The following is a 54,752-nucleotide window of genomic DNA, read 5'->3' on the forward strand; positions in this document are numbered from 1 at the left end:
TCTCCGGCCGCTGGTTCGACTTCGTCGGCTACGGGGTGGACGCGGAGACCGGCCTCGTCGACCACGACCAGGTGCGCACCCTGGCACGGGCACGCCGGCCCAAGGCGATCGTGTGCGGTTCGATCGCCTACCCCCGCCACCTCGACTACGCCTTCTTTCGCGAGGTCGCCGACGAGGTGGGCGCCTACCTCATCGCGGACGCCGCCCACCCGATGGGACTGGTCGCCGGGGGAGCGGCGCCCAGTCCGGTGCCGTACGCCGACATCGTGTGCGCCACCACACACAAGGTGCTGCGCGGGCCGCGCGGCGGCATGGTGCTGTGCGGGAGCGAGCTGGCGGAACGGGTGGACCGGGCCGTGTTCCCCTTCACACAGGGCGGGGCGCAGATGCACACCATCGCCGCCAAGGCGGTCGCCTTCGGGGAGGCGGCGACCCCGGCCTTCGCGGCGTACGCCCATCAGGTGGTCGCCAACGCCCGGGCCCTCGCCGCCCACCTGGCCGCCGAGGGCCTGGTCGTCACCACCGGCGGCACCGACACCCACCTGCTCACCGCCGACCCGGCCCCGCTCGGCGTCGACGGCCGGACCGCGCGGGGCCTGCTGGCGGCGGCCGGGATCGTCCTGGACTGCTGCGCGCTGCCGCACGCGGACCTCCGCGGACTGCGGCTGGGCACGGCGGCCGTCACCACACAGGGCATGGGGGAGCGGGAGATGCGGGCGGTCGCGACGCTGCTCGCGGGGGTGCTCCGCGGCGACACCGACCCGGCCGCCGCCCGGGACGACGTGCGCGCCCTGGTCACGGAATTCCCGCCCTGGCCGGACTGAGGTGGGGTGGACGTGCGCACGTGCACAGCCACTCGTGCAACCATCGTCGATACCCGGAAGTCCTCAACCGTATGCGTGCATCGCTAGGGTGTGGGGCTGAGGATGGCCAGCGAGACCTGTGGGGAAGCCCGTGCGTGAATACCTGCTGACGCTCTGCATCACGGCCGCGGTGACGTATCTGCTGACAGGGCCGGTACGGAAGTTCGCGATCGTGGCAGGGGCGATGCCGGAGATCCGGGCACGTGACGTGCACCGGGAACCCACTCCGCGGCTCGGCGGGATCGCCATGTTCTTCGGACTGTGCGCGGGCCTGCTGGTCGCCGACCACCTCACCAACCTCAGTGAGGTCTTCGAGAAGTCCAACGAGCCGCGCGCCCTGCTCTCCGGTGCCGCCCTGATCTGGCTGATCGGCGTCCTGGACGACAAGTTCGAGATCGACGCCCTGATCAAGCTGGGCGGGCAGATGATCGCCGCCGGCGTGATGGTGGTGCAGGGTCTGACCATCCTGTGGATCCCGCTGCCCGGCATCGGCACGGTGGCGCTCACCCAGTGGCAGGGCACCCTGCTGACGGTGGCGCTGGTGGTCATCACCATCAACGCGGTCAACTTCGTGGACGGCCTCGACGGCCTCGCGGCGGGCATGGTGTGCATCGCGGCGGCCGCGTTCTTCATGTACGCCTACCGGATCTGGTACTCGTACGGCATCGAGGCCGCGGCGCCCGCCTCGCTCTTCGCCGCCATCCTGATGGGCATGTGCCTGGGCTTCCTGCCGCACAACATGCATCCCGCCCGGATCTTCATGGGCGACTCCGGCTCGATGCTGATCGGGCTGGTGCTGGCGGCCGGCGCGATCTCCGTCACCGGTCAGGTCGACCCGGACGTGATGAAGCTGTTCTCCGGGTCCGAGCGCAACGCCGTGCACCAGATGGTGCCGGTCTACATCCCGCTGCTGATGCCGCTGACCATCATCGCGATCCCGGCCGCCGACCTGATCCTGGCGATCGTCCGGCGCACCTGGCGCGGCCAGTCGCCGTTCGCGGCGGACCGCGGGCACCTGCACCACCGGCTGCTGGAGATCGGCCACTCGCACAGCCGCGCGGTGCTGATCATGTACTTCTTCTCGGCGCTGATCGCCTTCGGGGCGCTCGCCTACTCCGTGAACGCCGCGTCCATGTGGATCGTGCTGGGTGTGGTCTTCCTCAGCGCCATCGGGCTGGTGCTGCTCCTGCTGCCGCGCTTCACGCCGCGAGCCCCGCGCTGGGCCGAGCGGTTCGTGCCGCCCCGCTACCGGCGCCGGAGGGGCGGAGGGGAGACGGAGGCCGCGGAGGCGGCGGTGGTCGCGGACGAGGCCGCCGAGGAGCTGGTGCCGGTCGCCGCGGGTGTCTCGGGCGTCAACGGGGCCACCGCCATCGGACCCCGTTCGCGCACAAGGTAAGAATCTGACTAGAGCATTGCCAAGTCGTGGTGGAGCGAATCGCCCCATTACCAGACAAGTGGGTGCAGTGATTGCACAGACGCGCACTGTCACTCTCATGTGTGACAGCGAGCACACCCACAGGTAAAGACCTCATCAAATAGTTTGTGATACGGTTCACGAGAACCCCCGGGTAGAGCCTAAGGACCGTGGTGCGACGGTCTCTTGGGCGTGAGGACTCAGTTCGGCCCGGGACTACGCTCGTCCATGACGACACCCTGCCCCCTGTGAAAAGCGGAGTTGCCGCCATGCCGTCCAATGACGTCCGGACCTTGCTTCAGGCTGCCGTGCCCACGGCTGCCGTCGGCGCAGTAGCCGCCGTCGTCAGCGCCGTGGCCGCCGGCGGCAAGGGCGCGGTCGGAGCCGTCGTCGCGACCTTGGTGGCGATGCTCTTCATGGGGATCGGTCTCTACGTCCTGCAGCGCACGGCGAAATCACTTCCGCACCTTTTCCAGGCGATGGGCCTGATGCTCTACGCGGCACAGATCCTGCTGCTGTTCGTCTTCCTCGCCGCGTTCAAGAACACCACGCTGTTCAACCCCCGGTCCTTCGCGATCACTCTGGTCGTGGTCACGCTCACGTGGATCGCCGCCCAGACGCGGGCCCACATGAAGGCCAAGATCCTCTACGTCGAGCCCGATTCCTCGAGCGACAAGCCCGAGAAGACGGGCCACTCGTCGTGAGGGGTAGGGCCGGGATAAAGAGGCATGTGAAGTCCTGCTATCGTCCGGTGCCAACTGCGGCATCGCGGGCGCGGGCATCCGAGCTGACGCCTGCTCAATCGCGAGGCGAGATGCCCCACAGCCGCCCCCACATCCGTAACACCAGTCCCGTGCCGAACTGCGGCCCCGCGCCGCGCCGACACAACGAGGTTGCCGTACCCATGCGCCACGATGAAGGAGCCCGCGGTGAGTGCTGACCCGACGCAGGTGCTCGCCTTCGAGACCGACTGCCACCTGTTCGACGGGTGTGGCTTCCCGGCTCCCGGCCTGCACTCGTTCCTCTTCGAGCCGCTCTGGGGCAACGCAGACGGCAACGGCATGTACTTCAACAAGCCGATGCTGCTGGCCCTGCTCGGCTCGATCATCATCGTGGGCTTCTTCTGGGCCGCCTTCAACAAGCCGAAGGTCGTCCCGGGCAAGCTCCAGATGGTCGCCGAGGCCGGCTACGACTTCATCCGCCGTGGTGTCGTCTACGAGACCATCGGCAAGAAGGAAGGCGAGAAGTACGTCCCGCTCGTCGTCTCGCTCTTCTTCTTCATCTGGATGATGAACCTCTGGTCGATCATCCCGGTCGCCCAGTTCCCGGTGACCTCGATCATCGCCTACCCCGCCGGTATGGCTTTGATCGTCTACATCCTGTGGGTCTCGCTCACCTTCAAGCGTCACGGCTTCGTCGGCTTCTTCAAGAACGTGACGGGCTACGACAAGTCGCTCGGCCCGGTGCTCCCGCTGGCCATGACGATCGAGTTCTTCTCGAACCTGATCGTCCGCCCGTTCACGCACGCCGTCCGGCTCTTCGCGAACATGTTCGCGGGTCACACGCTGCTCCTGCTGTTCACGATCGCCACCTGGTACATGCTCAACGGCATCGGTATCGCCTACGCCGGTGTCTCGTTCGTGATGGTCATCGTCATGACGGCCTTCGAACTCTTCATCCAGGCGGTTCAGGCCTACGTGTTCGTCCTGCTGACGTGCACCTTCATCCAGGGTGCGCTCGCCGAGCACCACTGAGCAGCCCCGCTCCTCGCAACCCCACTTGTCCGGTGGCCAACCCCCACCGGTCCGTAAAGAGAAGGAAGAACAAGCATGTCCAACCTTGCTGCTGTCACCGGTGACCTCGGTTCCGTCGGTTACGGTCTCGCGGCCATCGGCCCGGGCGTCGGCGTTGGCATCATCTTCGGTAACGGCACCCAGGCCCTCGCCCGCCAGCCCGAGGCGGCCGGTCTGATCCGCGCCAACCAGATCCTGGGCTTCGCGTTCTGTGAGGCGCTCGCCCTCATCGGTCTCGTCATGCCCTTCGTCTACTAAGACGAGCTGACGACCGACCCTTTCGACGAAAGGCACTGATGTGAACTCCGCCCTGGTACTTCTGGCGGCTGAGGGTGAGAAGGAGAACCCCCTCATCCCGCCGTGGCCGGAAGTCGTCATCGGCCTCATCGCATTCGTCATCGTCTTCGGCTTCCTCGCCAAGAAGCTGCTCCCGAACATCAACAAGGTTCTGGAAGAGCGTCGCGAGGCCATCGAGGGCGGTATCGAGAAGGCCGAGGCCGCGCAGACCGAGGCCCAGAGCGTCCTTGAGCAGTACAAGGCCCAGCTCGCCGAGGCCCGCCACGAGGCCGCGCGCCTGCGCCAGGAGGCGCAGGAGCAGGGCGCCACGCTCATCGCCGAGATGCGCGCGGAAGGCCAGCGGCAGCGTGAGGAGATCATCGCCGCCGGTCACGCCCAGATCCAGGCCGACCGCAAGGCCGCCGCGTCCGCGCTGCGCCAGGACGTCGGCAAGCTGGCCACCGACCTGGCCGGCAAGCTCGTAGGCGAGTCCCTCGAGGACCACGCCCGCCAGAGCCGCGTCATCGACCGCTTCCTGGACGAGCTGGACGACAAGGCGACGAAGGCAGAGGCAACCCGATGAACGGAGCGAGCCGCGAGGCCCTGGCTGCCGCACGCGAGCGTCTCGACGCGCTGACGGACTCCACGTCCGTGGACGCCGGCTCGCTCGCCGACGAGCTGGCCGCCGTCACCGCGCTGCTCCACCGCGAGGTGTCGCTGCGTCGGGTCCTGACCGACCCGGCGCAGGCCGGCGAGGCCAAGGCCGACCTTGCCCAGCGCCTCCTCGGCACCCAGGTCAGCGGCCCCGCCGTCGACCTGGTGGCCGGCATGGTGCGCTCCCGCTGGTCGCAGTCCCGCGACCTGGTGGACGCGCTGGAGGAACTGGCGAACACCGCCGACCTCACCGCGGCCCAGAAGGCGGGCCGGCTCGACAACGTCGAGGACGAGCTGTTCCGGTTCGGCCGGATCGTGTCCTCGAACACCGAGCTGCGCGCCGCACTGACCAACCGCTCCGCCTCCACCTCGGCCAAGAGCGAGCTGCTGCGCAGCCTGCTCGGCAGCCGTGCGGAAGCGAGCACCGGGCGTCTGGTCACGCGTCTTGTGACCGCGCCACGGGGACGTAGCCTGGAGACGGGACTCGAGTCCCTGTCCAAGCTCGCCGCCGACCGGCGGGACCGGATGGTCGCCGTGGTCACCTCCGCGGTGCCGCTGAGCGACACGCAGAAGCAGCGCCTCGGCGCCGCCCTCGCGAAGGTCTACGGCCGCCCGATGCACCTCAATCTCGACGTGGACCCCGAGGTCGTCGGAGGCATCCGGGTGCAGGTCGGTGACGAGGTCATCAACGGTTCCATCGCGGACCGTCTGGAGGAGGCCGGCCGCCGTATGGCGAGCTGACTCCCCGCGCGACAACAGCACAGCAAGCAGTACGTACTTACGACGGCCCTGGTTGGGCCGTGCAGAGGATTCACCTCTCATTGGGGGGAGTCCCCGACTCGTGGAATACCCCCCAAGTGAAACTTCGGGCCCAACAAGGAGAGCAGGGAACTCAGATGGCGGAGCTCACGATCCGGCCGGAGGAGATCCGGGACGCACTGGAGAACTTCGTCCAGTCGTACAAGCCGGACGCGGCCTCGCGCGAGGAGGTCGGTACGGTCACCCTTGCCGGCGACGGCATCGCGAAGGTCGAGGGCCTGCCCTCGGCCATGGCCAACGAACTGCTGAAGTTCGAGGACGGCACCCTCGGCCTCGCCCTCAACCTCGAGGAGCGCGAGATCGGTGTCGTCGCCCTCGGTGAGTTCAGCGGTATCGAGGAGGGCCAGCCGGTCACCCGCACCGGCGAGGTCCTGTCGGTCGCCGTGGGCGAGGGCTACCTCGGCCGTGTGGTCGACCCCCTCGGCGCCCCGATCGACGGCCTCGGCGAGATCGAGACCGAGGGCCGCCGCGCCCTCGAACTGCAGGCCCCCACGGTCATGCAGCGCAAGTCGGTGCACGAGCCGATGGAGACGGGCTACAAGGCCGTCGACGCCATGACCCCGATCGGCCGCGGTCAGCGCCAGCTGATCATCGGCGACCGCCAGACCGGCAAGACCGCCCTGGCCGTCGACACGATCATCAACCAGCGCGACAACTGGCGCACCGGCGACCCGAACAAGCAGGTCCGCTGCATCTACGTCGCCATCGGCCAGAAGGGCTCCACCATCGCGTCGGTCCGCCGCGCGCTGGAGGAGAACGGCGCGCTGGAGTACACGACCATCGTGGCCGCCCCGGCGTCCGACCCGGCCGGCTTCAAGTACCTGGCGCCGTACACCGGCTCGGCCATCGGCCAGCAGTGGATGTACGAGGGCAAGCACGTCCTGATCATCTTCGACGACCTGTCGAAGCAGGCCGACGCCTACCGCGCCGTGTCGCTGCTGCTGCGCCGCCCGCCGGGCCGCGAGGCCTACCCGGGTGACGTCTTCTACCTGCACTCCCGTCTGCTGGAGCGCTGCGCCAAGCTCTCCGACGACATGGGCGCCGGTTCGATGACCGGTCTGCCGATCGTCGAGACCAAGGCCAACGACGTGTCGGCGTTCATCCCGACCAACGTCATCTCCATCACCGACGGCCAGTGCTTCCTGGAGTCCGACCTGTTCAACGCCGGTCAGCGTCCGGCCCTGAACGTCGGTATCTCGGTCTCCCGCGTCGGTGGCTCCGCCCAGCACAAGGCCATGAAGCAGGTCTCCGGCCGGCTCCGCGTCGACCTGGCCCAGTTCCGCGAGCTGGAGGCGTTCGCCGCCTTCGGTTCCGACCTGGACGCCGCGTCGAAGTCCCAGCTGGAGCGCGGTCAGCGCATGGTCGAGCTGCTGAAGCAGGACCAGTACCAGCCGATGGCCACCGAGGACCAGGTCGTCTCCGTCTGGGCCGGCACCACCGGCAAGATGGACGAGGTGCCCGTCGCCGACATCAGCCGCTTCGAGAAGGAGCTGCTCGAGTACCTGCACCGCCAGGAGCAGGGCCTCATGACCTCCATCAAGGAGGGCGGCAAGATGTCCGACGACACCCTGCAGGCCGTCGCCGAGGCGATCGCGTCGTTCAAGAAGCAGTTCGAGACCTCGGACGGCAGGCTGCTCGGCGAGGACGCCCCGTCCGCCGCCAAGTGACGTAAGGAAGGGACCTGACTCATGGGAGCCCAGCTCCGGGTCTACAAGCGTCGCATCCGATCCGTCACCGCGACCAAGAAGATCACCAAGGCGATGGAGATGATCGCCGCCTCGCGCGTCGTCAAGGCGCAGCGCAAGGTGGCGTCCTCCACGCCGTACGCGCAGGAACTCACCCGCGCGGTCACGGCGGTCGGGACCGGGTCGAACACGAAGCACCCGCTCACCACGGAGGCGGAGAACCCGACCCGTGCCGCGGTCCTGCTCCTCACGAGCGACCGCGGTCTGGCCGGCGCCTTCAACTCCAACGCCATCAAGGCGGCGGAGCGGCTCACCGAGCGCCTCGAGCGCGAGGGCCGGGAGGTCGACACGTACATCGTCGGCCGCCGCGGTCTGGCCCACTACAACTTCCGCGAGCGCAAGGTCGCGGAGTCGTTCTCGGGCTTCACCGACCAGCCCTCGTACGCGGACGCCAAGAAGGTCGCGGCGCCGCTGATCGAGGCCATCGAGAAGGAGACGGCGGAGGGCGGCGTGGACGAGCTCCACATCGTCTACACCGAGTTCGTCTCGATGATGACGCAGACGGCGGTCGACCCCCGGCTGCTGCCGCTGAGCCTCGAAGAGGTCGCGCAGGAGTCGAAGGCGAAGGACGAGATCCTTCCGCTGTACGACTTCGAGCCGTCCGCGGAGGACGTCCTCGACGCCCTGCTGCCCCGCTACGTGGAGAGCCGCATCTACAACGCGCTGCTCCAGTCGGCCGCCTCCAAGCACGCCGCCACGCGGCGCGCGATGAAGTCGGCCACCGACAACGCGGGTGAGCTGATCAACACGCTCTCCCGTCTTGCCAACGCGGCCCGCCAGGCCGAAATCACCCAGGAAATCAGCGAGATCGTCGGTGGCGCCAGCGCCCTGGCCGACGCGACCGCGGGGAGTGACAACTAATGACCACCACTGTTGAGCCGACCGCTGCGTCGGGCGTGGCCTCCGGCCGCGTCGCGCGCGTCATCGGCCCGGTCGTCGACGTGGAGTTCCCCGTCGACGCGATGCCGGACATCTACAACGCGCTGCACGTCGAGGTCGCCGACCCGGCCCAGGAGGGTCAGCTCAAGACCCTGACCCTGGAAGTCGCCCAGCACCTGGGAGACGGCCTGGTCCGCACCATCTCGATGCAGCCCACCGACGGCCTGGTCCGCCAGGCCCCGGTGACCGACACGGGCTCGGCCATCTCCGTCCCCGTCGGCGACTTCACCAAGGGCAAGGTGTTCAACACCCTCGGTGAGGTGCTGAACGTCGACGAGCAGTACGACGGTGAGCGCTGGCCGATCCACCGCAAGGCGCCCAACTTCGACGAGCTCGAGTCGAAGACCGAGATGTTCGAGACCGGCGTCAAGGTCATCGACCTGCTGACCCCGTACGTCAAGGGCGGCAAGATCGGTCTGTTCGGCGGCGCCGGCGTCGGCAAGACGGTGCTCATCCAGGAGATGATCTACCGCGTTGCCAACAACCACGACGGTGTCTCCGTGTTCGCCGGTGTCGGTGAGCGCACCCGTGAGGGCAACGACCTCATCGACGAGATGAGCGAGTCCGGCGTCATCGACAAGACCGCGCTGGTCTTCGGTCAGATGGACGAGCCGCCGGGCACCCGTCTGCGCGTCGCGCTGGCCGGCCTGACCATGGCCGAGTACTTCCGTGACGTCCAGAAGCAGGACGTGCTGTTCTTCATCGACAACATCTTCCGCTTCACCCAGGCGGGCTCCGAGGTGTCGACCCTGCTCGGCCGCATGCCCTCCGCGGTGGGCTACCAGCCGAACCTGGCCGACGAGATGGGTCTCCTCCAGGAGCGCATCACCTCGACCCGTGGTCACTCGATCACCTCGATGCAGGCGATCTACGTCCCCGCGGACGACCTGACCGACCCGGCCCCGGCCACCACCTTCGCCCACCTCGACGCGACGACGGTGCTCTCCCGTCCGATCTCCGAGAAGGGCATCTACCCGGCCGTGGACCCGCTGGACTCGACGTCCCGCATCCTCGACCCGCGGTACATCGCGGCGGACCACTACCAGGCCGCGATGCGCGTGAAGAACATCCTGCAGAAGTACAAGGACCTGCAGGACATCATCGCGATCCTCGGTATCGACGAGCTCGGCGAGGAGGACAAGCTGGTCGTCCAGCGTGCCCGCCGCGTGGAGCGCTTCCTGTCCCAGAACACCCACGTCGCCAAGCAGTTCACCGGCGTGGACGGCTCCGACGTGCCGCTGGACGAGTCGATCACCGCGTTCAACGCGATCTGCGACGGCGAGTACGACCACTTCCCGGAGCAGGCGTTCTTCATGTGCGGTGGCATCGAGGACCTGAAGAAGAACGCCAAGGAGCTCGGCGTCTCCTGAGCCTCGCGCTCGTGGTGGGCCCCACGGCTCACACCGGAGGGGGCGGGCGCGTCCCGCCCCCTCCGTCACGCCCCTTAGACTTGTAACCAACACCCGGCTCTCCCGCCGGGTGGTGACCCGAGGAGCCACCTTGGCTGCTGATCTGCACGTCGCGCTGGTCGCGGCCGACCGAGAGGTCTGGTCCGGCGAGGCCACCCTGGTCGTCGCGCGCACCACGTCCGGCGACATCGGCGTCATGCCCGGTCACCAGCCGCTGCTCGGTGTGCTGGAGTCGGGCCCGGTGACCATTCGTACGAGTGACGGTGGGACGGTCGTCGCCGCGGTGCACGGCGGTTTCATCTCGTTCGCCGACAACAAGCTGTCCCTGCTGGCCGAGATCGCCGAGCTGTCGGACGAGATCGACGTCCAGCGTGCGGAGCGGGAGCTCGAGCGCGCGAAGGCGGAGGGCGACGCCCACGCCGAGCGCCGCGCGGACGTCCGACTGCGCGCGGCGGCGGGGCGCTGATCGACGGCGCTGTGCTATGACGTGACTCAGCCGCGGCTGGGACCGGAGCAATCCGGACCCGGCCGCGGCTGAGGCAGATCCGGGTGTTTTTTCCGTTCCGTTACCTAGGAGACGAGGAGGTCGGTGTCGATGGTCCTCGCTCTGACTGTGTGCGGAATCGCCGTCGCCCTGGTGGTGATCGGGCTCTTCGTCTTCGGTCTGCGCCGCCGGCTGATCCAGCGCTCGGGCGGCACCTTCGACTGCTCCCTGCGCTGGGACGCGCCCAAGGAGGGCGAGCCCGGCGGCAAGGGCTGGTCCTACGGCGTCGCCCGCTACAACGGCGACCGGGTCGAGTGGTACCGCGTCTTCTCGTACTCCCCGCGCCCCCGGCGCGTCCTGGAACGCTCCGCGATCGAGGTGGCCGGCCGCCGGGTGCCGGACGGGGAGGAGGAGCTGGCGTTGCTCTCCGACGCCGTGGTCCTGGCCTGTCTGCACCGGGGCACCCGGCTCGAACTGGCGATGAGCGAAGACGCGCTGACCGGATTCCTCGCGTGGCTGGAGGCAGCCCCGCCCGGACAGCGAGTGAATGTGGCGTAGCCACATTCACTCGCTGGTTGGGGGTCCCCCCGGACGGAGTCTGGGGGAGCGTCAACGTCGCTTAGAGCTTGACTCGTATTACTTCAGACCGCTGTTGATGGCGCTCACCAGCTCGCCGTTCGCGGTGTCACCGCTGAACTCCCAGAAGAAGGCACCGCCCAGGCCCTGGTTCTTGGCCCAGGTCATCTTGCCCGCGATGGTCGACGGGGTGTCGTACGACCACCACTGGTTGCCGCAGTGCGCGTACGCCGTGCCGGCGACCGTGCCGGTGACGGGGCAGGCGTTCTTCAGGACCTTGTAGTCCTCGATGCCGGCCTCGTAGGTGCCGGGTGCCGCGCCGGTCGCCGTGCCGCCGGGGGCGGACTGGGTGACGCCGGTCCAGCCGCGGCCGTAGAAGCCGATGCCGAGCAGGAGCTTGGCGGAGGGCACGCCCTTGGCCTTGAGCTTGGCGATCGCGTCCGCGGAGTTGAAGCCCGCGGTCGGGATGCCGGAGTACGAGGTCAGCGGGGAGTGCGGGGCGGTCGGGCCGGTGTTGGCCCAGGCGCCGAAGTAGTCGTACGTCATCACGTTGTACCAGTCGAGGTACTGGGCGGCGCCGCCGTAGTCGGCCGCGTCGATCTTGCCGCCGCTGGAGCCGTCCGCGGTGATGGCCGCGGTGACCAGGTAGTTGGAGCCGAACTCGTTGCGCAGCGCCTGGGAGAGGTTCTTGAAGGCCGCCGGACCGGAGGTGTCGCAGGTCAGGCCGCAGGCGTTCGGGTACTCCCAGTCGATGTCGATGCCGTCGAAGACGTCGGCCCAACGCGGGTCCTCCACCACGGCCTTGCAGGACTTGGCGAACGCCGCCGGGTTCTGCGCGGCCTGGCCGAAGCCGCCGGAGTAGGTCCAGCCGCCGAAGGAGTACAGCACCTTGATGTGCGGGTACTTGGCCTTCAGCTGGCGCAGCTGGTTGAAGTTGCCGCGCAGCGGCTGGTCCCAGGTGTCGGCGGTGCCGCTGACGGACTGGTCGGCGGTGTAGGCCTTCTCGTACGCGGCGAAGGTGTCGTCGACGGTGCACTGACCGTTCTTGACGTTGCCGAACGCGTAGTTGATGTGGGTGATCTTCGAGGCGGAGCCCGAGGTCACCAGGTTCTTGACGTGGTAGTTGCGGCCGTAGATGCCCCACTCGGTGAAGTAACCGAGGTTGACCTTGCCGCTCGGGCCGGGCTCGCCTCCGCCGCCGCCGGTGGTGCGGACCTGGACGGCGCCGCTGGCCGGGCCGGTCTGGTCGGCGGTGTCGCGGGCCTGGACGGTGTACGAGTAGTCGGTGCCCTTGGTCAGGCCGGTGTTGGTGTACGTGGTGCCGGTGACGGTGGCGACCTTCGTGCCGTCGCGCAGGACGTCGTAGTTCTTGATGCCCTTGTCGTCGGTCGCCGCCGACCAGGACAGCTTCACCGAGGTGTCGGTGACGTCCGAGGCGGTGGGGGTGCCGGGGGCGGAGGGGGCCGCGTCGCCGGGGGTGGACCCGCCGTCGCAGCTGCCGCCGTTGAGCTTGCAGTTGGAGGGGGAGCCGGGGCCGCTGCCGTTGAAGCCGAAGGAGACCGAGGCGCCGGGGGCGAGCGTCCCGTTCCAGCCGACGTTCTTGGCGGTCCAGTGGTTGCCGGAGTTGGTGACCGTGGCGTCCCAGGCGGAGGTGACCTTGGTGCCGGAGGGGAAGTCCCACTCGACGGTCCAGGAGCTGAGGGACGTGGTGCCGGTGTTCTTCACCGTCCAGTTGCCGCCGAAGCCCGTGCCCCAGTCCGAGGTCTTGCTGAACGTGGCCGTGGCACTCGTCGCGGCCTGGGCCGGACTCGCCAGGCCGACCAGTCCGGCCAGCGGGAGTGACAGACACGCGACGAGGGCCGCGACTCTGTGTCTGAAGCGCATGCTGCGCCTCCTTATGTGAGGTTGTGTTGTGGCCATGACTGAGCCTCATGTCCACAGTGCCGCGAGAATAGAAAGGTCTGGACCTTAGGTCAATAGGTCTGGACCAGTGGGGGACGCTTCCTCCTAGATCCCCAACTCCTGCGCGAGCACCGCGGCTTGTACGCGGCTGCGCAGTGACAGCTTCCCCAGCAGGCGGCTGACGTGCGTCTTCACCGTGGCCTCCGCCATGTCGAGACGCTCGGCGATCGCGGCGTTGGACAGGCCCTCGCCGAGGCAGGACAGCACCTCGCGCTCCCGCCGGGTCAGGTCCCGCAGCACCGCCGGATCGGCGGTCGGCTCCCGCACCGGCTTCGCGGCGAACTCCGTGATCAGGCGCCGGGTGACGGCCGGGGCGACGATGCCCTCGCCGGCCGCCACCGTGCGCACGGCCGTGAGCAGGTCCCGGGCCTCCGTGTTCTTCAGCAGGAACCCGGCGGCTCCCGCCCGCAGCGCCCCGAAGACGTACTCGTCCAGGTCGAAGGTGGTCAGCACCAGCACGTCGGCCAGACCCTCGCCGACCACGATCGCGGTCGCCGCCACACCGTCCATGCGCGGCATCTGAACGTCCATCAGCACCAGGTCGGGGCGCAGCTCGCGGGCCAGCGCCACCGCCCGCTCGCCGTCCGCGGCCTCCCCGACGACCTCGATGTCCGGTGCGCTGCCGAGGATCAGCACCAGCCCCGCGCGCACGGCGGACTGGTCCTCGGCGACGACGACGCGGATCATGCCAGGTCTCCTTCGGTCAGGGGCAGCACGGCGCACACCGCCCAGATCTTGCCGTCCGGTGAGCCGGGGTCCGCCACCGCCCGGGCCTCGAAGCTGCCGCGCAGCAGTGCGGCCCGCTCCCGCATGCCGACCAGACCGGCGCCGGAACCGGGTGCGCGGGGGGTGTCCCGGCCACCGTACGGGCTGGTCACGCGCACCCGCAGGGCGGTTTCGTCGCGGGTGAGCCGGACCAGGACCGTCCCCGGCGAGCCGTGTTTCAGGGCGTTGGTCAGCGACTCCTGCACGATCCGGTACGCGGCCAGCTCGACCGGCGCGGGCAGGTTCTCGCCGGGGGCCGCGTCCAGCGTGACGTCGAGGCCGTTGGCCCGGGCGCCGTCGACGAGCGCGCCGAGTCCGTCGAGGGTGGGGGCGGCGGCCGGCTCGGTGTCCGCGCCGTCGTCCCGCAGGATGCCGATCAGACGGCGCATCTCGGCCAGCCCCTCCACGCTGTTCTCGCGGATCACGCCGAGTGCCTGCCGGGTGGTGGCCGGGTCGTCCAGGGAGAGCGCGGCGGTGGAGTGGATGGCGATCGCGGAGAGGTGGTTGGCGACCATGTCGTGCAGCTCGCGGGCCATCCGGGAGCGTTCCGCGGTCACCGCCTGGACCCGGTCCATCTCGGCCAGCAGCGCGGTCTGCTCGGCCCGCAGCAGGGCGGCGTCGGCGGCCTCGCGGTGGTTGCGCACGATCAGTCCGGTGGAGGCGGGCGCGAAGGACACGATGCCCACCGCGACCCCGATCAGCAGTGCCTCGGGCTGCCGCCACAGGGCGAACGGCACGACGGTGCCGGCCACCGTGAGGAGCCCGGTGATCCAGGGGATGCGGCGGGCCGAGGCGGGCGGGCCGTAGAGCACGGCGGCGTACATCACGTCGGTGTACATGATCACCGTGACGAGGCTGCCCTGGGTGAGGGTGTCCCCGATCAGCGCGACCGTGCCGACCAGCACGCCGGTGCGGGGAGCGGACCGGCGCAGCAGTTCGCAGGCCGCCATGACCGCGAGCGGGACCAGCAGCGGCCACTTGCCGTCGAACAGCACGACCGGCTCGTCCGCCGGGCGCACGCCCAGCCCGATGCCCCACAGCAGCACGCCGCCGAGCAGTCCGGCCGCGGCGACGTAGCAGTCGAAGCGGCGCGGGCGGGGGAGTCGTACGGCCATGTCCCCATCCAACACGGCGCGGGGCCCGCCCGCCTGATGCCCGGGAAGGGTCCCGCACTGCATCTTTCGATGTACCGGAGGTTCGTCACCGGCGACGACGATCCGGGGCGGGCGGCACGGGAGTCTGGAAGGGCGATCGAGAGGAGCGAACCGTGATCGTCACCCTGATCATCGTCTGCGAGATCGGCTTCTGGGTGCTGCTGGCGGCCGGGCTGTCCGTCCGCTACCTGCTGCGGATGCCGCGCACGGGCATGGCGCTGCTGCTGTGCGAGCCGCTGCTGGAGGTCGTGCTGCTGGTGGTCACCGCGCTGGACCTGAAGAACGGCGCCGACCCGAGCTGGAAGCACGGCCTCGCGGCGCTGTACATCGGCTACACCGTCGGCCACGGCCACCGCACCGTGAAGTGGCTCGACGGCCACGCCGCCCACCGGATCGGCGGCGCCCCCAGGCCGGCCGGGCCCCCGCGCTACGGCATGGCCCGCGCCCGGCACGAGGGCAGGGTGTGGCTCGGCACGCTGCTCGCCGCCGCGGTGGCGACCGGGCTGCTCCAGATCGCCATGTGGTACGTCGACGACCCGAGCCGCACCACGTCCCTGGAGAGCTGGCAGTACACGGCCTGGCGCGCGGCCGGCATCCACGGCCTGATCGCCCTCACCTACGCGATCTGGCCGAAGAAGGCGCCGGCCGGGACGCTGCCCGCTGCCTCCGAGCGCGAGAAGGAAGGCGCCCGCCGATGAGTCGCCTGCCGGAGCGGAATGTGTGGGAGGGCGGCGCCACCCTGGTGGTCGGCCTCGCCCTTCTGCTGTTCGCCGGGGACGTGGAGGTCCCCGTCGTGGAGCTGACGAAGGCCGGCGTCGTGATGATGTGCGTGGGCGGCGCGCAGACCCTGTGGGGCATGTACCGGTCGGCGCGCAGGTAACTCGGGGGCAGAAGCGCCCCCGAAGGGGCGCGGGGAACTGCGCGACCAGCCACAACGGAGCCGCAGCCAAACGACGGCACTGCCCCCCGCCCCACCGAGCGGAGCGTCTAGCGCTCTCCGCCCGGCACCCACAGCACGTCCCCGACCTCCTTGTTCGCCGCGCGGGCCAGGATGAACAGGAGGTCGGACAGACGGTTGAGGTAGGTCGCGGTCAGCGGGTTCATCGTCTCGCCGTGGGCCTCGAGCGCCGCCCAGGTCGAGCGCTCGGCCCGCCGGACCACCGTGCACGCCTGGTGCAGCAGCGCCGCGCCGGGCGTGCCGCCGGGCAGGATGAAGGAGCGGAGCTTCTCCACCTCGGCCAGGTAGCGGTCGCAGTCCGCCTCCAGCTTGTCGACGTAGAACTGCTCGACCCTGAGCGGCGGGAACTCCGGGTTCTCCACCACCGGCGTCGACAGGTCCGCGCCCACGTCGAACAGGTCGTTCTGGACCCGGACGAGGACCTTGACGACGTCCTCCGGCAGACCGCCCAGGGCGATGGCCGTGCCGATCACCGCGTTCGCCTCGTTGGCGTCGGCGTACGCGGAGATCCTGAGGTCGGTCTTCGGGACCCGGCTCATGTCACCGAGGGCGGTGGTGCCCTGGTCGCCGGTCCGGGTGTAGATACGCGTCAGGTTGACCATGGGGCCAGCCTAGTTACGCACCGGCGGTACGGAACACGCGTGTGCCCACCGTCACGGCCAGTGCGGTGAACGCGAGCGCCACCAGCGTGCCGTACAGCATGTGCGCCGTCGCGTAGCTGCCGACGTAGGCGTCCCGCACGGCGTCCACCAGATGGCGGAACGGCATCAGGTGCGACAGCACGTCCAGCCACGCCGGTCCCAGGGTCATCGGCAGCATCAGGCCGGACAGCAGCATCGACGGCATGGTCAGCGCGTTGACCGTCGGGCCGAACTCCTGCGGCGTGCGGACCTTCATCGCCAGCGCGTACGACAGCGACGCCAGCGACACCGTGAGCAGGGCGACGAAGGCGAAGCCGATCAGCACCCCGGCCAGCGGCGCCCGCAGGCCCATCACCACGGCCGCCAGCACCAGCAGCACCGCCTGGAAGGCGAAGACCGTGGCGTCCCGCAGCACCCGGCCGAGCAGCAGCGCCAGTCGGCTGACCGGCGTGACGCGCATGCGTTCGACCACGCCCTGGCCGTTCTCGATGATGACCGAGAAGCCGGCGAAGGAGGCGCCGAACAGCCCCAGCTGGAGCAGCAGGCCCGGCACCAGCACCTGCCAGGAGCTGCCCCGCCCGCCGAGCGGCAGCCCGGTCAGCAGCGGGCCGAAGAAGAGCAGGTACAGCAGCGGCATCAGGACGCCGAAGAGCAGGGCGAAGCGGGAGCGCAGGGACTGGCGCAGGTAGCGGCCGTAGATCAGGCCGGTGTCGTGTAGCAGCATGGGGGATCCTCGGATCGTTCCTCGGGGTCTATACGGCCACGGGGGCCGCGTCGGCGGGTGCGGCGCTGCGGCCGGTGACGGCCAGGAACGTGTCCTGAAGAGAGGCGTCCGGCGATCCGCCGTACTCCAGCTTCAGCGCGCCGGGGGTGCCCTCGGCCGCCACCACGCCCCGGTCCACGACGACCAGCCGGTCGGAGAGCGCGTCGGCCTCGTCGAGGTAGTGGGTGGTGAGGAAGACCGTCGTGCCCTGCTCGTCGCGCAGCCGCCGCACCAGGTCCCACAGGTCGGCGCGGCTGCCGGGGTCGAGCCCGGTCGTCGGCTCGTCCAGGAAGAGGACCTTCGGGCGGTGCGTGAGCGCCATCGCGATGTCCAGCCGCCGCCGCTGACCGCCGGAGAGCGCACCGCACTTGCGGTCGAGCAGCGTGGTGAGGTCCAGGTCGCGGGCGAGTTCCTCCGCGCGCTCCTCGGCCCGCGCCCGGGGCAGCCGGTACAGGCGGCCCTGGGTGACCAGCTCCTCCCGCACGGTGATCTGCGTGTCCACCCCGCCCGACTGCGCCACGTACCCGCAGGCCCGGCGCACCCCCGCGGGGTCGGCCGCCAGGTCGTGCCCGGCGACGGTGGCCGCGCCGCCGGTGGGGGCGAGCAGCGTCGTGAGCATCCGCAGGGTGGTGGTCTTGCCGGCGCCGTTGGGTCCCAGGAAGCCGAGGATCTCGCCCTCGCGGACGGTCAGGTCGATGCCGCGCACGGCCTCGACCGGGCCGCGCCTGGTCGTGAAGGTCCGGGCCAGGCCGGCCGTACTGATGATTGCCATGCGCCACAGAAAAACAGAGTCGCTTAAATTTTGCAATGCCCCCAATTTTTCACCGGCACCAGCGAAGCCTAGGATGGGCCCATGGTCGAGGGACTCAGGGAGCGGAAGAAGCGGCAGACCCGGCAGTACATCTCGGATGTCGCCACGGGGCTGTTCCTGGAGCGCGGATTCGAGGCGGTGACGGTCGCCGAGGTCGCCGGGGCCGCGGACGTCTCCGTGAACACCGTCTACAACTACTTCCCGGCCAAGGAGGACCTGTTCCTCGACCGCTCCAAGGGCGTGACCGACCGGCTGTCGCGCTGGGTGCGCGGGCGGGGCGCCGGAGAGTCCGCCGCGTACGCCGTGCTGCGCGAGCTGCGCGACGAGGTCGAGTCGGTCTCGCCGCGCGTGGGCCTGATGGACGGATACGCCGGATTCATGAAGGTCGTGCAGGAGTCACCCGCCCTGCGGTCCAGGATGTGGGCGATCGGCCAAGAGGTCCTGGCCAATCTGGAGGTGACCCTCAGGGAGGAGACCGGCGCCGCGGCCGACGATCCGCTGCCCTCCCTGATGGCCGGTCAGATCAACTGGCTGCACGGCACCGTGATGATGGGAATCGGCCGGCGCATGGTCGCCGGGGGGAAACCGGCCCAGGTCTCCCGCGAGATGCTCCTGCTGCTGGACGAGATGGAGGAGCTGTTGAGTGAGAGGGTGCTCAACTACGCCGTACGGGGGGCAGAGTGACACCCGAATGGCACACGTCGGTGTGATGTCCGTCATGTGAGACGTGACGCGCGTTACTAACCGGTCACACAGCCCCTCACGCCCGCTAATCTCCGGCCGAGAGACCAAGGACAGCTTGTATCAGGGGAGTCGCACAGTGGCACGGAAGCTCGCCGTCATCGGAGCCGGCCTCATGGGGTCCGGCATCGTCCAGGTCGCCGCACAGGCGGGCTGGGACGTCGTCCTGCGGGACGTCACCGACGAGGCGCTGCGGCGCGGCACGGACTCCATCCGCACCTCGTACGACAGGTTCGTCGCCAAGGGGAAGCTGGCGGCCGAGGAGGCCGACGCGGCGCTCGGGCGGATCACCGCGACCACCGACCTGGACGCCGTCGCGGACGCGGACGTGGTCGTGGAGGCCGTCTTCGAGAAGCTCGAGGTCAAGCACGAGATCTTCCGCGCGCTCGACAAGCTGGTGAAGGACGGGGCGATCCTCGCGTCCAACACCTCCGCCATCCCGATCACCAAGATCGCGGCCGTGACGGAACGCCCCGAACGGGTCGTCGGCACCCACTTCTTCTCGCCGGTTCCGATGATGCAGCTGTGCGAACTGGTGCGCGGCTACAAGACCAGCGACGAAACGCTCGCCACCGCACGTGAGTTCGCCGAGTCCACCGGCAAGACCTGCATCGTCGTCAACCGCGACGTCGCCGGCTTCGTCACCACCCGCCTCATCTCCGCCCTCGTCGTCGAGGCCGCGAAGCTGTACGAGTCGGGCGTCGCCACCGCCGAGGACATCGACCTCGCCTGCAAGCTGGGCTTCGGCCACGCCATGGGGCCGCTGGCCACCGCCGACCTGACGGGCGTCGACATCCTGCTGCACGCCACGGGCAACATCTACACCGAGTCCCAGGACGAGAAGTTCGCCCCGCCGGAGCTGATGCGCCGGATGGTGGACGCCGGTGACATCGGCCGCAAGAGCGGGCAGGGCTTCTACAAGCACTGAAGTCCCATCGGCCCCGGGAGACATCACACGCCGGGGTGAATTCGGTATCGGTTCGCTTACAGGCGGCAACCTCCGGTCGTTCCGGCCAGTCAGAGGTTGCAACACCTGATATCGCCGAGAGATCACGTCGAAGAAGCGAAGAGACGAACAAGGACGCACGCCGGGGAGCGCATATGCACATCAGGGGCGACCACGTCGAGCTGGTCGTCGGGGGCCGCCTCGACGTCCGCAGCGCGGCGGACGCCCGTACGGTCCTGCACTCGGCCGTCGACGACGGAGTCGGCGACCTGGTGCTGGACCTGTCAGAGCTGGACTCCTGGGACGCCACCGGACTCGGCGTGATCATGGGAGCCCACCGGCGGGCCGGCCGCTGCGGCCGGCGGCTGGTGCTGCGCGGTGTACCGCCGCAGATGCAGCGCCTGCTGGTGGCCACCAGGCTGCACCGGATCCTGGCCATCGAGGGCGGCATCGGCGTGGAGACCCTGCCCAGGGTGTGACGTCCCGTGCCGGACACACGCAATCCTCACGAGACCGTGACGTCTCGGGCGGGGCGGTACCCCGGGCTGTCGTAGATACTGAGCGAAGGATTAGGGTCTGGCTGCCCGCACTTTTGCGAACCCATCGGCGGGACCGGACCAGAAGCGACAGCGCGGTGTGCGGCAAGGCCGGGAGGGTGGTCCCGACCGGGGCCCTGCACACGACGCTTTTGGGGGGCTTGAACCGATGGACCCGAACACCCGGGGACCCGAGGAGTACGGCCACGACGGCGACACGCCGCGCCCGCGCCCTCCCAGGGATCCCCTCACCTCCGATTTCGGACAGCCCGCGCTCGCCCGCACGGTGCAGCTCGTCTCCGGCGACTTCCTGCTCACCGTCAACCCCGTCGACGGCAGCGAGATCGAGGTCTGCCCGCCCGCCGAACGGCCCGCCCGCCCGGAGAAGCTCACCGCGGCCGAACGCGCGGAGACGGCCCGCGCCGCCCTGCCGCCCGTCCCGCCGGGGCCCACCAAGACCGTGCTGGGGCTGCTGGCCCGCGAGGACGAACGCGAACGCCTCGTACGACTGCTCGCCCGCGGCCGTTCCGTCCGTCTCACCGGCCCCGGCGGCTCCGGCCGCACCAGCCTCCTCGACCTCGTCGCCGAGGACTGCGCCGGCCTCGCGCCCGACGGCGTCGTCCGCCTGAACGGCTTCCACCGCACCGCCGACGACCTGCTCCACGACCTCTTCTACGCCGTCCACCGCGCGCCGCTGCACCGCCCGGGCCGTGAGGAGCTGCTCGGGCACCTGCGCGAGGTCGGCGCCGTCGTCGTCCTGGACGACATCGAGTTCGGCGGCACCGCCCTCGACGAACTGCTGGAGGCCACCCCCGAGTGCGCCTTCCTCATCGGCGCCACCCCGGACGTGCCCGCCCCCTCCGCCGACTCGGCCGTCGAGGAGGTCTTCCTCACCGGCCTGGACCGCTCGGACGGCGTGGAGCTGCTGGAGCGCGCCGCCGGCCGCGGTCTCACCGAGGAGGAGGCCAACTGGGCCGGCGACCTCTGGTTCGAGTCCGAGGGCCTGCCCCTGCGCTTCGTCCAGGCGGGTGCCCTGCTGCGCCGCCGTGACCGGCTGCGGGCCGGCGCCGACGCGGTGGACGAGTTCGGCGTCTTCGCCGACGCCCGCCCGGCCGACGACGACACGCCCTACGACGCCGCCGAGGCGGACGCCGGCGACGTGTCGCCCCTGCCGTCCCTCGGCGAGGCCGCCGCGCCCGCGCCGCTGCTCGCCTCCCGGCTGAGCGCCTCGGCGCGCGCCACCCTGGAGTTCGCGGTCGCGCTCGGCGGGGAGCTGCCGCACCAGGCGCATCTGCCCGCGCTGGTCGGCGACACCCACGCGGACGCCGCCCTCGGCGAGCTGGCCGACTGCGGACTGGTCTCGCCGGTCGGCTCCCGCTACCGGCTGGCCGCCGGGGTGCTCACCCAGCTGGAGAGCGGCGGCTACACCGACGGCGTAGGGGCCCGTGCGCTGGCCGCCGCCCAGCACTACGCCTGGTGGACCGGGCACCCCTCGGTCACCCCGGAGCGGGTCTGCGCCGAGGCCGACGCCGTCCTGGCCGCCCTCGCGGTGCTGGTGCCGACGACGACCCGGACCGCGGACGACGAGGAGAGCCCCGCCGTCCAGCTGGCCCGCACCGCGGCGCCCGCGTTCGCCGCCGGGCTGCACTGGAGCGCCTGGGAGCGGGCCCTGCGGGCCGGCACCGAGGCCTCCCGGCTCGCCGGGGACGTCGCCGAACAGGCCTACTTCCACCACGAGCTGGGCGTCCTCGCCCTCTGCGAGGACCAGCTCGACCGGGCCCGCGCCGAGCTGGAGGCGTCCATCGGGCTGCGCGGCGCGCTCTCCGACAAGCACGGTGCCGTCGCCGGCCGCCGTGCCCTCGCCCTGGTCGCCGACCGGAGCGGGGACACCCCCGGCCTGGGCAGCGGTGCGGGTGCCTTCGGTGCCGTGGGGGCCGCCGCCGGACTCGGCGTCGTCGGCGCCGGTCTCGGACCGACGGCGGGGGAGGAGGTGCCCGACGCCCGGCACGAGGAGTCGGCGTCGCCGTCCGCGGGCGTCCCCGCGCCCTTCCCGCCGCTGCAGCCGCCTCCGCAGTCCCCGACCCTGGTCACCAGCCGCCGGCATGCCGAGGAGCCGTCCCGCACGGTCGGCAGCGGCATCAAGGGCTTCGCCCGGCGCAACCTGGTGGCCGCCGGGGCGGGCGCGCTGCTCGTCGCCGTGCTCGGCACGGTGGTGACGCTCGGCGCCACCTCCGAGAACGACCCGGGCGACCCCTCCAACGAGGTCGGCGTCAACCCCTCGGCCAGCCAGGGCATCGACGACGGCGGCATCGGCGCGGACCGGCCGTCCGACGACGGCCAGGGGCAGGGCACCACCGACCGGCCGAGCGACTCCGGCACGCCGGACGCCCCGACCCCCTCCGAGTCGGGGCGGACCTCGCAGTCGCCGAGCAGCCCGGGCAGCACCGGCGCCCCCGGCGGCGACGAGAGCCCGGACGACCCGGACTCGCCGGACACGCCCACCAAGTCGCCCAGCTCGCCGACGACGAAGCCGACCTCGCCGAAGCCGACGGACACCGAGCCGACGGAGCCGACACCCACGGATTCCGAGCCGACCTCCCCGGAGCCCACGGAGAGCCAGACCACCTCGCCCTCGACGCCGGAGACGTCCGACACCGCCAGCGGTCCGGTGACGCCGACCAGCACGGCCGGCTCCCCGGGGGACGCCCCGAGCGCGTCGCAGAGCAGCACGGGGGCGGGCTCGGGTACGCCGAGCGGCTCGGAGCAGGCGACGGAGCAGATCATCTGAGGTCCGTGCAGACAGGCACACAGGAGGGCCGGGTCCGCGTTTCGGACCCGGCCCTCCCGTATGCCTGTCGTGGGTGACGCCCCGCTCAGAACAGCCGCAGCTTGTCGTCCTCGATGCCTCGCATGGCGTTGTAGTCCAGCACCTGGCAGCCGATGCCGCGGTCCGTGGCCAGCACCCGGGCCTGCGGCTTGATCTCCTGCGCGGCGAACACGCCGCGCACCGGGGCGAGATGGGGATCGCGGTTCAACAGCTCCAGATAGCGCGTGAGTTGCTCCACGCCGTCGATCTCGCCGCGCCGCTTGATCTCGACCGCGACCGTCCCGCCGTCGGCGTCGCGGCACAGGATGTCGACGGGGCCGATGGCCGTCATGTACTCGCGGCGGATGAGGGTGTAGCCCTCGCCCAGCGTCTCGATGCGGTCGGCGAGCAGTTCCTGGAGGTGTGCTTCCACGCCGTCCTTGATCAGGCCGGGATCGACGCCCAGTTCGTGCGAGGAGTCGTGGAGGACCTCCTCCATCGTGATGATGAGCTTCTCGCCCGCCTTGTTGACGACGGTCCAGACGCCCTCCTCCTCGCCCGTGCCCTCCTTCAGGGTGCAAGGCGGCGACATCCAGTTGAGGGGCTTGTAGGCCCGGTCGTCGGCGTGGATCGAGACGCTGCCGTCCGCCTTGACCAGGATCAGGCGGGGCGCCGAGGGCAGGTGGGCGGTGAGCCGCCCGGCGTAGTCGACGGAGCAGCGGGCAATGACGAGACGCATGGTCGGCAACGCTACTCGACGTGCCCGGCCCGACGCGATTCGCCCGTGCCCGGACGCCCCGTGGGCTGTCCCACTTCTCCCATTGACCCCGTCTTGCGCACTGGCCGATTGTGCGCCTACGGGATGGTGTCCATCTCGGCATTCTCCTGGTGCGGTCACGATCGGTTGCTTACGGTATTGAACGGGAGGTCGCGAACTGTGTACTCAGCGTGTTCGAAATCGCGGACTCCCTCAACTGTCCGGCAACCCCCGCCCGTCGGGGGTGCGAGAGGAGAACCCATGTCGCTCGACGTCTCACCGGCCCTACTCGAACAGGCCGAGCGAGGCGAGGTCGACGAAGCAGCCTTCGTCGACTGCGTCCGGACTTCCCTGCCCTACGCATGGGAGATGGTCAGCTCCCTGGTGGCACAGCTGAAGGTCGACGGCGGTGCGTTCGCCGACAACCAGACGCCTCCGCCGGACGAGCAGGCGCGCGGTCAGCTGCTGCGTGCGCTCGCGAGTGACGCCATACGCGGTGCACTGCAGCGGCACTTCGGGGTGCGGCTGGCCTTCCAGAACTGCCACCGGGTGGCGGTGTTCCCGTTGGACTCCTCTGTCGACGAGAAACTGACCCGCTTCACCTCGGTGCGCAGCCAGGTGCTGAACCAGTCGCCCGAGTTCCGCGACTGCTGACGCCACGATCGTCCGCTTGCCGCTCCGTACGCGGGAGGTGCAGTTCTGTACCGGAGCGGCAAGCTCCCCGCCCATGGCCTCAGCCGAGCTGGGGGAGTACCTCGGCGCCGAGCCGCCGTACGTTGTCCTCGGTCGCCGCGAGGTCTCCGGAGCCCTCGACGAGCAGCGCGAAGCGGGAGATGCCGGTGCGCTCGGACGTGGCCGCCAGCCGGTCCGCGCAGAGCCGGGGTGTGCCCACCGGGTGCAGGCCGCAGAGCAGTTCGGTGTACGCGTGCGGGTCGCGCATCTGCCGGGCGCGGCCGTCCACCGTGACGTGGGCGCCCAGCCCTTGGCGCAGCCAGCCCGGCATCGCCTTGAGCAGGGTCTCCGCCGCGTCCGTGCGCCGGTCGGCGATCTGGCAGACGCCGGCCGACACATGGGCCGCGGCGGAGACCTCGGCGGCCGGGCGTCCGGCGGCGCGGGCGTGCCGCCGCCACAGGGCGACCATCTCCGCCTTCTCCTCGTCGCCGACGTGCATGCCCAGCAGCATCGGCAGCCCCCGCTCGGCAGCCATCCGCACGCTCGACGGCGAGGTGCAGGCGACGACGACCTCCGGGCCGGCCGCCTCCGAGAGGGCCTCCGAGGGGCGGGGCACGACGGGCACCTCGCGGAAGCTGAAGCGTTCCCCCGAGGCGCCGACGGCCGGTTCGCGCAGCCAGCGCACCAGGAGGTCGAGCGACTCCGGAAACCCCTTCTCGTACGCCTCCAGGCCGGCTCCGAAGACCTCCAGGTCCACCCACGGGCCGCCGCGGCCGACGCCCAGCGAGAACCGGCCGCCGCTCGTGACGTGCAGCAGCGCGGCCTGCTCGCCGAGCGCCACGGGATGGACGGTGGGCAGCACACTGACCGCGGTGCCGACCCGGATGCGCCGGGTGCGGCCCAGCAGCAGCGCGGCCAGTGTCACCGCCGACGGGCACGTGCCGTACGGCACGAAGTGGTGTTCGGCCAGCCAGACCGCGTCGAGCCCGGCCTCCTCGGCGACCTCGGCCGAGCGGACGGCGCGGTGCAGCGCCTCCCCCTGACCCTGGCCCGGGAACTGGGCCCCCAGTACGAAACTTCCAACGCGCATTGCCTTTTCCTGCTTCCTCGGCCCCGACACGGAGCTCCCCCACACGGCATAACCGCCTGACACGTGCCGAGGACACGGCCGGACGGAGGATTTTCCGGATTGTCTGCAGAATCAGCCGTCGTCGGCCGTCGCGGCAGGGCACGGGTACCCCCGTCCCTGCCGCGTAGGCTTGATGCCGCCCGTACTTCCTGTATAGCTCCGTGAGGTGTCCCGTGTCCCCGCGTCGCAACCGACCGAAGGAAGCCGCTTCGTCCGGCCGGAGCGCCGAGGACGACGGCGCCGGCCGCTACGGCGGCTGGCAGTCGTCGGAGGACTGGCAGGGCGAGGAGTGGAACGTACGGCACGTGGCGGGCGCGAGCGCGCGGGGGAAGTCGTACCGCTGCCCGGGCTGCGACCAGTTGATTCCGGACGGCGTCCCGCACGTGGTGGCCTGGCCGGCGCACTCGGGGGTCGACGAGCGCCGGCACTGGCACAAGGCGTGCTGGAACGCGAAGGACCGCCGCACCACGCGGGTGCAGCGGTCCCGTAACGCGCCGAAGTTCTGAGCCGGGTCAGACGTCCCGCTTCTCCAGCAGGGCGAAGGCGCCGGCGAACGCGGCCGCGGTCACCCCGAGCACGATCCACAGCGGGTCCCAGCCCGAGGGGCCGGACTCGGACAGCGAGTTGGCGTAGAAGATGCTCATCTGGTTCGGGATCGAGTACTCGAACAGCGCCTGCTGCACGTCCTTCAGGGACTCCGAGAACATGAACAGCGCGATCACCAGCGGCGCGAGCAGCACGCCGATCATGATGGTGATGGCGCCCGCCGAGTGCCGGATGACCGAGCCGACGGCCAGCGAGAGCAGGCCGATCAGCGCGATGTACAGCGAGACGCCGACGGTGCCCTTCAGCCACTCCGAGCCGGTGGGCTCGGCCGCCCCGTTGCCCTCCAGCATCGCCACGTGCGCGAGGCCGACCAGGGTCGCGGAGACCAGGGTCACCACGAAGGCCACCAGGAAGAAGACGATCGCCTTCGCCGTCAGCACCCGGCCGCGGCTGGGGCAGGCGGTCATCGTCGTACGGATCATGCCGGTGCCGTACTCCGAGGCGGTGGTCATCACGCCGAGCGTGATGACGCAGATGCTGCCGAGCAGCAGCCCGAAGAAGCCGAGGCTCAGCGCGCTCTCGCCGGCCAGGTCGGAGGACGAGTTCGCCACCACCACGCCGGTCAGCAGGCCGATGCCGATGACCAGCAGGACGAAGACGCCCAGCGTCCACATGGTCGAGCGCACCGACTTGATCTTCGTCCACTCGGAGGCGAGCGCGTGCGCCAGGCTCGTGCGCACCACCGGGATCGGCGACGTGTAGGTGGGGTACGGCGAACCGGGCGCCGACTGCCAGTCGGGGGCGGCCTGAGGGGTCGGGGGCTGGGGCGTGCTCATCGGGCGTCCTCGGGCTTGGTCGGGTCGGTGACGGGCGCGGAGGCGGGCAGCGGCGCGGGGTCGGCGGGCGGCGCCGCGGCCGGAGCAGCGGCCTGCGGGGCCTGAGGCGCCTGCGGGGCCTGCGGGGCCGTGTACGGGTTGACCGGCTGCGCGCCGGGCGCGGCCGGCGCGCCGTACGGTCCCGCCGGGGCCTGACCGGGCGCGCCCTGCGGCGCGAAGGGCTGACCGCCCTGCTGGGGCGGCGGCGGGGCGTACCAGCCGGGCTGTCCCTGGCCGGGCACCGGCATCGGCGGCTGCGCGCCGGGCGGCAGCGGCTGCTGGAGCCCCGCCTTCTGGTCCGCGGTCGACCGGTAGTCGACGGCGCCCTGCGTCATCCGCATGTACGCCTCCTCCAGGGACGCCTGGTGCGGCGACAGCTCCCACAGCCGTACGTCGCTGCCGTGCGCGATGTCGCTGATCCGGGGGAGCGCGAGGCCGGTCACGCGCAGCGCGCCGTCCTGCTCGGGCAGCACGTGGCCGCCCGCCTCGGTCAGCGCCGAGGTCAGCTTCTCGCGCAGCTGAGGGTCGGTGTCCGGCGTCCGCACCCGCGCGAAGTCGGCGGAGTTGGCCGAGATGAACTCCGTCACGCTCATGTCGGCGAGCAGCTGGCCGCGCCCGATGACGATCAGGTGGTCCGCGGTCAGCGCCATCTCGCTCATCAGGTGCGAGGAGACGAAGACGGTACGGCCCTCCGCCGCGAGCGCCTTCATCAGGTTGCGCACCCAGTGGATGCCCTCGGGGTCGAGGCCGTTGACCGGCTCGTCGAAGAGCAGCACCTGGGGGTCGCCGAGCAACGCCGCGGCGATGCCGAGCCGCTGGCCCATACCGAGGGAGAAGCCCTTGGAGCGCCGCTTGGCCACGTCCTGGAGGCCGACCACGCCGAGTACCTCGTCCACGCGCCGGGCGGGGATGCCGGAGAGCTGGGCCAGGCTCAGCAGGTGGTTGCGGGCGGACCGGCCGCCGTGCACCGCCTTGGCGTCCAGCAGCGCACCGACGTGCCGCGCGGCGTTCGGCAGCCTGCGGTACGGGTGGCCCCCGATCGTCACGTGACCCGCGGTGGGGTTGTCCAGGCCGAGGATCATCCGCATCGTCGTCGACTTGCCGGAGCCGTTGGGCCCGAGGAAGCCGGTGACGGCACCGGGCCGCACCTGGAAGGAGAGGTTGTACACGGCGGTCTTGTCGCCGTATCGCTTGGTCAGGCCGACAGCCTCGATCATGCTCCGCACCCATCGAAAGGTTCAGGACAGCAGGGCACACGCCCCCGTAAGGCTTAGGAGGATATCCAGGCGCTGCCGGTTCCGTTCAAGCCCGGGCAAAATCCGACGCTCCACGGAACCCTTTCGGCACCGGTCACCGGCCCGGGACCGCCCGCGGATCACGCCGCGGACGCGGGGCCGTGGTCGCCCGCCTGCGGCAGCGCGCGGCCCCATGGCACCCGGATCCATCGGCCCTCGCCCGACGGCGCCGACGAACCGCCGGCGCCTCCCTCCCCGCTGCTCCGCCGGAGGTCCTACGCGTCCCGTCGTTTCAGCACCACGTATCCGCCCACGAGGGCCGCGATCACCCACAGGGCCATGATCCCGAGGCCGCCCCACGGGCCGTAGGGGACGTCGTCGTCGATCGGGGTGACCACCTGCATGATCTTGCTGCCGGCCTGGTCGGGCAGGAAGCGGCCGACCTTCTCGGTGGCCGGGACGTTGCCCAGGATGTTGGAGATCAGGAAGAAGAACGGCATCAGGATGCCCAGCGACAGCATCGGCGAGCGCAGCATCGCCGCCACGCCCATCGAGAACATCGCGATGAGGGTCATGTAGAGGCCGCCGCCGATCACCGCGCGCAGCACACCCGGGTCGCCGATCGACGCCTTGAGGTCACCGAGCATCGCCTGCCCGAGGAAGAAGGTCGCGAAGCTGGTGATCATGGCCACCACGAAGGCGAGCACGGTGGCCACCGCGATCTTGCTGAACAGGAAGCTGCCGCGCCGCGGCACCGCCGCCAGCGAGGTGCGGATCATGCCGGAGCTGTACTCGTTGCCCACGACCAGCACGCCGAACACGATCATCGCCAGCTGGCCGAGGCTGGTGCCGGCGAAGCTGATGAAGGTCGGGTCGAAGGAGAGCTGGTCCCGCTCGCTCATGCCGTCGAACTCGCTCTTCGACAGCGCCGAGATCAGCATGCCGAGGGCGATGGTGACGACCACGGCGAGGGACAGCGTCCACACCGTGGACGCGACCGAACGGATCTTGGTCCACTCCGACCGGACGACCTGTGCCGTCGCCATGCTCATCCCCTCTTCCAGTCGCTGCCCCACGGCTGCTGCGGCTGTTGCTGCGGCACCGGGCCGGGCGGCTGCCCGTCGTGCGCGTGGTACTCCACGGACTCCGCGGTCAGCTGCATGAACGCCTCCTCCAGCGAGGCGCGCTGCGGACTCAGCTCGTACAGCACGACCTGGTTGCGCGCCGCCAGCTCACCGACGGCCTCCGACTTGTCGCCGTCCACCTCCAGTACCTCGGCGCCGGTGTCGACGACCTCGATGCCGGCGCCGTGCAACGCGTCGAGCAGCCGCTCGCGGTGCGGGGTGCGGATCCGGACGTAGCTGCGCGAGTTCTCCGCGATGAAGTCGGCCATCGAGGTGTCCGCGAGCAGCCTGCCCTGGCCGATGACCACGAGGTGGTCCGCCGTCAGCGCCATCTCGCTCATCAGGTGGGAGGAGACGAAGACCGTGCGCCCCTGCGCGGCCAGAGCCTTCATCAGATTGCGGATCCAGTGGATGCCCTCGGGGTCGAGACCGTTGACCGGCTCGTCGAACATCAGGATCCGCGGATCGCCGAGCAGCGCCCCGGCGATGCCGAGCCGCTGTCCCATGCCGAGGGAGAACCCCTTCGTCTTCTTTTTGGCGACCGCCGACAGCCCCACCGTGTCCAGCACCTCGCGCACCCGGGTCGCCGGGATGCCGTTGCTCTGCGCCAGGCACAGCAGGTGGTTGTAGGCGCTGCGCCCGCCGTGCCACGCCTTGGCCTCGAGCAGCGCCCCGATGTATGTCAGCGGGTCCGTCAGCTGGTCGTAGTGCTTGCCGTCGATCCGCACGTCCCCGGCGGTCGGCCGGTCCAGGCCCAGCACCATGCGCATGGTGGTGGACTTGCCCGCCCCGTTGGGGCCGAGAAAGCCCGTGATGATGCCGGGTCTGACGGTGAAGGAGAGATTGTTGACCGCCACCTTCTCGCCGTACCGCTTGGTCAGCCCCTCGAGCTCGATCATGGCGCCCACGCTAGAACGGGACGAGGCCCACTGCCACCCCAGTGACAGAAGGCCTCGTCCTTGTTCCGTTTCTGTTCGGCCGCGGTACGTCCCGCGTCAGCGGGACTGCTGGGCCGGCACCCCGCGGGAGACCGACTCGTCCTCGGCCGGCGTACCGGCGGCCACCGCGGCGCCCGTGAGGGACGCCAGCATCTCGCGCACGTTGGTGAGCTGCGCGTTGATGGAGTCGCGGCGGTTGGTGAGGGCGGCCAGCTCGCGCTCCGACTCCGAACGGATCCGGTCGGCCTTGGCGTTGGCGTCGGCCACGATGTCCTCGGACTGGCGCTGCGCGGTCTCGACGGTCTGGCGGGCCCGGCGCTCGGCGTCCGTGCGCAGCTTCTCCGCCTCCAGGCGCAGCTGCTCCGCGCGGTGCTCGATCTCCGCGAGGCGCTTCTCGGCCTTGGCCTGACGGGAGGCCAGGTCGCGCTCGGACTGCTCGCGGCGCTTGGCGAGGTTCGTCTCGAAGTCGGCGGCGGCCTGCGCGGCCTTGGCGCGGGTCTCCTCGAAGAGGGCGTCGGCCTCGTCGCGCTTGGACTGCGCGTCCTTCTGCGCCTCGGAACGCAGCTGCGAGGCGTCGCCCTTGGCCTTCTCGACGATCCGGACGCCCTCGTCCTCGGCCTTGGCCTTGCGCTCCGCGGCGTAGGACTCCGCGTCGTTGCGCACCTGCTGGGCCGAGGACTCGGCCAGCTCGCGGTGCTGCTCGGCCGCGCGACGGGCCTCCTCGCGCAGGTCCTTCGCCTCTTCCTCGGCGAGCCGCAGGATCTTCTCGACCCGGGCACCGAGACCGGCGTACGACGGCTCGGCGTCGTTCACCTGGGCCTGGGCGTTCTGGGTCTCGAGGTGAAGCTCCTCGATGCGCTTTTCCAGAGCGGTGATGCGGGCGAGAGCGCTGTCACGGTCGGAGACGAGCTTGGAGATGCGTTCGTCCACCTGAGCGCGGTCGTACCCACGCCGCACAAGCTCGAAGCCGTAGGGGGAAGTGTCGCTCATGGGGTTCCTGTCGAAAGAGACCGGGTGAGGTGATAGAGGGAATCCTAGGCGCCAATGCGGTGTGTCATCGAGCGGATGCGCGTTTGATACGGAGAATGACACCTCTTTTGAGTGGCTGACCCGCGGATGGCTTGCCAAAGTTCTGGTCAAGGGTCTGACCCGGAGTCGGCCAAAGATCTCCAGGAGACACCGAAACCGCCCCACACGCTAGCCGTCTGACGACTTGCCACCCGAACGTGGGGCGCCCACCGTGGCTCCGGCCTTCACCCCGTTCTCCTTGCCGCCCGCCGGCGTCTCGAAGGACTCCAGCGCCTCCAGCACGTCCTGGACCCGGGAGATCTCCGCGTTGATGTCCTCGCGGCGCCGCACCAGGACCTCCAGCTCGCGCTTGCCCTCGTCGACCGTGCGCCTGGCCTCCTGGACCGCCTCGGCCTTCAGTTCCTCGGCCTCACGGACCAGGGTGGCCTTCTTCTGCTCGGCCTCCTTCAGCAGCCCCTCGGCCTTCTTGACGGCGGCGATGCGCACCTTGCCCGCCTCGGAGTTCGCCTCCGACACCAGCTCCTTGGCCTTCGCCTCCGCCTTGGACAGCTGCTCCTCGGCCGCCTTGATGAGCGCGTCGCAGCGGTCGCCCGCCGACTTCATGGTCTCCGCGGCCTCGCGCCGGGCGCGCTCGTGCAGTTCCTCGATCTCGGAGGTGAGACGCTCGCGCAGCTCCTCCGCGCGCTCCCTTATGGCGGTCGCGTCCCGGCGGGCGCCGACCAGCAGCTCGTCCGCGTCCGTACGGGCCTTCTCCACCCGGGTGTTGCCCTCGACCGTCGCCTCGGAGACGAGCCGGTCGGCCTCCGCGCGGGCCGCGCCGACCATCGTGTCGGCCTGCGACTCGGCCTCCGCCGTGGTCTTCTGGGCCTGCTGCTGTGCCTCGGAGAGCAGCTTGTCGGCCTCGGACGTGGTCTCCGTGATGAGCGTGTCGACCTGCTCGGCCGCCTCCGAACGCCGCTTGTTGGCGTCCTTGCGGGCCTCGTCCAGGGTGCGGTCGGCCTCCTCGCGGGCGGCCGTGGTGACCCGCTCCGCCTCCGCCGCGGCCTCGGCACGGACCCGGTCGGCCTCGGTGCGGATCCGCTCGGCGTGCTGCTGGGCGGACCCGACGGTGTCGGCGGCCTCGGCCCGCAGCCGCTCCGCCTCCCCGGTGGCGTCCGAGAGCAGCCGCTCGGCCCGGGCGCCCGCCTCGGCCCGCACCCGCTCCGCCTCGCTCGACGCCTCGGTACGGACGCGCTCCGCCTCCGCGACCGTCTCCGTCCGGATCCGGTCGGTCTCGGCCGCCGTCTGCGTGGTGAGCCGCTCCGCCTCGGCGCTCGCCTCGGTGATCAGGGTGTCCGCCTGCGTCGCCGCGTCGGACCGGATGCGGTTGGCGTCCTCGCGGGCGTCCGCCCGGGTGCGCGACGCCGCCTGCTCGGCCTCGGCGATGGCGTCGGAGGCCTCGGTGCGCACCCGCTGGGCGTGCTCCGAGACGTCCGTGCGGATCCGGTCGGCCTCCGCGATGGCCTCGGACACCGTCCGCTCGGCCAGCGTCTTGGCGGCCTCGGTCTCCTCCCGCGCCTCGCGCCGCAGCCGTCCGGCGTCCTCGCCCGCCCGTTCCCGCTCCGCGTGGGCGTCGGCGCGGACCCGGTCCGCCTCCTGCTCGGCCTCGTGGCGGGTGCGCTCCGCCGCGTGCTCGGCGGCGCTGCGCAGCCCGGTGATCTCCTCCTGGGCCTGCTCGTGCAGCCCCGCGACGGAGTCCCGCACCTGCTGCGCGTGCTGCTCGGCGGCGGAGACCATCTCGGTCGCGCGCCGGTCGGCCTCCTCGACCAGCCGGACCGCCTCGGCCTGCGCCTCCTCCACGCGGTTGCGCGCCGAGGCCAGCAGCTCCTCGCTCTGCTCGCGGGCCCGCTCGCGCTCCTGGTCGGCCTCCTGCCGGGCGGACCCGAGCAGTTCCTCCGCCTCGCGGCGGCGCCGGGTGGCCTCCTCCTGGGCGGCGCCCAGCGCCTCGGACGCCTCGGCGGCGATGCGCTCGGCCGCGGTCTGCGCCTCCGCGCGCACCCGGTCGGCGCTCTCCTGCGCCTCCGACTTCAGCCGCTCGGCCTCGGCGGCCGCCTCCGACCGCAGCCGTACGGCGACGGACTCGCCCTCCGCGCGGGAGGCGGACGCGTCGGCGGCGGCCTCGGTGCGCAGCCGCTCGGCCTCCGTCTCGGCCTGCTGCTGGAGCGTACGGATCCGCTCCGCGGCCTCGGTGCGCAGCCGTTCGCTCTCCTCGGCGGCCTCCCGGCGGAGCCGCGAACCCTCCTCGCGGGCCTCGGTCAGCGCCTCCTCGGCGGCCGTGCGGTGCTCCTCGGCCTCCGTGTGCAGCCGCGTCAGGTCCTCGGCGGCCTCCGCCTTACGGGCCTCGACGGCGCGCTCGGTCTCCTCGCGCAGCTCGCGGGCGGCCCGCTCGGCCTCCGCCTGGAGCTCCTCGGCGCGCTCGGTGGCCTCCGTGCGGTGCCGCTCGGCCTCCGCGCGGGTGCGCTCCAGGGTCTCCTCGGCCTGCCGGCGCAGGGTGGTGGCCCGCTCGATGGCCTCGGTGCGGACCTTCTCGCTGTCCGTGGTCGCGGTCTGCCGCAGCTCGTCCGCGTCGGCCTTGGCCTTGGCGAGCAGCTCCTCGGCGGTCTTCGCCGCCTCCTCGATCTGCGCCACGGCCTCCTTGCGGGCCTCGGCGCGGATCTTCTCGCCCTCGGCGACCGCGTCGGCGCGCAGCTGCTCGGCCTCGCCGCGCAGCCGGCGCGCCTCCTCCTGCAGCTCGACGGTCTTGGCGCGGTACTCCTTGGTGTCGTCCTTCGCCGCGCCCTTGAGCTCCGTGGCGATGTCGTGCGCCTCGGCGCGCAGCCGGTCCGCCTCGGCCTCGGCCTCGGTGCGGATCCGCTCGGCCTCCTCGGTGGCGGCCTTCGTGGTCCGCCTGGCGTCCTCGGACGCCTTGTTCAGCACGTCCTCGGCGGTCTTGGCCGCCTTGGACAGCTGGGTGGCCGACTCCTCGGCGGTGAGCGTACGGGCCTTCTCGGCGGCCTCGGCGACGATCCGCTCGGCCTCGGCGCGGGCGTCCGCGACCAGCTGCTCGGCCTCGGACTTGGTGTTCTCGGCGTCCTTGGTGGCCTCGCCGACCAGCCGGGCGACCTGCTCCTTGGCGGTGCGGGTGCGCTGTTCGTTGGTCGCCTCGGCGCCGGCCAGCGCCTTGGCCGCCGACTCCTTGGCCTCGGCGATCACCTTCTCGGCCTCGGCCTGCGCCTTGCGCAGCGCCTCCTCGGCCTCCGACATGCGCCGCTCGGCGGCCCGGCTCAGCTCCTGGGACTGGCGGCGCGCGGACTCCGACTCGTCGGCGGTGGAGGTGCGCAGCTGCTCCGCGTGGTCGGTGGCCTCCTGGGCCTGGTTGGAGGCGGCGTTCAGCAGCCGCTCCGCGTCGGTGCGGGCGCGGCGCAGGATCTGCTCGGCCTCGGCGCGGGCGCTCTCGGCGTCGTCGGTCAGCCGCTGGCGGGCCTCGGAGGTCAGCCGCTCGGCCTCGGCGCGGGCGGCGGCCAGGGACTGCTCGGCCTCGGTGCGGGACTCGTCGAGGAGGCGGCGGGCCTGCTGCTCGGTGCGGGCGCGCAGCTGCTCCGCCCAGGCCACGTTCTCGTTGACGTGCGACTCGACGGTCTGCCGGCGCTCGGCCAGCTCCTGGTCCAGCTGCTGGCGGCGGGTCACCGCCTCCTGGTGCAGCTCCGCCTGGAGCCGGGCGGCCTGCTCGGCGTGCTCCTGGAGGATGCGCTGGGTCTGCGCCCTGGCCTGGCTCAGCTCGCGCTCGGCGTCCGAGCGCAGCTGGTCGGCCTGCGTCTGCGCGTTGCGCAGCAACTGCTCGGCCTGGTACCCGATGTCTCCGCCGTCGAAGGCGGGCCGGGACATGATGGTGCGCCGCGCCTCGTGCAACTTGGCGCGCAGCACCTCGACCTGGTAGCCGAGGTCCTCGGCGTGCTGGATCGCCTTTTCCCGCTCGGTCTTCAGCCGCTTCATCTCGGCCTCGAACCGAGAGAGGTGGTCGACGTCAGCCGCCGGCTCTCGCTCCTGGCTCTCGTAGCCCCGCACTGCGCGGTCCCATCCGTCCCCTGGTCGCAAATCTTCCCGACTGAGCTCCGTCCGTCCGACGGACGGGGCCCCCGGGGAATGGTGTCAGATCAACGGCGGGGCATGTGCCGCTGCCCCGTCGCCCGCCCCCCGAAACACGACCCCGGCGATCCCGTCGTCGCCGACGACAGGACCGGGTCACCCTGGATTGAGCGGCGACCGCACCCAACCCTACCGGCCCCTATGTACGGGAGTCAGTGCTCAGGTGACTCAACGGCCGCCGATGTGACCAGTTCTGTCAGTACGCCATGGCAGTCCTTGGGGTGCAGGAAAGTGATCCGCGACCCCATGGAACCCCGCCGCGGCTCGTCGTACAGAACGCGTACGCCCTTCCCCCGGATGTCCGCGGCGTCCGCGTCGACGTCCGCCGTACCGAAGGCGATGTGGTGGACGCCCTCGCCGTTCTTCGCCAGCCACTTGCCGACCGCGGAGTCCTCGCGGGTGGGCTCGAGCAGCTGGAGGTACGAGGCGCCGCCGTCGGACGTATCGTTGATCTTGAGCATGGCCTCCCGGACGCCCTGCTCCTCGTTCACCTCGGTGTGGAACACCTCGAAGCCGTAGGTGGCACGGTAGAACTCGACGGTGGTGTCGAGGTCGTGGCAGGCGATTCCGATGTGGTCGATTCGCGTCAGCATGGATTCAGTGCAGCGCTCCGGAGGTGGTTACGCAACGTGCGCGCGATCACACCGACCGCCGGGTGACGGGCGGGATACCGCTCAGTACATTCGAGTAAACCCTCGTTCACTCCTCGGCCTGTGCGGGCCGGAAAAGGGGATCGCAGCTCATGTCTTCTGCAACGAACGGCACGACCTCCGTCATCGTCGCGGGTGCCCGCACCCCGATGGGACGGCTGCTCGGCTCGCTGAAGTCCTTCTCCGGGGCCGATCTCGGCGGTTTCGCGATCAAGGCGGCCCTGGAGCGCGCGGGCGTCACCGGCGACCAGGTCCAGTACGTGATCATGGGCCAGGTACTCCAGGCGGGTGCCGGGCAGATCCCCGCCCGCCAGGCCGCGGTCAAGGCCGGCATCCCCATGAACGTGCCGGCACTGACGATCAACAAGGTGTGCCTGTCCGGCCTCGACGCCATCGCCCTCGCCGACCAGCTCATTCGCGCGGGTGAATTCGACGTGGTCGTGGCCGGCGGCCAGGAGTCCATGACCAACGCCCCGCACCTGCTGCCGAAGTCCCGCGAGGGCTACAAGTACGGCGCGGTCCAGATGATCGACGCCATGGCGTACGACGGCCTGACCGACTCCTTCGAGAACATCGCCATGGGCGAGTCCACCGAGAAGCACAACACCCGCCTCGGCATCGAGCGCGGCCCGCAGGACGAGATCGCGGCCCTGTCCCACCAGCGCGCCGCGGCCGCTCAGAAGAACGGCGTGTACGACGCCGAGATCGCCCCGGTCGAGATCCCGCAGCGCAAGGGCGACCCGGTGGTCTTCAGCAAGGACGAGGGCATCCGAGGCGACACCACCGCGGAGTCGCTGGGCAAGCTGCGGCCGGCGTTCTCCAAGGAGGGCACGATCACCGCCGGCTCCTCCTCGCAGATCTCCGACGGCGCCGCGGCCGTGGTCGTGATGAGCAGGGCGAAGGCCGAGGAGCTGGGCCTGGAGTGGATCGCCGAGATCGGCGCGCACGGCAACGTCGCCGGACCGGACAACTCTTTGCAGTCGCAGCCCTCCAACGCGATCCGGCACGCGCTGAAGAAGGAGGGCCTCGAGGTCGGCGACCTCGACCTGATCGAGATCAACGAGGCGTTCGCGGCCGTCGCCGTGCAGTCAATGAAGGACCTCGGAGTGTCCACCGAAAAGGTGAACGTCAACGGTGGGGCCATCGCGCTGGGCCATCCGATCGGCATGTCCGGCGCCCGGCTGGTGCTGCACCTGGCGCTGGAGCTGGGCCGGCGCGGCGGCGGGGTCGGCGCGGCGGCCCTGTGCGGCGGCGGCGGCCAGGGCGACGCGCTGATCATCCGGGTCCCGAAGGCCTGAGCGCCCGTACGGCGTCTCAGGAACGCAGTCGAACGTAGTCGGACGGAGCTGAACGGAGCTGTGATGCAGGACGTCTCCTCACTGGTGGCCCAGGCCAGGGAAGGCCGACCGCGGGCCGTGGCCAGGCTGATCTCTCTGGTGGAGGGGGCGTCCCCGCAGCTCAGGGAGGTCATGGAGACGCTCGCTCCGCTGACGGGCCAGGCCTACGTGGTCGGTCTGACGGGTTCGCCGGGCGTCGGCAAGTCCACCTCCACCTCGGCCCTGGTGACCGCGTACCGCAAGCAGGGCAGGCGGGTCGGCGTCCTCGCCGTCGACCCCTCCTCCCCCTTCTCCGGCGGCGCGCTGCTCGGCGACCGCGTCCGGATGTCCGACCACGCCTCCGACCCCGGCGTCTACATCCGCTCCATGGCGACCCGCGGCCACCTCGGCGGCCTCGCCTGGGCGGCGCCGCAGGCGATCCGCGTCCTGGACGCGGCGGGCTGCGACGTGATCCTGGTCGAGACGGTCGGCGTCGGCCAGTCCGAGGTGGAGATCGCCTCGCAGGCCGACACCTCCGTCGTCCTCCTGGCACCCGGCATGGGCGACGGCATCCAGGCGGCCAAGGCCGGAATCCTGGAGATCGGCGACGTGTACGTCGTCAACAAGGCCGACTGGGACGGCGCCGACGCCACCGCCCGCGAGCTGAACCACATGCTGGGCCTCGGCGAGGCCCGAGCCGCCGGCGACTGGCGCCCGCCCATCGTCAAGACGGTCGCCGCCCGCGGCGAGGGCATCGACGAGGTGGTCGAGGCCCTGGAGAAGCACCGCGCGTGGATGGAGGAGCGGGACGTCCTCGCCGAGCGCCGCCGTGCCCGCGCCGCCCGCGAGGTCGAGACCATCGCCGTCACCACCCTGCGCGAACGCATCGGCGACCTGCACGGCGACCGCCGCCTCGGCGCCCTCGCGGAACGGATCGTGGCGGGCGAACTCGACCCGTACCGCGCGGCGGACGAACTGGTCACGGGGCTGACGAACGGCTGACGCCAGGCGTACGACGGCCGGCGTGCGGCGTTCGACGGCTGACACCGGGCGTCCGAAAAAGGCCGCGCGCACCCGGCGCCGCGCTGCTACCTTGACCCGCATGTTCCTCCTCTTGGCATAGGGCCCGCCCCGCACGCGACCGCCGCATCCGGCCGTCGCGCGCATCGGCGTCCCCTCGTTGCCTCCCTGCAGAGGAACCCTTCGCGTGTCCACGCCCATTCCGCGGCCCTCGTACGCCGCCGTGCTCCGTGTCCCCCATGCCCGCCGCACCTTCGGGGCCGCCCTCGTCGGCCGGCTCTCGTACGGCACGGTCTCCCTCTCCCTGATGCTCGCCCTGACCCGGTCCACCGGGTCGTACGCCGTGGCCGGCCTGGTCATGGCGCTCTTCGGCGCGACGAGCGTCCTCCTGTCCCCCTACCGCGCGGGACTGGTCGACCGGCACGGCCCGCGCCGGGCCCTGCTCCCGATGGCCCTGCTGTACGCCGCCCTGCTCTGCGTGACGGCGGCGGCCTGCTGGCGCCCGGGTGTGCCCGCGGCCGTCCTCGCCGTGACCGCCGCGTTCGCGGGTGCCTGCACACCGCCGCTCGGGCCCTCGATGCGGGCGGTGTGGGCCGACATGCTCCCCGATCGCGCCATGCTGCAGCGCGCCTACAGCCTGGACGGGGTCGCCGAGGAACTGCTCTTCGTCTCCGGTCCGCTGCTGGTCGGCCTGGTGGTCGGCGTCGCCCCGCCGGCCGTCGGCATCGTGCTCAGCGCGGTGCTGGTGGGGGTGGGCACCCTCGGCTTCGTCACGTCGCCGGCGGCGGACCGCCCGCGGGCGGCGGAGCCGGAGAAGGACGCGACGCCGGCCCGGCGCGGGCGGGGCGGAGCCGGGCAGGGGCGCGCCCTGCTGCAACCGGTCCTCGTCGCCGCGGGGATCGGCGTCTCGGTGAGCGCCGTCGACCTCCTCGCCGTCGCCTACGCGGTCCAGCGCGACCTCGGGGGTTCCACCGTCGCCTGGGTCCTCGCGGCACTCTCGGCGGGCAGCGCGGCCGGCGGCCTGCTGAACGGCGCCATCACCTGGACCTCGTCCGCCCGCGCCCGGCTGCCGTTCCTCGCGGCCGGTCTCGGCGTGAGCCTGGCCGCCGCCGGTCTCGCCCCGGGCGTCGGCACGCTGGTCGCGGCCGTCGCCTGCGCGGGGGTCTTCGTGGCACCGGCGCTCACGACGGCGTACCTGATCGCCGACGAGAGCGCCGCGCCCGGCTTCCGGACCCGGGCGGGCGCCTGGTGCAACACGGCCGTGAACGCCGGCATGGCCGCCGGCGCCGCCGCGGTGGGCCTGCTGGTGGAACGGCTGCCGCTGCCGGTGTGCTTCGCGGCGGCCGGCGCGGTCGCGGTGGCGGCGGCGCTGGTGCCGGGGCGCCGCCGCGGTGCGTCCGGGGGGTGGGCCGGGCCGGTCAGTCGTCGTCCGAGCCCGAGTCGTCCGAGCCGGAGTCGTCCGAGTCCGAGCGGTCGGCCGTGACCTTGCCGGTCTTCAGGTCGACCCGCCAGTCCTGCTCGCCCTTGCCGTCGGCACGCGTCTCGACCTCCCACGCGGCCGGGCCGTTGTCGCCGTCGTCGTCCAGGTCCACGGAGGTCACCGTGGACTTGCCGGCCGCGGCCCGCGCCGCCTCGGCCGCGCTGACGGAACCGCCCTCGAGGGCGGCCCGCGCCTCGGCGGTGTCGTCCTCGTCGGTGTCCTTGTGGGAGCCGAGGACCTTGCCGGAGGCCGGGTCGATCCGGACGCTGTGCCAGGTGCCGTCGCCGGCGAGGACGTCGACCTCCCAGGCGGCGCGCACACGGCGGTCGTCGCCCTCGTCGTCGCCGTCGTCCGCGTCGTCCAGGTCGGCGGAGACGGCGGTGCCCGGCGTGTCCCGCAGGGCGGCGGCGATGGCGTCGGCCGCCGTCACCTTGGCGGTGGACGCGCGGGCCGCGTCGTCGCGGTCGTCGCGGTCGTCGGCCGAGTCGTCGTCGTGGTCGTCGGACTCGTCCCGGACGCCACCGTCGTCCGACACGCTCACGTCCGCCCGGGGCGTCGCGCTCCGGCCGTCGTCACCCGTGGTCGCGAGGGCCGTCGCCGTACCGCCTCCGATCAGAGCGGCGGCGGTGACGGCGGCGATGACGATGTTGCGCCTCATGCTGGTTCCTCCCGAGTCGTGCAGAGTGCTGTCGTTTTCGACTCCCTCACCGTCGCGGACCGACGCTGAGCCGGAGCTGAAGCCTCCTGAAGGGATCTTCAGCCGCTCTTTGCCACTCTTTAGGCATGCGCCTGTTGATCGTGGAGGACGAGAAGCGTCTTGCGGTGTCGCTCGCCAAGGGCCTCACCGCCGAGGGGTACGCCGTGGACGTCGTCCACGACGGCATGGAGGGCCTGCACCGGGCCGGAGAGGGCGACTACGACCTGGTCATCCTCGACATCATGCTGCCCGGCCTCAACGGCTACCGGGTCTGCGCCGCCCTGCGCGCCGCCGGGCACGAGGTGCCGATCCTGATGCTCACCGCCAAGGACGGCGAGTACGACGAGGCGGAGGGCCTGGACACGGGCGCCGACGACTACCTCACCAAGCCCTTCTCGTACGTCGTCCTGGTCGCCCGCGTGAAGGCGCTGCTGCGGCGGCGGGCGCAGGGCGGCGGGGCCTCGCCCGTGCACGTCCACGGCGACCTGAAGGTCGACACCGCCGCCCGCCGGGTGTTCCTCGGCGAGGACGAGGTCACCCTCACCGCGAAGGAGTTCGCGGTCCTGGAGCAGCTCGTGGTGCGGGCCGGGCAGGTCGTGTCCAAGGCGGAGATCCTGGAACACGTCTGGGACTTCGCCTACGACGGCGACCCGAACATCGTCGAGGTGTACGTCAGTGCCCTGCGGCGCAAGCTGCGCGCCGGGCTCATCCGGACCGTGCGCGGCGCCGGGTACCGCCTGGAGGGCGGGCGATGAGCCGCCTCTTCGGGTCGGTCCGCGCCCGCGCCACGCTCGGCGCGACCCTGGTGGTCGCCGTCGCCCTCGTCGCGGCCGGTGCCGCCGTCCTGCTCTCCCTGCGCTCCAACCTGCTCGGCGAGGCCGGCACCCAGGCCGAACGCTCCGCGCGGGAGGTCGCCACCGAGCTGGCGGTCGGGACGCCGTACGCCGACCTGTCGCTGGACGTGGACGACCGCCCGGTGCAGGTGGTCGACGAGGACGGCACGCTGGTCGCCGCCAGTGAGGACCTGGAGCGGATCACCGGCACCGGCGTCGAGACGGTCAAGCCGCGGCCGGCCGCCTCGCCCGACGGCACCGGCGACGCCGGCGACACGGATGACGCGGACGACGATGACGACGCGGGCGAGCCGCTCGAAGCGGGGGAGATCGGCGAACGGACCACCGTCAGCGACGGTTCGGCGACCATCGACGGCGACACGGAGGACTACCGTTTCGCCGCCGTCCCCGTGAAGACCGAGGACCGGGGCCGCCTCACCGTCTACGCCGGGGCCCCGCTCTCCGCCGAGCACGGCGCCGTGAACACCGCGCTCACCGTCATGCTGATCGGCTTCCCGGTGCTGCTCGCGGTCGTCGGGTGGGTGACCTGGCTGGTGACCCGGCGCGCGCTGCGCCCGGTGGAGGGCATCCGGCGGGAGATGGCCGCGATCACCGCCAGCGAGGACCTGGCCCGCCGCGTCCCGGTGCCCGGCACCCACGACGAGGTGGCCAGGCTCGCCTCGACCACCAACGAGACGCTGGCCGCGCTGGAGACCTCCGTGGAGCGGCAGCGGCGGTTCGTCGCCGACGCCTCGCACGAGCTGCGCAGCCCGATCGCCTCGCTGCGCACCCAGCTCGAGGTGGCCGCCGCCCATCCCGAGCTGCTGGACCTGGACGGCGCGGTGGAGGACACCGTACGGCTCCAGCACCTCGCCGCCGACCTGTTGCTGCTGGCCCGGCTGGACGCGGGGGAGCGGCCCGCCGACGCGCGGGTCGACCTCGCGGCGCTCGCGCGGGAGGAGGCCGGGGGACGGTCCGGGGTGAGCGTGCGGGAGGACGCCGGTGCCGCCGGCGGGGTGACGGTGGCCGGCTCGCGCGGGCAGCTGGGCCGGGTCCTGGCCAATCTGCTCGACAACGCCCAGCGGCACGCCCGCTCGGCGGTGGAGGTGTCCGTGCGCAGGGACGGCGACCTGGCCGTGGTCGGGGTGGCCGACGACGGGGAGGGGGTGCCGGCGGCCGACCGGGAGCGGATCTTCGAACGGTTCGTACGGCTCGACGCCGCCCGCAGCCGCGACGACGGCGGGGCGGGTCTCGGGCTGGCCATCGCCCGCGACGTCGCCGTGCGGCACGGCGGCACGCTCACCGTGCACGACGCGCCGGCAGGCGGCGCCCTGTTCGAGCTCCGCCTGCCGGCCGCCTAGCTCAGGAACGTCCGCGCTGTCCGCGCAGGTGTTCCGCGATGGGCTTGAGCGCCTTGTCCAGTTCGGTCAGGGTCTCGGGGGCCAGCAGGTCGATGAAGTGCCTGCGGACGGAGGCCACGTGGTGCGGCGCGACCTTCCGCATCGTCTCCATGCCGTGCTCGGTGAGGACGGCGTAGAGGCCGCGGCGGTCGGACTCGCAGTTCTCCCTGCGGACCAGGTCCGCGTTCTCCATGCGGGTGATCTGGTGGGAGAGGCGGCTCTTGGACTGCATCGTGGCGGTGGCCAGGTCGCTCATCCGCATGCGGTCGCCGTCCGACTCGGAGAGGTTCACCAGGATCTCGTAGTCGTTCATTGTCAGGCCGAACGGCTGCAGGTCCTTCTCCAGCTGGTGCGTCAACAGTCTGTTGACCTCCAGGTGGGTGCGCCAAGCACACTGCTCCGTATCGGTCAGCCAGCGGGTGGCCGTCTCGGTCTCCATGAATGAAGTCTACCTAAAAAGTTGAAAGGCGAACTAGTGAGGGCTTTTCTGTGACGGTGACGGTGCGCACGCGTTCGATGTCACACTCCGCAGATTACCGCTCACAGCCCGAAGCGGCGCTGGAGGTCCCCCAGCTGTCCGGGAAGTCCCGGTACCCCGGAACGCCCTCCGTGCCCTCCCGGGGACCCGCCGCCGGGCACCCCGGCCTGCTGCGGCGGAGCCCCCGTGGCCTGCTCCGCCATCAGCGCCTCGCTCGACTGCAGGAGCACCGTCCCCGCTCCCACGAACTCGAACTGGTGCTCCTCCCCGGAGGCCCCGCCTAGCCCCGTCATCGCACGTAGGCCGCCCATCAGGCCGGTCATGTACCCGTGGTCGTAGTGATGGCACGGGGACGGGCAGTCGGCCCAGCCGACCAGGGCCTGCGGGTCGACCCGGATCGGCGGTTCCATGAACACCACCGGACCGTTCGACGCGGCCACGAACTTTCCGGTTCCGATCAGCGTCAGAAAACCCGGCACGATCGACTGCTTCAGCGCGAGACTTGGCTGAAAAGCGAGCAGGTTGCCGGAGCGAATGGTCAGGTTGCCGTCCTCGAGGTCGTACGAATTCACGTCGAAGGCCCGGTCGGCGAGGAGCATCTTGCCCGAACCCTCGGCCACGACCCAGTCGCTCGCGTGCAGTGGCGAATGGAACGAGGTACGCACCAGACGGTCCAGCCGGCCGTGCCCGATCCCGTTGAAATCGATCGTCCCGTAGTAGGCGATCATCTTCCCCTTCTGCAGGAACCACTGGCTCCCCTTCAGCTCCACGCAGAAGGTGTACGCGTTCACGTTGTCGTCGGCCGGCAGGGTCGACGGGTCGTGGTGGACCGTGCTCAAAGCTTCTCCTCCGACGCCTGGACGAACACCGTGCCGCTGCCGCTCAGCTCCAGCTGGAATGCCTCGCCCGAGCCGCGCCCCACCATGTCCCGCCAGCCCATGGCGGTGGACAGCTTGTTGCGCACGTCGCCGTGGTGGGCGACGTACGCCTGGGGGTCCACGCGCACCGGCCGCTGCGGGGTGATCGGGACCTCGAAGACGCCGCCGTGGGCCATCACGGCCACCGAGCCGTGGCCCTTCAGTGTCGTGGTGAACAGCCCCTGCCCGCTGACCTGCCCGCGCACCATGCCCATGACGCCGCCCTGGGAGCCCAGGAACACCGTGCCCTGCTCCAGGGTGCCCTCGAAGGCGAGGAGGCGGTCCGCCTCGACGTACAGGGTGTCGCCGGCGAGGTTGATCACCTGGACGTGGTGGCCGCCGTGCCCGAAGAGGACCGTGCCACTGCCCTCCACGGTCATCAGCGGGGTGTCCTCGTTCGCCACCCGGCGGCCGATCATCGACATGACGCCGCCCTGGCCGCCCCGCAGATTGGGGGTGAAGGACACCTCGCCCCGGTACGCGAGCATGGCACCGCGCTGACTGAACAGCCGCTGCCCGGGCGCCACGGTGGCCTGCACCATCTTGTGGTTGATCTCCTGGAAGGCCATCGTCAGACATCCCCCGCGATCGTGTTCCGCTCGCTCGGCTGCACGTACACCAGGCCATCGCCCTCGAAGCGGATCTGGAACGCCTCGCCGCCGCCCTCCCCGAGCAGGGTGCGGAAGGTCACACCCGACTGGAAGGACTGCCGCAGGTTCCCCTGGTGCGCCACGTACGCCCCCGGGTCGACGGTCAGCGGGTACTGCGCGCTGACCCGCAGCGCCACCGCCGGGCCGTCCGACATGATCGCCACCTGCCCGTGCCCCTCGACGGTCGTGGTGAACAGCCCGTTGCCCTGCGAGGCGCCGCGCGTCCCCGTGAAGCTGGTGCCGGTGCGCAGTCCGGCGTCCGCCGCCAGGAAGTTGCTCGACTCGACGTACAGCTTGTCGCCCTGGAGGCCCACGAGGTTGATCTCCGAAGCCCGGTCCGCGAACCAGCAGGTCCCCTGCCCCCTCACCTCCATCACCGTCATCTGCTCGCCGGTGATCCGCCGGGTCACCATCCCGCGGATGCCCTCACCGCCGCCGCTCAGTTTCTTGAAGGCCATCTCCCCGTCGTACGCGACCATCGAGCCGTTCTTCGCCTTGACGGCGTCTCCGGTCATGTCGACGGCGAGTACCTTGCTTCCTTGAAGTCGGAACATCGCCACAAATGCGAAGGTAGCCCGACTGGCGGGTCCGCCGACAGGGATCGACCCCCTCGCCCGGGCGCGTCGGGGGGTTTGCCACAATGGGCGTGCGCTTGTGCGTGCGTTCACAAACCGCCGCGGCCGGCGGTGCGCCCGAGTACCGATACCTCTCCCACCGAAGGTGACCCGTGGACCTCAAGACCGCCTCCGCCCTCCGCCGCCTCCGCCTGGTTTCGGGCCCCGAGGCGATCTCGTTCCTGCTGCTGCTCGTCTGCTCGGTGCTGAAGCGGACCACCGACTTCAACGCGGTGCCCGTGATGGGCGCGGTCCACGGCTTCCTCTTCGTCCTCTACGTGCTCTTCTGGGCGGACGCCTGGAACCGGGCCAAGTGGCCGCTGAAGACCGCCGCCCTCTACTTCGTCCTCTCCGTCCTGCCCACCGGCGGCTTCTTCGCGGAGCGCATGCTCAAGCGTGAGGCCGAGAGCGCGGTCATCGCCTCCCGCGCCCGCCAGGAAGGGATCGTCGGCGCATGATCGTCGCCTTCTCCGTGACGCCGCTCGGCGTCGGCGAGGACGTCGGGGAGTACGTCGCCGACGCCGTCCGGGTGGTCCGCGAGTCGGGGCTGCCGAACCGCACCGACGCGATGTTCACCTCCGTCGAGGGCGAGTGGGACGAGGTCATGGACGTGGTCCGGCGAGCGGTCGCGGCCGTCGAAGCGCGGGCGCCGCGCGTGTCCCTGGTCCTCAAGGCGGACATCCGCCCCGGCGTGACGGACGGCCTCACGTCGAAGGTGGACACGGTGGAGCGGCACCTCGCCGGATAGCCGTACGCCGCGGGCGGTGGTATCGAAGGGCGAGACGGGGCTGACCGGCATATGACCGGCCGGTAAGGTCTGGTGCCGTGTCCAAGCCCCTCAGTCTCTCCTTCGACCCCATCGCCCGTGCCGACGAACTCTGGAAGCAGCGCTGGGGCGGCGTGCCCTCGATGTCCGCGATCACCTCGATCATGCGGGCCCACCAGATCCTGCTGGCCGAGGTCGACGCGGTGGTCAAGCCGTACGGGCTGACCTTCGCGCGCTACGAGGCGCTGGTGCTGCTCACCTTCTCCCAGTCGGGCGAACTGCCGATGTCCAAGATCGGTGAGCGCCTGATGGTGCACCCCACGTCCGTGACGAACACCGTCGACCGGCTGGTGAGATCCGGCCTGGTGGACAAGCGCCCCAACCCCAACGACGGCCGGGGCACCCTGGCCTCCATCACCGACCGGGGCCGCGAGGTGGTCGAGGCCGCCACCCGTGACCTCATGGCGATGGACTTCGGCCTGGGCGCGTACGACGCCGAGGAGTGCGGGGAGATCTTCGCGATGCTCCGCCCGCTGAGGGTCGCCGCCGGGGACTTCGCCGAGGACTGAGGCGGGGTCCGGGACTAGGGTCCCGCCTCCGGGGCGAGGTTCCGGGACGCGGTCCGGGCGAGTCGCCGGGGCCGCCCGAAGATCGCGCGAAACGGGCGGTTACGCTCGGACGCATGAAAAAGAGCGTGCTGACCCGCTACCGGGTCATGGCGTACGTCACCGGTGTGCTGTTGATCGCGCTGTGTCTTGGCATGATCGCCAAGTACGCCCTGAAGATGGACGGCGCCGCGGACTTCACCCAGGTCGTCAGCATCGCCCACGGCTGGCTGTACGTCGTCTACCTCATCTTCGCCTTCGACCTGGGGTCCAAGGCGAAGTGGCCGGTGAAGAAGCAGCTCTGGGTGCTGCTCGCCGGGACCGTTCCGACGGCGGCCTTCTTCGTGGAGCGACGGATCAGCCGGGAGCTGGACGCCAAGGTCGCCGGGGCCGAGCCGGTGGCCGCCAAGGCCTGAGCCCACCCGGTCCCACCGCCGTGCGGACACCGTGCGGCGGTTTCCCATCGACATTTACTTGGACGTCCTAGTAAATTGAGGGTATGGACGCTCACGCCATAGAGGAAGGCCGCCTTCGGTGGCAGGCCCGGTACGACGCGGCGCGCAAGCGCGACGCGGACTTCACCACGCTCTCCGGCGACCCGGTGGAGCCGGTCTACGGGCCCCGGCCCGGGGACGAGTACGAGGGGTTCGAGCGCATCGGCTGGCCGGGGGAGTACCCCTTCACCCGGGGCCTGCACGCGACCGGCTACCGCGGGCGTACGTGGACCATCCGGCAGTTCGCCGGGTTCGGCAACGCCGAGCAGACCAACGAGCGCTACAAGATGATCCTCCGCAACGGCGGAGGCGGGCTCTCCGTCGCCTTCGACATGCCGACGCTGATGGGCCGCGACTCCGACGACCCGCGCTCGCTCGGCGAGGTCGGGCACTGCGGGGTGGCCATCGACTCGGCCGCCGACATGGAGGTCCTCTTCAAGGACATCCCGCTCGGCGACGTGACGACCTCCATGACGATCAGCGGGCCCGCCGTGCCCGCGTTCTGCATGTACCTGGTCGCCGCCGAACGGCAGGGCGTGGACGCGTCCGTCCTCAACGGCACGCTCCAGACCGACATCTTCAAGGAGTACATCGCCCAGAAGGAGTGGCTCTTCCAGCCGGAGCCGCACCTGCGCCTCATCGGTGACCTGATGGAGCACTGCGCGGCCGGCATCCCCGCCTACAAGCCGCTCTCCGTCTCCGGTTACCACATCCGCGAGGCCGGGGCGACGGCCGCGCAGGAGCTGGCGTACACCCTGGCGGACGGCTTCGGGTACGTGGAGCTGGGGCTCTCGCGCGGGCTGGACGTCGACGTCTTCGCCCCCGGCCTCTCCTTCTTCTTCGACGCGCACCTCGACTTCTTCGAGGAGATCGCCAAGTTCCGCGCGGCCCGACGCATCTGGGCCCGCTGGATGCGGGACGTGTACGGCGCGAAGACCGACAAGGCGCAGTGGCTGCGCTTCCACACCCAGACCGCCGGTGTCTCGCTGACCGCCCAGCAGCCCTACAACAACGTGGTGCGTACGGCCGTGGAGGCGCTCGCGGCGGTGCTCGGCGGCACCAACTCCCTGCACACCAACGCGCTCGACGAGACCCTCGCGCTGCCCAGTGAGCAGGCCGCCGAGATCGCCCTGCGCACGCAGCAGGTGCTGATGGAGGAGACCGGCGTCGCCAACGTCGCCGACCCGCTGGGCGGTTCCTGGTTCATCGAGCAGCTGACGGACCGGATCGAGGCCGACGCCGAGAAGATCTTCGAGCAGATCAAGGAGCGGGGGCTCAGGGCGCACCCGGACGGGCAGCACCCCATCGGGCCGATCACCTCCGGCATCCTGCGGGGCATCGAGGACGGGTGGTTCACCGGCGAGATCGCGGAGTCCGCCTTCCGGTACCAGCAGTCCCTGGAGAAGGACGAGAAGAAGGTCGTCGGCGTCAACGTGCACACCGGTTCCGTCACGGGTGACCTGGAGATCCTGCGGGTCAGCCACGAGGTGGAGCGGGAGCAGGTGCGGGTGCTCGGCGAGCGCAAGGCCCGCCGGGACGACGCGGCGGTGCGTAGCGCCCTGGAGGCGATGCTGGGCGCCGCGCGGTCCGGGGACAACATGATCGGGCCGATGCTGGACGCGGTGCGCGCGGAGGCGACGCTCGGGGAGATCTGCGGCGTGCTGCGGGACGAGTGGGGGGTGTACACGGAGCCGGCGGGGTTCTAGGCGCCCCCGGTGCCGGGGCGGGCGTTGCCAGGGGGCTCCGCCCCCTGGACCCCCGGGCCTATGCCCACCCGCCACCCGACTCGGCCAATTGAAAGGTGCCCCACCGGGCGGCTCGGCCCGTTGGAAGGTCACCCGGCCCCGGTTGGGCCGGGTGGGAGAGCGCCAGCCCTGGGCTCGGTCGGGTGGGAGATCGCCGGCCCCGGGCTCGGTCGGGTGGGAGGACGCCAGCCCCCGGGCTCGGTCGGGTCGGAGGTCAGGGGGTCGGGGGTTCGGTCTGGCGGGAGGTCAGGCCCCAGAGCAGCACCTGTGTGAAGCCCCGTACCCAGTCGCCGTCCGCCGGTTCCGCGCTGACCAGGGTGCGGTGCACCACCGCGCCCGCGACCACGTCGAAGATGAGGTCGGCCGTGCGGTCGGCCTCGGCCGGGTCGGTCTCGGCGGGCAGCTCGCCGCGGGCCTGGGCGCGCGCCCTGCCCTCCAGGACCAGGCGCTTCTGGCGCTCCACGATCGACGTGCGGATGCGCTCGCGCAGCGCGTCGTCCCGGGTGGACTCGGCGACCACCGCCATCAGGCCGCTCTTGGCCTCCGGACGGGCCAGGATCGCCGCGAACTGGAGCACCACGCCCTCGATGTCGGCGGCCAGGGAGCCGCGGTCCGGCAGCCGGAGCTCGTCGAACAGCTCCGCCACCGCGTCGACCACCAGCTCGTTCTTGCCCGCCCAGCGGCGGTAGAGCGTCGTCTTGGCAACCCCGGCACGGCCCGCGACGTCTCCGAGGGTGAGCCTGGACCAGCCCAGGTCGACCAGGGCCTCCCGCGTCGCGGCCAGGATCGCGGTGTCCGCCGCGGCACTGCGCGGGCGCCCGGCACGGCCGGCGTGGGTGCTGCTCTGCATTCCCCGACCATAGATGCCCGGCCACAATCGGCGGGTTCCGTGCGGCCGTGAGGGAGATCACCGGGGCGGGGTGTTCCGACGGCCCCTCCCGGTATTACGCTACGACTCGTAGCGAAAGCACGGGTACGCCCGTGCCCCAGCGACGACCACAGGCGTGGGGTGGGGACCCGGCGCCGAACAGCACACATCCGGGCGGGCTTTCGACCCGCTTTTCACACGCGCGCGCGGTACGGGGGAGGATAGGCCCATGCAGCCACGGAACATGTCCATGAGCGGGGTCGTCGACCTCGCCGCGGTGAAGGCGGCCCAGGAGGCCAAGACGAAGGCGGAGCAGGCCCGCGCCGAGGCCGCCCGGCACGGCGGGACGGGAGCGGTCTCACCGGCCGACCTCGTCATCGACGTCGACGAGGCCGGCTTCGAGAGCGACGTCCTGCAGCGGTCCACCGAGGTCCCGGTCGTCATCGACTTCTGGGCCGAGTGGTGCGAGCCCTGCAAGCAGCTCAGCCCGGTCCTCGAACGGCTGGCCGTCGAGTATGGCGGGCGCTTCCTCCTCGCCAAGATCGATGTCGACGCCAACCAGATGCTGATGCAGCAGTTCGGCGTCCAGGGCATCCCGGCCGTGTTCGCGGTCGTGGCCGGGCAGGCGCTGCCGCTCTTCCAGGGTGCCGCGGGCGAGGCGCAGATCCGCCAGACCCTGGACCAGTTGGTGCAGGTCGCCGAGGAGCGCTTCGGTCTGACCGGGCTCGTCGTCGACCCCGAGGCCCAGCCCGGTGCCGAGCGGCCCGCCGCCGAGGAGCGTCCCGCGGGACCGCACGACGCGGCACTCGAGGCCGCCGTGCAGGCGCTGGACGCGGGCGACCTGGGCGGTGCCGTCCAGTCGTACAAGAACGTGCTGGCCGAGGACCCGGGCAACACGGAGGCCAAACTGGGTCTCGCGCAGGCCGAGTTGCTTCAGCGGGTGCAGAACGCCGACCCGCAGAAGGTCCGCCAGGAGGCGGCCGACAAGCTGGGCGACGCGCAGGCGCAGATCGCCGCCGCCGACCTGGACCTGGTGGGCGGTCACGTGGAGGACGCCTTCGGCCGTCTCATCGACGCGGTGCGCGTCACGGCCGGCGACGACCGCAACGCCGTACGCGTGCGGCTGCTGGAGCTGTTCGAGGTGGTCGGCGCCGACGATCCGCGGGTCACCGCGGCCCGCAGGGCACTGGCTCGCGCCCTCTTCTAGAGGTGTCCACCGGAGTGTTGCCGGTGTGAAGGAGCTGTCGACCAGGCGTCAATGCGGCCGCGCTTTGCCAAAACTTGGCAATCGCGGCCGCTGTTACTGCCAGTAAGCCAGCGGCATCGATCTGTCGGACTCTGTCCATCGATCAATAGTTTTGTTCCGCCCCTGTGGCACACCCAGCGTCGCCGTCCGGGCCCGGTGCGTCGCCCCGTGGTTATCCGGCCGTTACTAGCGAGTAACGAACCCCCTTGTGTCGGCGGCGAGAATGCACCACGATCGGCGACGCTCGGTCCATTCCCGTACCCCGAAAGCCAGTCGGGTCGCGGGGGTTCCTGGGTCCCCACCGAGCAGGGCCGGCGGCAGTGGAGCCGGCTCTTGGGCAGGGGGGTCTTCGCTCACCCGGCGAAGCCTGTCCAGCAGGGTTGTGCGTGATGCGTGTCAGGCGCGACCAGTGGTTGTCGCTCGGGGGTGATCGCCGGTGACTCGGGCGCGTGGTACGCGCCGCCGAGTTCGGGCGCTCTCCTTCCCGAGGACGTAGCACTTCTCCCATCCCTGCCAGACCGGGCCGTCGAACCGGCGGCCGGCCGAGGCCAGGAGATGTACGTCCGAGAAGGAGGAAATATGGAGTCCCAGGTGCGTGGCGGGACCAGATGGAAGCGGTTCGCTGTGGTGATGGTGCCCAGCGTTGCCGCCACGGCTGCGATAGGCGTCGCGCTCGCGCAGGGCGCTCTCGCCGCGTCGTTCAGCGTTTCCGGCCAGTCGTTCAAGGTGACGGCGGACCGGCTCGACGGCACGGGCTTCTCCCAGTACGGGGCGATCGACTCGGGTTACACGCTGAAGGGCGAGAAGACGGCTCACCCCGTCGCGGTCTCGGCGTTCAAGTCCGCGTCGATCAAGAACATGTGCCAGTCCGTGGTCACCCCGGACATCCCGTTGATCGGTTCCGTCAGCCTCATGCTGAAGGCCGGCGGCGGTGACAAGCCGGTCGAGGCGCAGAACCTCTACATCGACGTCGAGGAACTGCAGGCCGATGCCACGTTCCGCGGCATCGACATCGGTGTGGCGGCCAAGGACGCCAGCAAGGGTCCCGGCATCAAGAAGGGCGACACCGCGAACCCGTACGGATTCGCGCAGCAGGCCGACTCGGCCACGCTGACCGGTGTGAAGCAGACGGCGTGGGCGACCACCGCCGGAACCTTCAAGCTCAGCGGTCTGAAGATGTCGCTGTCCAAGGGTGTCAAGGAGTGCTACTAAGCACCCCCTGACGGGCGGGGGAGCCACTGGCGCCCCCGCCCGTCCACTCTCCGGTCGCACCTTCACGGGCGGCCCACGTCTCCACCACAGCAAAGCCGTACCAGGGAGCTGTTTTCCATGAGCGCCGAGACTCCTGCCGCAGCCGGCCAGTTCACCCGCCGGAGGCTGCAGTTCCGTGCCTGGCGAGGCGGGCGGCCGTTCTGGGCCGGCCTGTTCATCGCGCTCGGCGGACTCCCCATCGCCTACTTCCCGTACGCCAACCTCCAGATCGGTCACCTGACCCTCGCGATGGCCACCACCGCGGGCTCCGGGTCACTGATCATCGGTGTGCTGCTGGTCGTCCTGGGCGTCAGCCTGTGGTTCCAGAAGCATGTCCGGGTCTTCGCGGGCGTGGCGGCGATCCTGCTCGCGCTGGTCTCCATCCCCGTGTCCAACCTCGGCGGCTTCCTCATCGGCTTCCTGCTCGCGCTGGTCGGCGGAGCGATGGCCGTCTCGTGGGTGCCGGGCGAACCGCCGCAGGACGAACGGCCGGTGGAGGGCGAGGGAAGGGGTGACGCGCCCGAGGGCGCGGTCCCCGGCACCGAGTTCCCGGGCATCCCGGCCTCCGGCAGCACGGCATCCGACGCCACGGTGCCGAGGCCGCGCGAAAGGATGGAGGGCGGGGGTCCCACCCAGACCTTCGAGGCACTGGGGGCGCACGATCTGTCAGGAACGAGCCCGGCCAACGGGGCGAACGGGAGGCACAGTGCCGGCTGACGAGGTGACCCGCGGGACTGACGTGGAGTCGTCCCGTGCGAGAACCGGGCCGCGCCACGCGGCACCCAAGAAACCGTTGTTCACCAGGTTCCACATGCCGGCCGGCAAGGCGATAGCCATCGCGGCGATGCCCACGGCCGTGCTCATGGGGATGGGGTTCACGCCGACGCTCGCCCTCGCCGACGGGAACGACGCGGCGCCGCCCTCCAACAGCCTGACGGCCGACGAGTACAAGGACTGCGTGGCGGCCCTGGAGGACGCCGAGAAGGACACGTCCGCGTCGCCCACCCCGTCGCCCTCGGCGACGGACGGGAAGACCGACGAGAAGGGCGACACGGAGGACGAGGGCGACGCGAAGGAGCCCGACGCCTCGGACTCGGGTGCGGACAAGGGTGGGTCCTCTTCGTCGGATTCAGGTTCCGACGACAAGGACGGCACCGGTGCCGAGGGTGGCGAGGCGGGCAAGGACGACAAGTCCGCGCCCACCCCGAGCCCCTCCGCGTCGCAGGGCGGCGAGTCGGCCGGCGGTGACGCCCCGGCGCCCGCACCCTCCGAGTCGGAGGGCAAGGGCGGGCTGCTGGACGGCATCGGCGACGCCATCGAGGGCATCTTCACCGGTGGCAAGAAGGCCGAGGAGACCCCGAGCCCGGAGGCGACCCCCTCCGAGTCCCCGTCCGCGTCCGAGGAGGCCGGCGACGACGTCTCCGACACCGTGAAGGACACGACCGACAAGGTCACCGACACGGCGAAGGACACCGTCGAGGGCGCGACCGACGCGGCGTCGAAGGCGGCCGAGGACACCGGGAAGTCGGTGGACGAGGCGGCCGAGAAGGCGAAGGAGGAGGCCGAGAAGGCCAAGGAGGCCGCCGAGAAGGCGAAGGAGGAGGCCACCGCCTCACCCACGCCCAGCGCCTCGGAGAGCGCCGGTGCGGACGCAGACGACTGCCCCGTCGCCACCGACGACGAGGGCGGCGTCGACAACAAGGTGCCGCTGCCCGACGACCCCTGGTACCTCAACGCCAGCTCGCTGCTGCTGAAGGGCGCCTCCTACAAGGGCGTCGTCGAGGTGAGGACGGCCAACGGCACCACCAAGAAGGTGCTGAAGTACGTCATATCCAACGGCACCGACATCGGCGACCTGCACCAGACGGTCAAGGACAAGCAGGCCGGCAAGACGCACCACGTCCAGGCGGCCGAGGGCTCGACGTCCACGATCCGCGACGGCGAGACGGTGATGTACACCGAGAGCATCTCGGGCAACCTGCTCGGGCTGATCCCGATCACCTTCGACCCGGAGAACCCGCCGCCGCTGGACATCCCGCTGATCTACTTCACCAAGGTGACGGTCGTCCAGGCCGGCCAGTTCGGCGGCACGCTCCACGTCCCGGGCCTGCACCAGTTCGTGACCGACTGAGCGCGCCCACAAGCCCGTTCGGGAGCCGCGGAACCGCAGAGGGCGCCCCCTGTTCGCAGGGGGCGCC

Annotated in this window: 55 protein-coding genes (1 of these 55 cut by a window edge); 34 read left to right on the plus strand and 21 right to left on the minus strand. The window is 71.1% G+C overall.

The window, feature by feature from the left end:
* The 12 genes from glyA to ACGF3J_RS07750 all read left to right on the plus strand — a co-directional run.
* Window positions 1–824: the 3' portion of a serine hydroxymethyltransferase gene (gene glyA, locus ACGF3J_RS07695; RefSeq protein WP_393853614.1), read on the plus strand. 433 nt of this gene lie to the left of the window's left edge; only the last 824 of its 1,257 coding nucleotides appear in the window; its start codon lies beyond the left edge, outside the window; the stop codon is at window positions 822–824.
* Window positions 825–954: 130 nt separating this feature from the next.
* A complete protein-coding gene (locus tag ACGF3J_RS07700; RefSeq protein WP_161330313.1) occupies window positions 955–2,259 on the plus strand; it encodes an MraY family glycosyltransferase in 1,305 nt (434 codons plus the stop codon).
* 287 nt (window positions 2,260–2,546) lie between these two features.
* On the plus strand, window positions 2,547–2,981 hold the full coding sequence (locus tag ACGF3J_RS07705) for a hypothetical protein (protein WP_064729857.1): 435 nt from the start codon (window positions 2,547–2,549) through the stop codon (window positions 2,979–2,981).
* Window positions 2,982–3,191: 210 nt separating this feature from the next.
* A complete protein-coding gene (gene atpB / locus ACGF3J_RS07710; RefSeq protein WP_161330312.1) occupies window positions 3,192–4,031 on the plus strand; it encodes a F0F1 ATP synthase subunit A in 840 nt (279 codons plus the stop codon).
* Window positions 4,032–4,106: 75 nt separating this feature from the next.
* Window positions 4,107–4,328, plus strand: coding sequence for an ATP synthase F0 subunit C (atpE, locus tag ACGF3J_RS07715; RefSeq protein ID WP_004925497.1), 222 nt, complete (start codon window positions 4,107–4,109; stop codon window positions 4,326–4,328).
* A 40-nt stretch (window positions 4,329–4,368) separates the two neighbouring features.
* Entirely contained in the window at window positions 4,369–4,929 is a 561-nt protein-coding gene (locus ACGF3J_RS07720; RefSeq protein ID WP_185832462.1) for a F0F1 ATP synthase subunit B, read from the plus strand.
* Window positions 4,926–5,741 (plus strand): F0F1 ATP synthase subunit delta, encoded by an 816-nt coding sequence (locus ACGF3J_RS07725; RefSeq protein ID WP_161330311.1) that lies wholly within the window; start codon window positions 4,926–4,928, stop codon window positions 5,739–5,741. Before ACGF3J_RS07720 ends, ACGF3J_RS07725 begins: the two co-directional genes overlap by 4 nt.
* Before the next feature lie 155 nt (window positions 5,742–5,896).
* On the plus strand, window positions 5,897–7,486 hold the full coding sequence (gene atpA / locus ACGF3J_RS07730) for a F0F1 ATP synthase subunit alpha (RefSeq protein WP_161330310.1): 1,590 nt from the start codon (window positions 5,897–5,899) through the stop codon (window positions 7,484–7,486).
* A 21-nt stretch (window positions 7,487–7,507) separates the two neighbouring features.
* Window positions 7,508–8,425, plus strand: a complete 918-nt coding sequence (locus ACGF3J_RS07735; RefSeq protein ID WP_161330309.1) for a F0F1 ATP synthase subunit gamma — start codon at window positions 7,508–7,510, stop codon at window positions 8,423–8,425.
* A complete protein-coding gene (gene atpD / locus ACGF3J_RS07740) occupies window positions 8,425–9,873 on the plus strand; it encodes a F0F1 ATP synthase subunit beta (protein WP_161330308.1) in 1,449 nt (482 codons plus the stop codon). Before ACGF3J_RS07735 ends, atpD begins: the two co-directional genes overlap by 1 nt.
* A 130-nt stretch (window positions 9,874–10,003) precedes the next feature.
* Window positions 10,004–10,378 (plus strand): F0F1 ATP synthase subunit epsilon, encoded by a 375-nt coding sequence (locus ACGF3J_RS07745; RefSeq protein ID WP_064729863.1) that lies wholly within the window; start codon window positions 10,004–10,006, stop codon window positions 10,376–10,378.
* A gap of 129 nt (window positions 10,379–10,507) precedes the next feature.
* Window positions 10,508–10,954, plus strand: coding sequence for a DUF2550 domain-containing protein (locus ACGF3J_RS07750; RefSeq protein WP_161330307.1), 447 nt, complete (start codon window positions 10,508–10,510; stop codon window positions 10,952–10,954).
* Between the two features lie 78 nt (window positions 10,955–11,032).
* On the opposite strand, the gene ACGF3J_RS07755 is transcribed toward ACGF3J_RS07750, so the two are convergent.
* The 3 genes from ACGF3J_RS07755 to ACGF3J_RS07765 all read right to left on the minus strand — a co-directional run bounded on the left by ACGF3J_RS07755 (window position 11,033) and on the right by ACGF3J_RS07765 (window position 14,814).
* Complete coding sequence (locus ACGF3J_RS07755) at window positions 11,033–12,856, minus strand: glycosyl hydrolase family 18 protein (RefSeq protein WP_393853615.1); 1,824 nt, start codon at window positions 12,854–12,856, stop codon at window positions 11,033–11,035.
* Between the two features lie 123 nt (window positions 12,857–12,979).
* Window positions 12,980–13,621 carry a response regulator gene (locus ACGF3J_RS07760; RefSeq protein ID WP_393853616.1) on the minus strand — a complete coding sequence of 214 codons (642 nt, stop codon included), beginning with the start codon at window positions 13,619–13,621 and terminating at the stop codon, window positions 12,980–12,982.
* Window positions 13,618–14,814, minus strand: a complete 1,197-nt coding sequence (locus ACGF3J_RS07765) for a sensor histidine kinase (protein WP_393853617.1) — start codon at window positions 14,812–14,814, stop codon at window positions 13,618–13,620. The genes ACGF3J_RS07760 and ACGF3J_RS07765 overlap by 4 nt, the downstream gene beginning before the upstream one ends.
* 152 nt (window positions 14,815–14,966) lie before the next feature.
* Between ACGF3J_RS07765 and ACGF3J_RS07770 the strand changes: the two genes are divergently transcribed.
* Window positions 14,967–15,551 (plus strand): hypothetical protein, encoded by a 585-nt coding sequence (locus ACGF3J_RS07770; protein ID WP_393853618.1) that lies wholly within the window; start codon window positions 14,967–14,969, stop codon window positions 15,549–15,551.
* Window positions 15,548–15,733: a DUF5708 family protein gene (locus tag ACGF3J_RS07775; RefSeq protein WP_161330302.1), complete on the plus strand. Its 186-nt coding sequence runs from the start codon at window positions 15,548–15,550 to the stop codon at window positions 15,731–15,733. Before ACGF3J_RS07770 ends, ACGF3J_RS07775 begins: the two co-directional genes overlap by 4 nt.
* A gap of 107 nt (window positions 15,734–15,840) precedes the next feature.
* On the opposite strand, the gene ACGF3J_RS07780 is transcribed toward ACGF3J_RS07775, so the two are convergent.
* The 3 genes from ACGF3J_RS07780 to ACGF3J_RS07790 are packed head-to-tail and all read right to left on the minus strand — an operon-like array spanning window position 15,841 to window position 17,987.
* Window positions 15,841–16,413 carry a cob(I)yrinic acid a,c-diamide adenosyltransferase gene (locus ACGF3J_RS07780; protein ID WP_161330301.1) on the minus strand — a complete coding sequence of 191 codons (573 nt, stop codon included), beginning with the start codon at window positions 16,411–16,413 and terminating at the stop codon, window positions 15,841–15,843.
* A gap of 13 nt (window positions 16,414–16,426) precedes the next feature.
* Window positions 16,427–17,176 (minus strand): ABC transporter permease, encoded by a 750-nt coding sequence (locus ACGF3J_RS07785; RefSeq protein WP_161330300.1) that lies wholly within the window; start codon window positions 17,174–17,176, stop codon window positions 16,427–16,429.
* A 28-nt stretch (window positions 17,177–17,204) separates the two neighbouring features.
* Window positions 17,205–17,987, minus strand: coding sequence for an ABC transporter ATP-binding protein (locus ACGF3J_RS07790; RefSeq protein WP_393853619.1), 783 nt, complete (start codon window positions 17,985–17,987; stop codon window positions 17,205–17,207).
* Between the two features lie 81 nt (window positions 17,988–18,068).
* Here ACGF3J_RS07790 and ACGF3J_RS07795 point away from each other — a divergent pair, with 81 nt between their 5' ends.
* From ACGF3J_RS07795 to ACGF3J_RS07810, 4 genes are all read left to right on the plus strand, one after another.
* On the plus strand, window positions 18,069–18,710 hold the full coding sequence (locus ACGF3J_RS07795) for a TetR/AcrR family transcriptional regulator (RefSeq protein ID WP_161330298.1): 642 nt from the start codon (window positions 18,069–18,071) through the stop codon (window positions 18,708–18,710).
* Window positions 18,711–18,846: 136 nt separating this feature from the next.
* Window positions 18,847–19,695 (plus strand): 3-hydroxyacyl-CoA dehydrogenase family protein, encoded by an 849-nt coding sequence (locus ACGF3J_RS07800; protein ID WP_161330297.1) that lies wholly within the window; start codon window positions 18,847–18,849, stop codon window positions 19,693–19,695.
* Between the two features lie 173 nt (window positions 19,696–19,868).
* Complete coding sequence (locus ACGF3J_RS07805) at window positions 19,869–20,192, plus strand: STAS domain-containing protein (protein ID WP_003973611.1); 324 nt, start codon at window positions 19,869–19,871, stop codon at window positions 20,190–20,192.
* 226 nt (window positions 20,193–20,418) lie between these two features.
* Window positions 20,419–23,037 carry an ATP-binding protein gene (locus ACGF3J_RS07810; RefSeq protein WP_161330296.1) on the plus strand — a complete coding sequence of 873 codons (2,619 nt, stop codon included), beginning with the start codon at window positions 20,419–20,421 and terminating at the stop codon, window positions 23,035–23,037.
* Between the two features lie 85 nt (window positions 23,038–23,122).
* Here ACGF3J_RS07810 and nucS read toward each other — a convergent pair whose 3' ends face one another.
* Window positions 23,123–23,794: an endonuclease NucS gene (gene nucS, locus ACGF3J_RS07815; RefSeq protein WP_064729874.1), complete on the minus strand. Its 672-nt coding sequence runs from the start codon at window positions 23,792–23,794 to the stop codon at window positions 23,123–23,125.
* Between the two features lie 279 nt (window positions 23,795–24,073).
* Here nucS and ACGF3J_RS07820 point away from each other — a divergent pair, with 279 nt between their 5' ends.
* Window positions 24,074–24,466, plus strand: a complete 393-nt coding sequence (locus ACGF3J_RS07820; RefSeq protein ID WP_055421911.1) for an SCO5389 family protein — start codon at window positions 24,074–24,076, stop codon at window positions 24,464–24,466.
* A 79-nt stretch (window positions 24,467–24,545) separates the two neighbouring features.
* Here the strand turns inward: ACGF3J_RS07820 and ACGF3J_RS07825 are convergent, their stop codons facing one another.
* Window positions 24,546–25,574, minus strand: a complete 1,029-nt coding sequence (locus ACGF3J_RS07825; RefSeq protein WP_161330295.1) for an LLM class flavin-dependent oxidoreductase — start codon at window positions 25,572–25,574, stop codon at window positions 24,546–24,548.
* Between the two features lie 212 nt (window positions 25,575–25,786).
* On the opposite strand from ACGF3J_RS07825, the gene ACGF3J_RS07830 reads away from it, so the two are divergent.
* Window positions 25,787–26,119, plus strand: a complete 333-nt coding sequence (locus ACGF3J_RS07830) for an ATP/GTP-binding protein (RefSeq protein WP_161328567.1) — start codon at window positions 25,787–25,789, stop codon at window positions 26,117–26,119.
* Window positions 26,120–26,125: 6 nt separating this feature from the next.
* Here ACGF3J_RS07830 and ACGF3J_RS07835 read toward each other — a convergent pair whose 3' ends face one another.
* The 7 genes from ACGF3J_RS07835 to mce all read right to left on the minus strand — a co-directional run bounded on the left by ACGF3J_RS07835 (window position 26,126) and on the right by mce (window position 36,117).
* Window positions 26,126–26,995 carry an ABC transporter permease gene (locus tag ACGF3J_RS07835; protein WP_161328566.1) on the minus strand — a complete coding sequence of 290 codons (870 nt, stop codon included), beginning with the start codon at window positions 26,993–26,995 and terminating at the stop codon, window positions 26,126–26,128.
* On the minus strand, window positions 26,992–28,251 hold the full coding sequence (locus tag ACGF3J_RS07840) for an ABC transporter ATP-binding protein (protein ID WP_161328565.1): 1,260 nt from the start codon (window positions 28,249–28,251) through the stop codon (window positions 26,992–26,994). The genes ACGF3J_RS07835 and ACGF3J_RS07840 overlap by 4 nt, the downstream gene beginning before the upstream one ends.
* Window positions 28,252–28,544: 293 nt before the next feature.
* Window positions 28,545–29,315 (minus strand): ABC transporter permease, encoded by a 771-nt coding sequence (locus ACGF3J_RS07845; protein WP_161328564.1) that lies wholly within the window; start codon window positions 29,313–29,315, stop codon window positions 28,545–28,547.
* A gap of 2 nt (window positions 29,316–29,317) precedes the next feature.
* Complete coding sequence (locus ACGF3J_RS07850; protein ID WP_393853620.1) at window positions 29,318–30,292, minus strand: ABC transporter ATP-binding protein; 975 nt, start codon at window positions 30,290–30,292, stop codon at window positions 29,318–29,320.
* A 96-nt stretch (window positions 30,293–30,388) separates the two neighbouring features.
* Complete coding sequence (locus ACGF3J_RS07855) at window positions 30,389–31,321, minus strand: hypothetical protein (protein WP_064729881.1); 933 nt, start codon at window positions 31,319–31,321, stop codon at window positions 30,389–30,391.
* A gap of 207 nt (window positions 31,322–31,528) precedes the next feature.
* The gene (gene scy / locus ACGF3J_RS07860) at window positions 31,529–35,443 is read right to left on the minus strand and encodes a polarized growth protein Scy (RefSeq protein ID WP_393853621.1); all 3,915 of its coding nucleotides are present in this window, start codon (window positions 35,441–35,443) and stop codon (window positions 31,529–31,531) included.
* A 233-nt stretch (window positions 35,444–35,676) separates the two neighbouring features.
* Window positions 35,677–36,117 carry a methylmalonyl-CoA epimerase gene (gene mce / locus ACGF3J_RS07865; RefSeq protein ID WP_100048260.1) on the minus strand — a complete coding sequence of 147 codons (441 nt, stop codon included), beginning with the start codon at window positions 36,115–36,117 and terminating at the stop codon, window positions 35,677–35,679.
* Between the two features lie 149 nt (window positions 36,118–36,266).
* Here mce and ACGF3J_RS07870 point away from each other — a divergent pair, with 149 nt between their 5' ends.
* From ACGF3J_RS07870 to ACGF3J_RS07880, 3 genes are all read left to right on the plus strand, one after another.
* Window positions 36,267–37,472, plus strand: coding sequence for an acetyl-CoA C-acetyltransferase (locus ACGF3J_RS07870; RefSeq protein ID WP_161328560.1), 1,206 nt, complete (start codon window positions 36,267–36,269; stop codon window positions 37,470–37,472).
* Between the two features lie 63 nt (window positions 37,473–37,535).
* Window positions 37,536–38,492, plus strand: a complete 957-nt coding sequence (gene meaB / locus ACGF3J_RS07875) for a methylmalonyl Co-A mutase-associated GTPase MeaB (RefSeq protein ID WP_393853622.1) — start codon at window positions 37,536–37,538, stop codon at window positions 38,490–38,492.
* A gap of 205 nt (window positions 38,493–38,697) precedes the next feature.
* The gene (locus tag ACGF3J_RS07880; RefSeq protein WP_393853623.1) at window positions 38,698–39,993 is read left to right on the plus strand and encodes an MFS transporter; all 1,296 of its coding nucleotides are present in this window, start codon (window positions 38,698–38,700) and stop codon (window positions 39,991–39,993) included.
* On the opposite strand, the gene ACGF3J_RS07885 is transcribed toward ACGF3J_RS07880, so the two are convergent.
* Complete coding sequence (locus ACGF3J_RS07885) at window positions 39,929–40,648, minus strand: PepSY domain-containing protein (RefSeq protein ID WP_393853624.1); 720 nt, start codon at window positions 40,646–40,648, stop codon at window positions 39,929–39,931. The two genes, ACGF3J_RS07880 and ACGF3J_RS07885, sit on opposite strands and share 65 nt — an antisense overlap.
* A gap of 125 nt (window positions 40,649–40,773) precedes the next feature.
* Here ACGF3J_RS07885 and ACGF3J_RS07890 point away from each other — a divergent pair, with 125 nt between their 5' ends.
* Window positions 40,774–41,442, plus strand: a complete 669-nt coding sequence (locus ACGF3J_RS07890; protein ID WP_161329053.1) for a response regulator transcription factor — start codon at window positions 40,774–40,776, stop codon at window positions 41,440–41,442.
* Window positions 41,439–42,881 carry an ATP-binding protein gene (locus tag ACGF3J_RS07895; RefSeq protein ID WP_393853625.1) on the plus strand — a complete coding sequence of 481 codons (1,443 nt, stop codon included), beginning with the start codon at window positions 41,439–41,441 and terminating at the stop codon, window positions 42,879–42,881. Before ACGF3J_RS07890 ends, ACGF3J_RS07895 begins: the two co-directional genes overlap by 4 nt.
* A 1-nt stretch (window position 42,882) precedes the next feature.
* On the opposite strand, the gene ACGF3J_RS07900 is transcribed toward ACGF3J_RS07895, so the two are convergent.
* The 4 genes from ACGF3J_RS07900 to ACGF3J_RS07915 all read right to left on the minus strand — a co-directional run bounded on the left by ACGF3J_RS07900 (window position 42,883) and on the right by ACGF3J_RS07915 (window position 45,519).
* Window positions 42,883–43,359, minus strand: coding sequence for a MarR family winged helix-turn-helix transcriptional regulator (locus tag ACGF3J_RS07900; RefSeq protein ID WP_161329051.1), 477 nt, complete (start codon window positions 43,357–43,359; stop codon window positions 42,883–42,885).
* Between the two features lie 101 nt (window positions 43,360–43,460).
* Window positions 43,461–44,237 (minus strand): AIM24 family protein, encoded by a 777-nt coding sequence (locus tag ACGF3J_RS07905; RefSeq protein ID WP_393853626.1) that lies wholly within the window; start codon window positions 44,235–44,237, stop codon window positions 43,461–43,463.
* Window positions 44,234–44,884 carry an AIM24 family protein gene (locus ACGF3J_RS07910; RefSeq protein WP_122616282.1) on the minus strand — a complete coding sequence of 217 codons (651 nt, stop codon included), beginning with the start codon at window positions 44,882–44,884 and terminating at the stop codon, window positions 44,234–44,236. The genes ACGF3J_RS07905 and ACGF3J_RS07910 overlap by 4 nt, the downstream gene beginning before the upstream one ends.
* A gap of 2 nt (window positions 44,885–44,886) precedes the next feature.
* A complete protein-coding gene (locus tag ACGF3J_RS07915; RefSeq protein WP_122616283.1) occupies window positions 44,887–45,519 on the minus strand; it encodes an AIM24 family protein in 633 nt (210 codons plus the stop codon).
* Window positions 45,520–45,692: 173 nt separating this feature from the next.
* Between ACGF3J_RS07915 and ACGF3J_RS07920 the strand changes: the two genes are divergently transcribed.
* The 5 genes from ACGF3J_RS07920 to ACGF3J_RS07940 all read left to right on the plus strand — a co-directional run bounded on the left by ACGF3J_RS07920 (window position 45,693) and on the right by ACGF3J_RS07940 (window position 49,150).
* Window positions 45,693–46,037, plus strand: coding sequence for a DUF3817 domain-containing protein (locus ACGF3J_RS07920; RefSeq protein WP_125493323.1), 345 nt, complete (start codon window positions 45,693–45,695; stop codon window positions 46,035–46,037).
* A complete protein-coding gene (locus ACGF3J_RS07925; protein WP_053137231.1) occupies window positions 46,034–46,327 on the plus strand; it encodes an MTH1187 family thiamine-binding protein in 294 nt (97 codons plus the stop codon). The genes ACGF3J_RS07920 and ACGF3J_RS07925 overlap by 4 nt, the downstream gene beginning before the upstream one ends.
* A 77-nt stretch (window positions 46,328–46,404) precedes the next feature.
* Window positions 46,405–46,914, plus strand: coding sequence for a MarR family transcriptional regulator (locus tag ACGF3J_RS07930; protein ID WP_161329049.1), 510 nt, complete (start codon window positions 46,405–46,407; stop codon window positions 46,912–46,914).
* Window positions 46,915–47,027: 113 nt separating this feature from the next.
* Window positions 47,028–47,366, plus strand: a complete 339-nt coding sequence (locus ACGF3J_RS07935; protein ID WP_163015798.1) for a DUF3817 domain-containing protein — start codon at window positions 47,028–47,030, stop codon at window positions 47,364–47,366.
* Between the two features lie 83 nt (window positions 47,367–47,449).
* On the plus strand, window positions 47,450–49,150 hold the full coding sequence (locus tag ACGF3J_RS07940) for a methylmalonyl-CoA mutase (protein WP_393853627.1): 1,701 nt from the start codon (window positions 47,450–47,452) through the stop codon (window positions 49,148–49,150).
* Between the two features lie 253 nt (window positions 49,151–49,403).
* On the opposite strand, the gene ACGF3J_RS07945 is transcribed toward ACGF3J_RS07940, so the two are convergent.
* The gene (locus ACGF3J_RS07945) at window positions 49,404–50,039 is read right to left on the minus strand and encodes a TetR/AcrR family transcriptional regulator (protein ID WP_393853628.1); all 636 of its coding nucleotides are present in this window, start codon (window positions 50,037–50,039) and stop codon (window positions 49,404–49,406) included.
* 247 nt (window positions 50,040–50,286) lie between these two features.
* Here ACGF3J_RS07945 and ACGF3J_RS07950 point away from each other — a divergent pair, with 247 nt between their 5' ends.
* The 4 genes from ACGF3J_RS07950 to ACGF3J_RS07965 all read left to right on the plus strand — a co-directional run bounded on the left by ACGF3J_RS07950 (window position 50,287) and on the right by ACGF3J_RS07965 (window position 54,685).
* Window positions 50,287–51,264 (plus strand): tetratricopeptide repeat protein, encoded by a 978-nt coding sequence (locus tag ACGF3J_RS07950; RefSeq protein WP_393853629.1) that lies wholly within the window; start codon window positions 50,287–50,289, stop codon window positions 51,262–51,264.
* Window positions 51,265–51,882: 618 nt separating this feature from the next.
* A complete protein-coding gene (locus tag ACGF3J_RS07955) occupies window positions 51,883–52,515 on the plus strand; it encodes a DUF6230 family protein (protein ID WP_161329045.1) in 633 nt (210 codons plus the stop codon).
* Window positions 52,516–52,632: 117 nt separating this feature from the next.
* Window positions 52,633–53,271 (plus strand): DUF6114 domain-containing protein, encoded by a 639-nt coding sequence (locus tag ACGF3J_RS07960; RefSeq protein WP_393853630.1) that lies wholly within the window; start codon window positions 52,633–52,635, stop codon window positions 53,269–53,271.
* On the plus strand, window positions 53,261–54,685 hold the full coding sequence (locus tag ACGF3J_RS07965) for a hypothetical protein (protein ID WP_393853631.1): 1,425 nt from the start codon (window positions 53,261–53,263) through the stop codon (window positions 54,683–54,685). Before ACGF3J_RS07960 ends, ACGF3J_RS07965 begins: the two co-directional genes overlap by 11 nt.
* Window positions 54,686–54,752 lie beyond the last annotated feature (67 nt).

Origin of the sequence: Streptomyces sp. NPDC048171 (assembly GCF_043202655.1) — a bacterium.
In the GTDB taxonomy this organism is placed as follows: domain Bacteria; phylum Actinomycetota; class Actinomycetes; order Streptomycetales; family Streptomycetaceae; genus Streptomyces.

What these genes read in the sequence shown, in the direction of transcription:
- ACGF3J_RS07705 (WP_064729857.1), top strand. Translation starts at nt 2,547, where the DNA reads ATGCCGTCCAATGACGTCCGGACCTTGCTTCAGGCTGCCGTGCCCACG.
- atpB (WP_161330312.1), top strand. Translation starts at nt 3,192, where the DNA reads ATGAAGGAGCCCGCGGTGAGTGCTGACCCGACGCAGGTGCTCGCCTTC.
- atpE (WP_004925497.1), top strand. Translation starts at nt 4,107, where the DNA reads ATGTCCAACCTTGCTGCTGTCACCGGTGACCTCGGTTCCGTCGGTTAC.
- ACGF3J_RS07725 (WP_161330311.1), top strand. Translation starts at nt 4,926, where the DNA reads ATGAACGGAGCGAGCCGCGAGGCCCTGGCTGCCGCACGCGAGCGTCTC.
- atpA (WP_161330310.1), top strand. Translation starts at nt 5,897, where the DNA reads ATGGCGGAGCTCACGATCCGGCCGGAGGAGATCCGGGACGCACTGGAG.
- ACGF3J_RS07735 (WP_161330309.1), top strand. Translation starts at nt 7,508, where the DNA reads ATGGGAGCCCAGCTCCGGGTCTACAAGCGTCGCATCCGATCCGTCACC.
- atpD (WP_161330308.1), top strand. Translation starts at nt 8,425, where the DNA reads ATGACCACCACTGTTGAGCCGACCGCTGCGTCGGGCGTGGCCTCCGGC.
- ACGF3J_RS07750 (WP_161330307.1), top strand. Translation starts at nt 10,508, where the DNA reads ATGGTCCTCGCTCTGACTGTGTGCGGAATCGCCGTCGCCCTGGTGGTG.
- ACGF3J_RS07755 (WP_393853615.1), bottom strand. Translation starts at nt 12,856, where the DNA reads ATGCGCTTCAGACACAGAGTCGCGGCCCTCGTCGCGTGTCTGTCACTC.
- ACGF3J_RS07760 (WP_393853616.1), bottom strand. Translation starts at nt 13,621, where the DNA reads ATGATCCGCGTCGTCGTCGCCGAGGACCAGTCCGCCGTGCGCGCGGGG.
- ACGF3J_RS07765 (WP_393853617.1), bottom strand. Translation starts at nt 14,814, where the DNA reads ATGGCCGTACGACTCCCCCGCCCGCGCCGCTTCGACTGCTACGTCGCC.
- ACGF3J_RS07775 (WP_161330302.1), top strand. Translation starts at nt 15,548, where the DNA reads ATGAGTCGCCTGCCGGAGCGGAATGTGTGGGAGGGCGGCGCCACCCTG.
- ACGF3J_RS07780 (WP_161330301.1), bottom strand. Translation starts at nt 16,413, where the DNA reads ATGGTCAACCTGACGCGTATCTACACCCGGACCGGCGACCAGGGCACC.
- ACGF3J_RS07785 (WP_161330300.1), bottom strand. Translation starts at nt 17,176, where the DNA reads ATGCTGCTACACGACACCGGCCTGATCTACGGCCGCTACCTGCGCCAG.
- ACGF3J_RS07790 (WP_393853619.1), bottom strand. Translation starts at nt 17,987, where the DNA reads ATGGCAATCATCAGTACGGCCGGCCTGGCCCGGACCTTCACGACCAGG.
- ACGF3J_RS07795 (WP_161330298.1), top strand. Translation starts at nt 18,069, where the DNA reads ATGGTCGAGGGACTCAGGGAGCGGAAGAAGCGGCAGACCCGGCAGTAC.
- ACGF3J_RS07805 (WP_003973611.1), top strand. Translation starts at nt 19,869, where the DNA reads ATGCACATCAGGGGCGACCACGTCGAGCTGGTCGTCGGGGGCCGCCTC.
- ACGF3J_RS07810 (WP_161330296.1), top strand. Translation starts at nt 20,419, where the DNA reads ATGGACCCGAACACCCGGGGACCCGAGGAGTACGGCCACGACGGCGAC.
- nucS (WP_064729874.1), bottom strand. Translation starts at nt 23,794, where the DNA reads ATGCGTCTCGTCATTGCCCGCTGCTCCGTCGACTACGCCGGGCGGCTC.
- ACGF3J_RS07820 (WP_055421911.1), top strand. Translation starts at nt 24,074, where the DNA reads ATGTCGCTCGACGTCTCACCGGCCCTACTCGAACAGGCCGAGCGAGGC.
- ACGF3J_RS07825 (WP_161330295.1), bottom strand. Translation starts at nt 25,574, where the DNA reads ATGCGCGTTGGAAGTTTCGTACTGGGGGCCCAGTTCCCGGGCCAGGGT.
- ACGF3J_RS07835 (WP_161328566.1), bottom strand. Translation starts at nt 26,995, where the DNA reads ATGAGCACGCCCCAGCCCCCGACCCCTCAGGCCGCCCCCGACTGGCAG.
- ACGF3J_RS07840 (WP_161328565.1), bottom strand. Translation starts at nt 28,251, where the DNA reads ATGATCGAGGCTGTCGGCCTGACCAAGCGATACGGCGACAAGACCGCC.
- ACGF3J_RS07845 (WP_161328564.1), bottom strand. Translation starts at nt 29,315, where the DNA reads ATGGCGACGGCACAGGTCGTCCGGTCGGAGTGGACCAAGATCCGTTCG.
- ACGF3J_RS07850 (WP_393853620.1), bottom strand. Translation starts at nt 30,292, where the DNA reads ATGATCGAGCTCGAGGGGCTGACCAAGCGGTACGGCGAGAAGGTGGCG.
- ACGF3J_RS07855 (WP_064729881.1), bottom strand. Translation starts at nt 31,321, where the DNA reads ATGAGCGACACTTCCCCCTACGGCTTCGAGCTTGTGCGGCGTGGGTAC.
- mce (WP_100048260.1), bottom strand. Translation starts at nt 36,117, where the DNA reads ATGCTGACGCGAATCGACCACATCGGAATCGCCTGCCACGACCTCGAC.
- ACGF3J_RS07870 (WP_161328560.1), top strand. Translation starts at nt 36,267, where the DNA reads ATGTCTTCTGCAACGAACGGCACGACCTCCGTCATCGTCGCGGGTGCC.
- meaB (WP_393853622.1), top strand. Translation starts at nt 37,536, where the DNA reads ATGCAGGACGTCTCCTCACTGGTGGCCCAGGCCAGGGAAGGCCGACCG.
- ACGF3J_RS07885 (WP_393853624.1), bottom strand. Translation starts at nt 40,648, where the DNA reads ATGAGGCGCAACATCGTCATCGCCGCCGTCACCGCCGCCGCTCTGATC.
- ACGF3J_RS07890 (WP_161329053.1), top strand. Translation starts at nt 40,774, where the DNA reads ATGCGCCTGTTGATCGTGGAGGACGAGAAGCGTCTTGCGGTGTCGCTC.
- ACGF3J_RS07895 (WP_393853625.1), top strand. Translation starts at nt 41,439, where the DNA reads ATGAGCCGCCTCTTCGGGTCGGTCCGCGCCCGCGCCACGCTCGGCGCG.
- ACGF3J_RS07900 (WP_161329051.1), bottom strand. Translation starts at nt 43,359, where the DNA reads ATGGAGACCGAGACGGCCACCCGCTGGCTGACCGATACGGAGCAGTGT.
- ACGF3J_RS07910 (WP_122616282.1), bottom strand. Translation starts at nt 44,884, where the DNA reads ATGGCCTTCCAGGAGATCAACCACAAGATGGTGCAGGCCACCGTGGCG.
- ACGF3J_RS07915 (WP_122616283.1), bottom strand. Translation starts at nt 45,519, where the DNA reads ATGTTCCGACTTCAAGGAAGCAAGGTACTCGCCGTCGACATGACCGGA.
- ACGF3J_RS07925 (WP_053137231.1), top strand. Translation starts at nt 46,034, where the DNA reads ATGATCGTCGCCTTCTCCGTGACGCCGCTCGGCGTCGGCGAGGACGTC.
- ACGF3J_RS07935 (WP_163015798.1), top strand. Translation starts at nt 47,028, where the DNA reads ATGAAAAAGAGCGTGCTGACCCGCTACCGGGTCATGGCGTACGTCACC.
- ACGF3J_RS07940 (WP_393853627.1), top strand. Translation starts at nt 47,450, where the DNA reads ATGGACGCTCACGCCATAGAGGAAGGCCGCCTTCGGTGGCAGGCCCGG.
- ACGF3J_RS07945 (WP_393853628.1), bottom strand. Translation starts at nt 50,039, where the DNA reads ATGCAGAGCAGCACCCACGCCGGCCGTGCCGGGCGCCCGCGCAGTGCC.
- ACGF3J_RS07950 (WP_393853629.1), top strand. Translation starts at nt 50,287, where the DNA reads ATGCAGCCACGGAACATGTCCATGAGCGGGGTCGTCGACCTCGCCGCG.
- ACGF3J_RS07955 (WP_161329045.1), top strand. Translation starts at nt 51,883, where the DNA reads ATGGAGTCCCAGGTGCGTGGCGGGACCAGATGGAAGCGGTTCGCTGTG.
- ACGF3J_RS07960 (WP_393853630.1), top strand. Translation starts at nt 52,633, where the DNA reads ATGAGCGCCGAGACTCCTGCCGCAGCCGGCCAGTTCACCCGCCGGAGG.